The 56,984-nt window shown below is 73.2% G+C and carries 50 protein-coding genes, 1 tRNA gene and 1 pseudogene (2 of these 52 only partly in view); 19 read left to right on the top strand and 33 right to left on the bottom strand.

The annotated features are described in order from the left end of the window. Both B086_RS0138690 and B086_RS0138685 read left to right on the top strand, forming a co-directional pair. Positions 1-240 carry the 3' end of a TetR/AcrR family transcriptional regulator gene (locus B086_RS0138690; protein WP_018571815.1) on the top strand. 357 nt of this gene lie to the left of the window's left edge, so the window shows 240 of its 597 coding nt (coding positions 358-597); the start codon falls outside the window, past its left edge; the stop codon is at positions 238-240. After that, positions 237-1,679, top strand: coding sequence for an MFS transporter (locus tag B086_RS0138685; protein WP_018571814.1), 1,443 nt, complete (start codon positions 237-239; stop codon positions 1,677-1,679). Before B086_RS0138690 ends, B086_RS0138685 begins: the two co-directional genes overlap by 4 nt. Positions 1,680-2,279: 600 nt before the next feature. Here B086_RS0138685 and B086_RS0138680 read toward each other — a convergent pair. The 4 genes from B086_RS0138680 to B086_RS0138665 form a co-directional block, all read right to left on the bottom strand. Further along, the gene (locus B086_RS0138680; RefSeq protein ID WP_018571813.1) at positions 2,280-3,521 is read right to left on the bottom strand and encodes an MFS transporter; all 1,242 of its coding nucleotides are present in this window, start codon (positions 3,519-3,521) and stop codon (positions 2,280-2,282) included. After that, positions 3,518-5,455 carry an ABC transporter permease subunit gene (locus B086_RS0138675; RefSeq protein WP_018571812.1) on the bottom strand — a complete coding sequence of 646 codons (1,938 nt, stop codon included), beginning with the start codon at positions 5,453-5,455 and terminating at the stop codon, positions 3,518-3,520. Before B086_RS0138675 ends, B086_RS0138680 begins: the two co-directional genes overlap by 4 nt. A gap of 3 nt (positions 5,456-5,458) precedes the next feature. Continuing rightward, entirely contained in the window at positions 5,459-6,964 is a 1,506-nt protein-coding gene (locus tag B086_RS0138670) for an ABC transporter substrate-binding protein (protein ID WP_018571811.1), read from the bottom strand. A 127-nt stretch (positions 6,965-7,091) separates the two neighbouring features. Then, positions 7,092-7,625: a GNAT family N-acetyltransferase gene (locus B086_RS0138665; protein ID WP_018571810.1), complete on the bottom strand. Its 534-nt coding sequence runs from the start codon at positions 7,623-7,625 to the stop codon at positions 7,092-7,094. Positions 7,626-7,781: 156 nt separating this feature from the next. Here B086_RS0138665 and B086_RS0138660 point away from each other — a divergent pair, with 156 nt between their 5' ends. After that, positions 7,782-8,597, top strand: a complete 816-nt coding sequence (locus B086_RS0138660; protein ID WP_018571809.1) for an SAM-dependent methyltransferase — start codon at positions 7,782-7,784, stop codon at positions 8,595-8,597. 98 nt (positions 8,598-8,695) lie between these two features. Here B086_RS0138660 and B086_RS0138655 read toward each other — a convergent pair whose 3' ends face one another. The 9 genes and pseudogenes from B086_RS0138655 to B086_RS0138625 all read right to left on the bottom strand — a co-directional run bounded on the left by B086_RS0138655 (position 8,696) and on the right by B086_RS0138625 (position 17,582). Further along, complete coding sequence (locus B086_RS0138655) at positions 8,696-10,066, bottom strand: GH1 family beta-glucosidase (protein ID WP_018571808.1); 1,371 nt, start codon at positions 10,064-10,066, stop codon at positions 8,696-8,698. A gap of 29 nt (positions 10,067-10,095) precedes the next feature. Then, positions 10,096-10,935: a carbohydrate ABC transporter permease gene (locus B086_RS0138650; protein ID WP_018571807.1), complete on the bottom strand. Its 840-nt coding sequence runs from the start codon at positions 10,933-10,935 to the stop codon at positions 10,096-10,098. A gap of 16 nt (positions 10,936-10,951) precedes the next feature. Then, a complete protein-coding gene (locus B086_RS0138645) occupies positions 10,952-11,968 on the bottom strand; it encodes a carbohydrate ABC transporter permease (protein ID WP_018571806.1) in 1,017 nt (338 codons plus the stop codon). A 5-nt stretch (positions 11,969-11,973) separates the two neighbouring features. After that, positions 11,974-13,290 (bottom strand): ABC transporter substrate-binding protein, encoded by a 1,317-nt coding sequence (locus tag B086_RS0138640; RefSeq protein ID WP_018571805.1) that lies wholly within the window; start codon positions 13,288-13,290, stop codon positions 11,974-11,976. A gap of 419 nt (positions 13,291-13,709) precedes the next feature. Then, positions 13,710-13,865, bottom strand: a pseudogene (locus B086_RS46340) (hypothetical protein); the annotation flags it as partial. Next, the gene (locus B086_RS46335; protein ID WP_420712621.1) at positions 13,796-14,017 is read right to left on the bottom strand and encodes a hypothetical protein; all 222 of its coding nucleotides are present in this window, start codon (positions 14,015-14,017) and stop codon (positions 13,796-13,798) included. The gene B086_RS46335 and the pseudogene B086_RS46340, both read right to left, overlap by 70 nt. Positions 14,018-14,138: 121 nt before the next feature. Further along, positions 14,139-14,357, bottom strand: a complete 219-nt coding sequence (locus B086_RS46330) for a GTP-binding protein (RefSeq protein ID WP_018571804.1) — start codon at positions 14,355-14,357, stop codon at positions 14,139-14,141. 114 nt (positions 14,358-14,471) lie between these two features. Continuing rightward, positions 14,472-16,151 (bottom strand): phosphodiester glycosidase family protein, encoded by a 1,680-nt coding sequence (locus B086_RS0138630; protein ID WP_026253221.1) that lies wholly within the window; start codon positions 16,149-16,151, stop codon positions 14,472-14,474. 267 nt (positions 16,152-16,418) lie between these two features. Continuing rightward, the gene (locus tag B086_RS0138625) at positions 16,419-17,582 is read right to left on the bottom strand and encodes a S1 family peptidase (RefSeq protein WP_018571802.1); all 1,164 of its coding nucleotides are present in this window, start codon (positions 17,580-17,582) and stop codon (positions 16,419-16,421) included. A 333-nt stretch (positions 17,583-17,915) separates the two neighbouring features. Here B086_RS0138625 and B086_RS0138620 point away from each other — a divergent pair, with 333 nt between their 5' ends. Continuing rightward, complete coding sequence (locus tag B086_RS0138620) at positions 17,916-18,794, top strand: N-formylglutamate amidohydrolase (protein ID WP_018571801.1); 879 nt, start codon at positions 17,916-17,918, stop codon at positions 18,792-18,794. Between the two features lie 7 nt (positions 18,795-18,801). On the opposite strand, the gene B086_RS0138615 is transcribed toward B086_RS0138620, so the two are convergent. Then, a complete protein-coding gene (locus B086_RS0138615; RefSeq protein ID WP_018571800.1) occupies positions 18,802-19,164 on the bottom strand; it encodes a hypothetical protein in 363 nt (120 codons plus the stop codon). 103 nt (positions 19,165-19,267) lie between these two features. Here B086_RS0138615 and sigJ point away from each other — a divergent pair, with 103 nt between their 5' ends. Continuing rightward, the gene (gene sigJ / locus B086_RS0138610) at positions 19,268-20,182 is read left to right on the top strand and encodes an RNA polymerase sigma factor SigJ (RefSeq protein WP_018571799.1); all 915 of its coding nucleotides are present in this window, start codon (positions 19,268-19,270) and stop codon (positions 20,180-20,182) included. A gap of 52 nt (positions 20,183-20,234) precedes the next feature. Here sigJ and B086_RS0138605 read toward each other — a convergent pair whose 3' ends face one another. Continuing rightward, a complete protein-coding gene (locus B086_RS0138605; RefSeq protein ID WP_018571798.1) occupies positions 20,235-20,804 on the bottom strand; it encodes a TetR/AcrR family transcriptional regulator in 570 nt (189 codons plus the stop codon). Positions 20,805-20,982: 178 nt separating this feature from the next. Between B086_RS0138605 and B086_RS0138595 the strand changes: the two genes are divergently transcribed. After that, positions 20,983-21,909, top strand: coding sequence for an NADP-dependent oxidoreductase (locus tag B086_RS0138595; RefSeq protein WP_026253220.1), 927 nt, complete (start codon positions 20,983-20,985; stop codon positions 21,907-21,909). A gap of 557 nt (positions 21,910-22,466) precedes the next feature. Here B086_RS0138595 and B086_RS46325 read toward each other — a convergent pair. Together B086_RS46325 and B086_RS41770 are read right to left on the bottom strand one after the other, a co-directional pair. Beyond that, a protein-coding gene (locus B086_RS46325; RefSeq protein ID WP_420712620.1) for an IS630 family transposase occupies positions 22,467-23,533 on the bottom strand; the annotation gives its coding sequence in 2 pieces (ribosomal slippage) (positions 22,467-23,087 and positions 23,090-23,533; 1,065 coding nt in all). A 61-nt stretch (positions 23,534-23,594) separates the two neighbouring features. Continuing rightward, positions 23,595-24,233, bottom strand: coding sequence for a recombinase family protein (locus tag B086_RS41770; protein WP_267880905.1), 639 nt, complete (start codon positions 24,231-24,233; stop codon positions 23,595-23,597). Between the two features lie 256 nt (positions 24,234-24,489). Between B086_RS41770 and B086_RS0138575 the strand changes: the two genes are divergently transcribed. Continuing rightward, the gene (locus B086_RS0138575) at positions 24,490-25,062 is read left to right on the top strand and encodes a helix-turn-helix domain-containing protein (protein ID WP_018571792.1); all 573 of its coding nucleotides are present in this window, start codon (positions 24,490-24,492) and stop codon (positions 25,060-25,062) included. 23 nt (positions 25,063-25,085) lie between these two features. Here B086_RS0138575 and B086_RS0138570 read toward each other — a convergent pair whose 3' ends face one another. After that, the gene (locus tag B086_RS0138570) at positions 25,086-26,138 is read right to left on the bottom strand and encodes an NAD(P)/FAD-dependent oxidoreductase (RefSeq protein ID WP_018571791.1); all 1,053 of its coding nucleotides are present in this window, start codon (positions 26,136-26,138) and stop codon (positions 25,086-25,088) included. Between the two features lie 306 nt (positions 26,139-26,444). On the opposite strand from B086_RS0138570, the gene B086_RS43525 reads away from it, so the two are divergent. From B086_RS43525 to B086_RS0138555, 3 genes are all read left to right on the top strand, one after another. Further along, complete coding sequence (locus B086_RS43525; protein WP_018571790.1) at positions 26,445-27,083, top strand: rhodanese-like domain-containing protein; 639 nt, start codon at positions 26,445-26,447, stop codon at positions 27,081-27,083. Between the two features lie 262 nt (positions 27,084-27,345). Continuing rightward, a complete protein-coding gene (locus tag B086_RS0138560) occupies positions 27,346-28,707 on the top strand; it encodes an MBL fold metallo-hydrolase (RefSeq protein WP_037874635.1) in 1,362 nt (453 codons plus the stop codon). 134 nt (positions 28,708-28,841) lie between these two features. Then, positions 28,842-29,591, top strand: a complete 750-nt coding sequence (locus B086_RS0138555; RefSeq protein WP_018571788.1) for a sulfite exporter TauE/SafE family protein — start codon at positions 28,842-28,844, stop codon at positions 29,589-29,591. A gap of 1,319 nt (positions 29,592-30,910) precedes the next feature. Here B086_RS0138555 and B086_RS0138545 read toward each other — a convergent pair. Continuing rightward, a tRNA-Leu gene (locus B086_RS0138545) sits at positions 30,911-30,998 on the bottom strand. A 96-nt stretch (positions 30,999-31,094) separates the two neighbouring features. Next, positions 31,095-32,042, bottom strand: coding sequence for a beta-ketoacyl-ACP synthase III (locus B086_RS0138540; protein WP_018571786.1), 948 nt, complete (start codon positions 32,040-32,042; stop codon positions 31,095-31,097). A gap of 382 nt (positions 32,043-32,424) precedes the next feature. Between B086_RS0138540 and fdhD the strand changes: the two genes are divergently transcribed. Then, positions 32,425-33,273, top strand: a complete 849-nt coding sequence (gene fdhD / locus B086_RS0138535) for a formate dehydrogenase accessory sulfurtransferase FdhD (RefSeq protein WP_026253218.1) — start codon at positions 32,425-32,427, stop codon at positions 33,271-33,273. 77 nt (positions 33,274-33,350) lie between these two features. Here fdhD and B086_RS0138530 read toward each other — a convergent pair whose 3' ends face one another. Further along, entirely contained in the window at positions 33,351-33,794 is a 444-nt protein-coding gene (locus tag B086_RS0138530; protein WP_018571784.1) for a MarR family winged helix-turn-helix transcriptional regulator, read from the bottom strand. A 117-nt stretch (positions 33,795-33,911) separates the two neighbouring features. On the opposite strand from B086_RS0138530, the gene B086_RS0138525 reads away from it, so the two are divergent. Then, positions 33,912-34,829, top strand: coding sequence for a quinone oxidoreductase family protein (locus B086_RS0138525; protein ID WP_018571783.1), 918 nt, complete (start codon positions 33,912-33,914; stop codon positions 34,827-34,829). A gap of 37 nt (positions 34,830-34,866) precedes the next feature. On the opposite strand, the gene B086_RS41760 is transcribed toward B086_RS0138525, so the two are convergent. After that, positions 34,867-35,943, bottom strand: a complete 1,077-nt coding sequence (locus B086_RS41760) for a bile acid:sodium symporter family protein (protein ID WP_018571782.1) — start codon at positions 35,941-35,943, stop codon at positions 34,867-34,869. Between the two features lie 198 nt (positions 35,944-36,141). Here B086_RS41760 and B086_RS0138515 point away from each other — a divergent pair, with 198 nt between their 5' ends. Continuing rightward, complete coding sequence (locus B086_RS0138515; protein ID WP_018571781.1) at positions 36,142-37,005, top strand: LysR substrate-binding domain-containing protein; 864 nt, start codon at positions 36,142-36,144, stop codon at positions 37,003-37,005. Between the two features lie 56 nt (positions 37,006-37,061). On the opposite strand, the gene B086_RS0138510 is transcribed toward B086_RS0138515, so the two are convergent. Continuing rightward, a complete protein-coding gene (locus B086_RS0138510) occupies positions 37,062-38,072 on the bottom strand; it encodes an Lrp/AsnC family transcriptional regulator (protein ID WP_234029440.1) in 1,011 nt (336 codons plus the stop codon). Positions 38,073-38,229: 157 nt separating this feature from the next. On the opposite strand from B086_RS0138510, the gene B086_RS0138505 reads away from it, so the two are divergent. The 4 genes from B086_RS0138505 (at position 38,230) to B086_RS0138490 (ending at position 43,761) form a co-directional block, all read left to right on the top strand. Next, complete coding sequence (locus B086_RS0138505) at positions 38,230-39,729, top strand: MFS transporter (RefSeq protein ID WP_018571779.1); 1,500 nt, start codon at positions 38,230-38,232, stop codon at positions 39,727-39,729. A 354-nt stretch (positions 39,730-40,083) separates the two neighbouring features. Beyond that, on the top strand, positions 40,084-41,910 hold the full coding sequence (locus B086_RS0138500; protein ID WP_018571778.1) for an AMP-dependent synthetase/ligase: 1,827 nt from the start codon (positions 40,084-40,086) through the stop codon (positions 41,908-41,910). Between the two features lie 126 nt (positions 41,911-42,036). Further along, a complete protein-coding gene (locus B086_RS0138495) occupies positions 42,037-42,873 on the top strand; it encodes an aldo/keto reductase (protein ID WP_018571777.1) in 837 nt (278 codons plus the stop codon). A 192-nt stretch (positions 42,874-43,065) separates the two neighbouring features. Further along, complete coding sequence (locus tag B086_RS0138490) at positions 43,066-43,761, top strand: glycoside hydrolase family 75 protein (RefSeq protein ID WP_018571776.1); 696 nt, start codon at positions 43,066-43,068, stop codon at positions 43,759-43,761. Between the two features lie 109 nt (positions 43,762-43,870). On the opposite strand, the gene B086_RS0138485 is transcribed toward B086_RS0138490, so the two are convergent. The 6 genes from B086_RS0138485 to B086_RS0138460 form a co-directional block, all read right to left on the bottom strand. Further along, on the bottom strand, positions 43,871-44,815 hold the full coding sequence (locus tag B086_RS0138485; protein ID WP_018571775.1) for a class I SAM-dependent methyltransferase: 945 nt from the start codon (positions 44,813-44,815) through the stop codon (positions 43,871-43,873). Between the two features lie 197 nt (positions 44,816-45,012). Further along, positions 45,013-46,770: a glycoside hydrolase family 6 protein gene (locus B086_RS0138480; protein WP_026253217.1), complete on the bottom strand. Its 1,758-nt coding sequence runs from the start codon at positions 46,768-46,770 to the stop codon at positions 45,013-45,015. A gap of 162 nt (positions 46,771-46,932) precedes the next feature. Beyond that, the gene (locus B086_RS46040; RefSeq protein WP_018571773.1) at positions 46,933-47,064 is read right to left on the bottom strand and encodes a hypothetical protein; all 132 of its coding nucleotides are present in this window, start codon (positions 47,062-47,064) and stop codon (positions 46,933-46,935) included. Between the two features lie 409 nt (positions 47,065-47,473). Further along, positions 47,474-48,223 (bottom strand): class I SAM-dependent methyltransferase, encoded by a 750-nt coding sequence (locus B086_RS0138470; RefSeq protein ID WP_018571772.1) that lies wholly within the window; start codon positions 48,221-48,223, stop codon positions 47,474-47,476. 27 nt (positions 48,224-48,250) lie between these two features. Beyond that, positions 48,251-48,556 carry a 4a-hydroxytetrahydrobiopterin dehydratase gene (locus tag B086_RS0138465; protein WP_018571771.1) on the bottom strand — a complete coding sequence of 102 codons (306 nt, stop codon included), beginning with the start codon at positions 48,554-48,556 and terminating at the stop codon, positions 48,251-48,253. A gap of 135 nt (positions 48,557-48,691) precedes the next feature. After that, positions 48,692-49,801, bottom strand: a complete 1,110-nt coding sequence (locus B086_RS0138460; RefSeq protein ID WP_018571770.1) for an ADP-ribosylglycohydrolase family protein — start codon at positions 49,799-49,801, stop codon at positions 48,692-48,694. A 40-nt stretch (positions 49,802-49,841) separates the two neighbouring features. Here B086_RS0138460 and B086_RS0138455 point away from each other — a divergent pair, with 40 nt between their 5' ends. After that, positions 49,842-50,681 carry a helix-turn-helix domain-containing protein gene (locus tag B086_RS0138455; RefSeq protein ID WP_018571769.1) on the top strand — a complete coding sequence of 280 codons (840 nt, stop codon included), beginning with the start codon at positions 49,842-49,844 and terminating at the stop codon, positions 50,679-50,681. 52 nt (positions 50,682-50,733) lie between these two features. Then, positions 50,734-51,597 carry a helix-turn-helix domain-containing protein gene (locus tag B086_RS0138450; protein ID WP_018571768.1) on the top strand — a complete coding sequence of 288 codons (864 nt, stop codon included), beginning with the start codon at positions 50,734-50,736 and terminating at the stop codon, positions 51,595-51,597. 395 nt (positions 51,598-51,992) lie between these two features. Here B086_RS0138450 and dnaK read toward each other — a convergent pair whose 3' ends face one another. The 4 genes from dnaK to B086_RS0138430 form a co-directional block, all read right to left on the bottom strand. Further along, the gene (gene dnaK, locus B086_RS0138445) at positions 51,993-53,897 is read right to left on the bottom strand and encodes a molecular chaperone DnaK (protein WP_018571767.1); all 1,905 of its coding nucleotides are present in this window, start codon (positions 53,895-53,897) and stop codon (positions 51,993-51,995) included. 177 nt (positions 53,898-54,074) lie between these two features. Next, positions 54,075-54,500 (bottom strand): OsmC family protein, encoded by a 426-nt coding sequence (locus B086_RS0138440; RefSeq protein WP_026253216.1) that lies wholly within the window; start codon positions 54,498-54,500, stop codon positions 54,075-54,077. Positions 54,501-54,641: 141 nt separating this feature from the next. Continuing rightward, positions 54,642-56,771: an alkaline phosphatase family protein gene (locus B086_RS0138435; RefSeq protein ID WP_037874630.1), complete on the bottom strand. Its 2,130-nt coding sequence runs from the start codon at positions 56,769-56,771 to the stop codon at positions 54,642-54,644. Positions 56,772-56,933: 162 nt separating this feature from the next. Then, positions 56,934-56,984 carry the 3' end of a hypothetical protein gene (locus tag B086_RS0138430; RefSeq protein WP_051115996.1) on the bottom strand. Its footprint extends 387 nt past the window's final position, so only the last 51 of its 438 coding nucleotides appear in the window; the start codon falls outside the window, past its right edge; its stop codon occupies positions 56,934-56,936.

The raw sequence follows: 56,984 nt of genomic DNA, 5'->3' as shown, positions 1-56,984 counted from the left end.
GGCCACCTCGGGCTGCGGGACACCAGCCTGCCGCTCTTCGCCACCCTGGTGGACCTGGTCGGCCGGGTCCGTCCCGACGCCGACGCCCGGACCGTCGCCGCGTCCCTGTGGGCCGCCCTGCACGGCATCGCCCAGCTATGGCGCTGGGGCAGCCTCCAGCTCGCCACCGGCACCGACGACATCGCCCCGCTGCTGCGCACGGCGCTCGACGCGCACCTCGGCCCGGAGCTGCACGGATGAACCGCGTCCAGGCGCTGACCCTGGTGAGCAGTGTGGCCGGGGCGGTCGTCGTCGCGCTGGACGGCACCGTCCTCACCGTCGCGCAGCCCGCGCTGCGCCGTGACCTGGACGCCTCGTACGCGCAGGTCCAGTGGACCAGCACCGGGTATCTCGTGGCGGTGGCGAGCCTACTGGTGTTCGCCGGGCGGCTCGGCGACCTGCCGCGCGGACCGACCCGCCGGTCGGCGCCGCTCGGCCACCGGCGGATGTTCGCCGCCGGGATGCTCGGCTTCGGCGCCACCTCGGCGGGCATCGCCGTCGCACCCGGCATCGGCTGGGTGATCGCCCTGCGGGTCGCCCAGGGCGTGTGCGGGGCCATGCTGCAACCGGCCACGCTGGGCATGCTCCGGTCGGCCTTCCCGCCCGACCGGCTCGGGATGCCGCTCGCGGTACGCACCAGCGCCATCGGCGTGGCGGCCGCGGCCGGACCGGTGCTGGGCGGGGCGCTGGTGGCCGGGCCGGGCTGGCGGGTGGTGTTCCTCCTGAACGTCGTCCCGGCGCCGGTCTTCGCCCTGCTCGCGCTCGCCCTGCCCGGCAAGGGGCCGGACCCGGCCGCCCGCCGGGCACCGGCCGTCCGGCTCGACCTGCCCGGCGCGCTGCTGCTCGCCCTCGCCCTGGGCTGCGCCGTGCGCGCCCTGGCCGCGGTGGCGGAGCCCGGCGGAGCGGGCGCGGACACGGTCCCCGTCGTGCTCGTGGGCGCCGCCGCCGCGGTCCTCCTCGTACGGCACGAGCGCCGCGCCGCCGATCCGCTGCTCCCGCCGGACGTCATCGGCTCGGCCGTCGTCGGCTCGGCGGTCGCCGTGCTGGTGGCGGCCTCGGCGACCTTGTCCGGCACCCTGTTCGTCCTCACGTACGTCCTCCAGGACACCCTGGGGCTCGACCCGTTGCAGAGCGCTCTGCGCAGCCTGCCGCTGGCGGTGCTGATGGTGCTCGCGGCGCCGCTCGCCCCGGTGCTGCTGCGCCGGCTGGGCGCGCGCCGGACGACCATGGCGGCCATGGCCGCGCTCGCGCTGGGCGTCCTGCTGCTCGCCCGCGCCCCGGGCACGGTCGCGCTGTGCGGGGGCTTCGCAGTGCTCGGGGCCGGGTTCGGCACGGTGCTGGTCGCGGCGACCCATGTCGTCGTACGGGAGTCGGCCGTGGCCTCGGCCGGGGTGGCGGGCGGTCTCCAGCAGACCGCCATGAACATCGGCCCCGCCCTCGGCGTGGCCGCCGCGACCGCCCTGCGCGGCTCCGACGGCGGCCCGGGGCTGCCCCTCGCCGTCCTGGCGTCGGTGGCCGCGGCGGGCGCGCTGACGGCCCGCGTCCTGCCGGGACGCGTCCACAACCGGGCCGCGGACGGCGAGGCCACGGGCCGGGCAGAGGACGAGGAAGGGGTGGGGGCGGGGACACGGGCCGCCTGAGCCGCAGCGGGCTGCGGGGGTTGGGGCCGGGGCCGCTGGTCACCGCGTCGGGGGTGCGGGGTGACCGGGAGCCGTGTGGCGGCGCGCGCGGCGGTGTCCGGGAGGAGGAGGCCGGGGCGGCGGCACGGGAGGGGTCTCGGGGGGGGACGGCCGGGCCGCATCGGCGGCGGGACGGTGTCCGGGCCACCGGACCGGCGGGCGGCGGCGCCCCACGGTGTCCGGTGGGTCGGCCCCGGGGAGCCGACCCACAGCCGCGTTCGGAGCACCGGACCGGCGGTCGGCGGCCGGGGGTACGCCACGGCGGCACCCAGCCTCACCGTAGCGGCCCCCTCTGCCGAAGGCGGCGCGGTAGCCGGGCCCGCGGGCAGAGGGCCGCCCGGGGACGGTCATCGCCTCCCCCGGCTCTGATCACCGGCCTCGTACGCACCGCGCACCGCCCCGGGTGCCGGTTCCACACCCCCGGCCGCCCGGCCGTCGGGCCGACGCTCAGCGGCAGGCAAAAGGCAAGAGTCCCGGGATCCCGGACCGGCGGGCGGGACGGCATCCGGCAACGTGCAGGGCACCGGAGGCGGCGCCGCATCGCGCCCGCCCCCGTGGCGCTCAGTCCCGCCGGGGCAGAAGGCCGATCGCCGCGACGGGCAGGGCGGCCAGCACCAGCCAGGGCACGGCGGGTGGGAGGGCGGAGTCGAGCAGGCGACCGCTCGTCGCGCTGCCGAGGAGCACGATCAGGCCGGAGACCGAGGACAGGGCGCCGGTGTAGAGGCCGAGCCGGCCCTCTTCGGCCAGGTCGGGCACCCAGGCGCGGGCGACGGGCGCCACGGTCAGCTGGCCCAGGGTGAGCAGGACGACGAAACCGGCGGCGGGCAGCAGTCCGGCCGGGCCGCTGCCCGTGGCGGCGGCCGGGCGCCCCACCGCGACCAGCGCGAAGGCGGCGCCGGTCAGCAGCAGCCCCGCCGCCATGGTGCGGCGCGGGCCGAGCCGTTCCCCCGTCCAGCGGGTGAGGGGCAGCTGCACGGTCACCGCGAGCAGGGAGGACAGCGCGAACAGCCAGGCCAGGGCCGTCTGGGAGCCGGTCACCCGCCGCACCTCGGCGGGCAGCGCCAGATAGAGCTGGTTGTAGGCGAGCAGGCAGGTGCCGTACGCACAGCACAGGGCCAGGAAGCGGCGGTTGCGCAGCAGGACGGTGAGGCCGCCGCGCGCCCGGGTGCGGGTGCGGCCGGGGAGGTGCTGGGGCAGCAGCCGGGCGTGCCCGGCGAGGACGAGGACGAAGACGCCCGCACCGGCCAGGCAGGCGGTGCGGAAGTCCACCGCGAGCAGCAGCGCGCCCAGCAGCGGTCCGGCGAACGCCCCGGCCTGCCCGGACGCCGCGAACAGCGCCAGGACCCGGGTGCGGGGACCGCCGCCCGCCGCCTCCAGGGCCACGGCCTGCCGTACGACCTCCGACTCGACGGCGGGCGAGAACAGCGCGGCGGCGAAGCCGATGAGCAGGACCGCGCCGATGACCGGCCAGGTGCCCCGCGCGTAGGCGAGCCAGGCGAATCCGGCGATGCGCAGCACACAGCCGCCGAGGACGACGGGCCGGACGCCGAAGCGGTCCGTGAGGATGCCGCCGACGACGAACAGCCCCTGCTGGCTGAAGGTCCGCAGCCCCAGCACCAGGCCGACCAGCCAGCCCGCCATGCCGACGCCCTGCCCCAGGTGTTCGGCGAGAAAGGGCAGCACGGCGAAGAAGCCGATGTTGAAGGCGAGCTGCGTCCAGATCAGCAGGCGCAGCAGCGGCGGCAGCGGAGCCCGTTGCGCTGCGGGGGACGCGGTCGTCGTGGTGGGCGGCTGCGCGGTCACCGGCGCGCCGCCCCCGTAGCCACTGCGGCCGCCGTGGCCGCCGTATCCACCGCGTCCGCCGGAACCGGTGACCGCGAGAAGCGCGTCCGCAGCCGTCCGGCGCCGATGCCGGGTGCGCCCCCGATCCCCCCGGCCGCCGTCACCGCGAGGGCGCCCAGCAGGGCGAGGACGGCGGCGGGGGCGAGGACGGCCCAGGGGGCGCGTTCGGCGTAGGGCTGGTTCTCGGCGAGCAGCAGGCCCCATTCGGGGGACGGCGGCTGGGCGCCGAGGCCGAGGAAGCCCAGCGCGGCGAGGGCGAGGGCGACGCCGGGCAGCCGGAGCAGGGCGTGCCGGGTGACGGAGGGCAGTACGGCGGGCAGGAGGTGGCGGCACAGCAGATGGCGGCGGCTCGCGCCGAGGCCCCGGGGCGCGGCGAGGTGCAGGGCGGCGCGTTCCTGGCGCAGCAGCGCGGAGGTGTGGGCGGCCAGCGGTGCCCAGGCGACGGCGGTCACGGCGAGCGCGGGGGTGGCCGGTCCGCTGCCCCAAACGGCGGTGGTGAGCAGCGCGGCGAGGACGGGCGGTACGGCGTTGACGGTGTCGACGAGCGGTCCGGACAGCCGGGGCAGCAGGCCGAGCAGCACCCCGGCGAGCAGGCAGACCGCGCTGATCGCGAGGGCGAGGAGCACGGTGTGCAGGGCGCCGTGCGCGACGCGGGCGAGCAGGTCGCGGCCGAGCGCGTCGGTGCCGAAGGGGTGTCCCGGCGAGGGGGCGCGCAGCCGGGCGGTGGTGTCGAGGGCGAGCGGGTCGCGGGGCAGCCCGGCGAGGACGACGGCGAGGAGCAGCGCGCCGTGCAGGAGCGGCAGGGCCCGGCGGGCGGGCGGCCGGGGCGGGTGCAGGGTGGGCAGGGCGCCGTCGCGCAGGGCGGGGCCGGTGAGCGGGCGGGCGGCGAGGCGGGCGGCCAGCGAGGCGGCGGCTCCGAGCAGGACGAGGACGAGGGTGCCCGCCTGGAGCACGGGCAGGTCCTGGGCGAGGGCCGCCTGGAGCGTGGTGCGGCCGAGTCCGGGGATGTCGAAGATCTGCTCGACGGCGACGGCGCCGCCGGTCAGGCCGACGGCGAACAGCCCGAGGTTGGGCAGCAGCGCGGGCAGGCAGCGGTGCACGGCGTGCCGGGCGATCCGGTGGCCGGGGACCCCGCGGGCGGCGGCGGCCCGCGCCCAGGGTTCGGCGAACGCGCCGGGCAGCAGGTCGGCCAGCAGCCGTCCTAGCACGGCCCCGGCGGGCAGGCCGAGGGCGAGCGCGGGCAGCACGGTCCAGCGGGGCCCGTACCAGCCGAGCGCGGGCAGCCAGCCGAGCTGGACGCCGACGACGGTGGCGAGCACGGAGGCGGTGAGGAACTCGGGCAGCGCGGCGAGCATCGCGGCGGCGGTGCCGCCGGTCCGGCCCGCCGGGCGGCCGCGGGCGCCCCGGCGCAGGACGGGGGCGCACACCAGCGCGGCGGTGGCGGCGGCGACGGCGAGCGCCACCGCCATCAGCAGCAGGGAGGCGCCGAGGGCCTGGAGCACGGCGGGCGTGACCGCCTGTCCGGACAGCCAGGACCGTCCGGCGTCCCCGCGCGGCAGCCCGCCGAGCCAGTGGGCGAGCAGCCGCAGCGGGCCGTCGTCCAGGCCGAGCCCGGCCCGGATGTCGGCCAGCACCTCGGGGGTGGGGTCGCGGTCCGCCGAGCGGGCCTTGAGCACGGTGAGCGCCGGGTCGGTGCGGGTGAGCCAGGGCAGCAGGCCGATGCCGCACAGCAGGGCGGCGGCGACGGCGAACCGCCACAGCACGGCGCCCGCGGCGGCCCCGCGTCCGCCCCGGCGCCCGCGCGGCCGGTCCGCCGCGCGCTCCCCCGGGCGCCGGGCGGGGCGGTCCTGCGGAGGGCTGCCCGCGCGGCCGTCCGGGGTGATCGTCGCTGCCATGGTTCAGCGGCGGGTGCCGGTGCCGACGAGGACGCGCTCGTACGGGTCGAGGAGGACGCCCTTGACCGAGGTGCCGACGCCGGTGATGACGCGCTGGTGGACCAGCGGGACCACGGCGTCGGTCCCGAGGATGCGCGCCTCGGCGGCCATCGCGGCGTCCTGGCGCTTGCCGTCGTCGGCGACGGCTTCGGCGTCGGCCACGGCCCGGTCCACGGCCCGGTCGCACAGCCGCGCCAGGTTGTAGCCGCCCTTGCAGGTGTAGTCGCTGGCGAGCACGGCGACGGGGTCCCCGGTGTCGACGAGGGTGTTGCGGGCGAGGACGACGCCGTCGAACCTGCCCGCGAGCGCGTCGGTCTCCAGCCGCGAGTACTCCCGTACGACCAGTTCGACCTTGAACCCGGCCTTCTCCAGCTGCTGCTTGAGCACCTGGGCGGCCTCGGGCAGCTCGGGGCGGTTGTCGTAGGTGGCGAGGGTGACGGAGGCGCCGTGCGGCGCGCCGGCCGTCGCCCTGCCCACCGGCGGTGTGCGCTTGCCCGCGGCCCAGGTGACGGCGGGGCCGTAGATCCCGGCACCGGCGTCGGCGTGGTTCTCGTAGACGCCGTGCGCCAGGGCGGCGGGGTCCACGGCGGCGCGGGCGGCGGCGCGCAGCTTCGGGTCCTTGAAGGGTCCGGCGGCGCTGTTGAGGAGCAGGCTCGTGGTGCGGGTGGTTGCGGTCTCGCGGCGGGTGGCCGCCTCCAGGGTGGCGGCCTGGGCGACGGGGACGGCCTCGGCGATGTCGACCTGGCCGGTGCGCAGCGCGTTGGCGCGCGCGGTGCCGTCGGCGATGAAGCGGGCGTCGATCCCGGCGGACTGGGCGCGGCCGCCCCAGTAGTCGTCGAACCGGTCGAGCCGGGCGGAGGTGCTGCCCTCGACCTCGGCCAGCGTGAAGGGCCCGGTGCCGGTGCCGACCGGGTTCACCCGGCCGCCCTTGGCGGCGTACGCCTTGGCGGAGAGCACGGCGAGGCTCGGGCTGGACAGCCGCAGCGGCAGCACTGGGTCGGAGGAGCCGGTGCTGACGCGCAGGGTGCGGGCGCCCTCCGCCTTGACGCCGACGGTGACGCCGGACAGGGCGGCGGGGGCGGGCTTGGCCCGGGTGGCGTGGGTCAGGGAGGCGGCGACGGCGGCGGCGGTGACGTCGGTCCCGTCCTGGAAGGTGGCCTCGCGCAGGGTGAACAGCCAGGTGTGCTCGTCCTGGCGGCGCCAGGACTGGGCGAGCGCGGGGGCGGCGGCGCCGTTGGCGTCGAGCGAAGTCAGGCCCTCGGTGACACCGAGCCTGCTGAGGATGGTGGCGTCCGCGCCGTAGGGCGAGAGGTTCTCGGCGGGCGGGAAGGCGAGGGCGACCCGCAGGCGGGACCCGGCCGCGGTGTCGGCGGACCCGCCCTGTGCTTCGCCGCCGCCGGAGGCGAAGCAGGCGGACAGGAGCGGGGCCAGCAGGAGGGCGGCGAGCAGCCGGGAGCGACGGTGGGGCATGGTCCTCGTTCTGGATCTTGTCTGGGCGCTGAGCCGACAGGCTACATGAAAATGGTTTCCATCAATCCCCCGCTCCCGGCCTCGCGGCCCACGGCTGCCCGACCGCGAGGCCGCCCGGCCGCGGGCGTCACACCAGCGGGACCTCGAAGTGCACGATGCCCTGGCCGCCGCCCGGGTCCTGGCGCTCGTCGTGCACGGCCTTGCCGAGCGAACGCCAGAACGGCTCGGCGCCGGGCACGGCGGGGTCGGTGTGCAGGTAGACGGAGCGGTAGCCGCCGTCCGCCGCGGCGAAGGCGAGCAGTTCCCCGACGAGCCGCCGGGCCAGGCCGCGCCTGCGATGTCCGGGGCGGACGTAGACGCGGCGCAGCTGCGCGGTCTCGCCGGAGGGATAGCGTTCGGCGAGGTGGCGCGGGTTGGGCGGGTGCGCGGGGCCGCGCGCGTCGAGCGCGGCGGTGGCGACGACCTCGCCGCCGGCTTCGTCGACCGCCACCAGCAGGGTGTGCCGGGCGGGCGCGAGATAGGCGGCGGCCGGGTCGATGATGTCGCCGTGCCAGCGGGGCACGTAGCCGGTGCCGAAGTCGCGGTACACGGTGTCGAGCATCACCGCTCGGGCGCCCTCGACGTCGTCGGGGGTCGCGGGCCGGATGAGGTAGTCACGCACCTGCACATCATATGCATTAAGGGACGAGCGGAACGCAGGGGGGCAGGGGCGGACAGGCACGGACACCGGCCACGGCGTGCCAAGATGATGTTCTGACAGTCACTCACCACGGTGCGGTGGTGGCGGGACGCGAGTCCAGGACGGAGCCAGGCAGCGATGACCTCCCCGAGCAGCGGCGGCGGCGCCCCCGCGTACGAGATAGACACCAGCAAGCCGCATCCCGCACGGATGTACGACTACTTCCTCGGCGGGAAGGACAACTACCCGGTCGACCAGGAGGCCGCCGAGCAGTTCATGAAGGCGGCCCCCGAGGTGCGGGCCGGGGTCCTCGCCAACCGGCACTTCATGCACCGCGCCGTCCGGTACGTCGTCGCCGAGGGCGGGGTGCGGCAGATCCTCGACGTGGGCACCGGCCTGCCCACCGAGCCCAATGTGCACCAGATCGCGCACGGCATCGCCCCGGGCACACGGATCGCGTACGTCGACAACGACCCGATCGTCAGCACCCACTCGATGGCCCTGCTGGACGGCACCGGCACCTCGGTGGTCCTGGCCGACCTGCGCGAGCCGCAGGCCCTGCTGGACCACCCCGAGGTGCGCCGGGTCATCGACTTCGGCGCACCGGTGGCGCTGCTGCTGGTGGCCGTCGTGCACTTCCTCGCGGACGCCGACGACCCCGACGCCGTCCTCGCCACCCTGCGCGACGCGCTGCCCGTCGGCTCCTACCTGGTCCTCTCGCACGCCACCGGCGACATCCACGAGGACCGGCGGGAGGACGCGGCGGCCGTCTACCGGCGCGCCACCGCCTCCCTGAACCTGCGCCCGCACGCCCGCGTGCTGGACTTCTTCGGCGACTTCACCCTGGTCGAACCGGGCCTGGTCAAGGTCACGGACTGGCGCCCCGACGAGGCACCGGAGCCCGGCGCCCCGCCGATCGGCATCTACGGGGCGGTGGCCCGCAAGGACCGCTGAGCGCCCCGGCGGACCGCGGCGCACACCCCGGCGGACACGGCCCCCCGCGCCGCGTCCACCGGTGCGTCCCGGCCCCTCCCCGTCACACCGGTGCGCCGCTACGCCGCCCTGCGGCCCCCGCCCCCTTCCCGGTGCGCCCGGACGATCTCCGCGTACCGGTGGCCGCTGCCCTTGACCGTGCGGACCTGGGTCCGGTAGTCGACGTGGACGAGGCCGAAGCGCTTGTCGTAGCCGTACGCCCACTCGAAGTTGTCCAGCAGCGACCAGGCGAAGTAGCCCGCCAGCGGGGCGCCCTTGCGGGCGGCGGCGGCGCAGGCGGCCAGATGCCGCACCAGGTAGTCCTGGCGTCCGGTGTCGTCGACGGTGCCGTCCGGGCCGACCGTGTCCGGGAACGACGAGCCGTTCTCGGTGACATGGATCTTGCGGGCGCCGTACTCGTCGGTGAGGCGCAGCAGCAGCGTCTCGATGCCGCTCGCGTCGATCTCCCAGTCCATGCCGGTGCGCGGCACGTCGGGCAGGCGCACGGCGCGGGCGTACGGCACCGGCCCGTCCGGGTCGTCGGCGACGGTCGCCGGGAAGTAGTAGTTCAGCCCGACCCAGTCCAGCGGGGCGGCGATGGTCTCCGCGTCGCCGGGGCGCTCGGGCAGCTCGACGCCGTAGACCTCGCGCATGTCGGCGGGGAAGCCGCGGCCGTGCACCGGGTCGAGCCACCAGCGGTTGACGTGCCCGTCGTGGCGGCGGGCGGCGGCCAGGTCCTCGGGCCGATCGCTGGCGGGGAAGACGGTGGAGAGGTTGTTGACGATGCCGATCCGGGCGTCCGGTGCGGCGGCGCGGACCGCCTGCGCGGCCAGGCCGTGCCCGAGGAGCAGGTGGTAGGAGGCGCGGACGGCCGCCGTCAGATCGGTCAGACCGGGCGCCATCCTGCCCTCCAGATGACCGATCCAGGCGGAGCAGGAGGGCTCGTTCAGCGTGGTCCAGTGCGTGACGCGGTCGCCGAGACGGTCGGCGACCACCCCCGCGTACGCCGCGAAGTGCTCGGCGGTGGCGCGCTCGGGCCAGCCGCCGCGGTCCTGGAGCACCTGCGGCAGGTCCCAGTGGTAGAGGGTGACGGAGGGCGTGATGCCCGCCTCCAGCAGGGCGTCGACCAGCTCGTCGTAGAAGGCGAGCCCCTTGGCGTTGACCGGGCCGTCGCCGCCGGGCACGACGCGCGGCCAGGCGACGGAGAGCCGGTAGGCGTTCGTGCCCAGCCGGCGCATCAGGTCGATGTCCTCGCGCCAGCGGTGGTAGTGGTCGCAGGCGACATCGCCGTGGTCGTCGTTGTCGACCTTCCCGGGGGTGTGCGAGAAGGTGTCCCAGATGGACGGCGAGCGGCCGTCCTCGGCGACGGCGCCCTCGATCTGGTAGGCCGAGGTGGCCGTGCCCCACAGGAAGTCGTGCGGGAGCGCGGCGAGGTCGATGGCGTCGGACACGGAAGCCCTTTCGGTAGGACGGTGGCCGGTCACTTGACGGCTCCCGCCGTCAGTCCGGCGACGAGATAGCGCTGGAGGAGCAGGAATCCGGCGACCACCGGGACGCTCACGACGAGCGAGGCGGCCATGATCTGGTTCCAGTAGACGTTGTTCTGCGTGGAGTAGCCCTGGAGGCCCACGGCGAGCGTGCGGGTGGTGTCGTTGGTCATGACGGAGGCGAACAGCACCTCGCCCCAGGCCGTCATGAAGGCGTAGACGGCGACGGCGACGATGCCGGGGATCGCGGCCGGGACGACCACGCGGAAGAGCGCGCCGAGCGGGCCGCAGCCGTCCACCAGGGCCGCCTCGTCCAGGTCGCGCGGCACCGAGTCGAAGTACCCGATGAGCATCCAGATCGAGAACGGCAGCGAGAAGGTGAGATAGGTGAGGATCAGGCCGCCGCGCGAGCCGAACAGGGCGATGCCGGTGGCGTTGCCGATGTTGACGTACAGGAGGAACAGCGGCAGCAGGAAGAGGATGCCCGGGAACATCTGCGTGGACAGCACGGTGACCGTGAAGACGCGCTTGCCGTGGAAGGCGTAGCGGCTGACGGCGTACGCGGCGAAGACCGCGATCACCACCGAGCAGACCGTCGCCGCGCCGGCCACCACCAGCGAGTTCACGAAGTACTTCGCGAGCGGCACGGTCGACCAGATGTCGATGTACGGGCGGAAGGTCAGCCCGCTGGGCAGCCAGCGGAACTTCCCGGTGACGTCCGCGAGCGGTTTGAGCGAGCTGGAGACCATCACGTAGACCGGCACCAGGACGAAGCCGGTCAGCAGGGTCAGGAAGACGCGCCGCGACCAGGTGAAGGAGCGGGGCGGCGCCATCGGGGACCGGGGGATGTCAGACATCGGCCGCCTTCCGTCCGCGTGAGGTGCGTGAGGTGATCGCCAGATAGGTGCCGGTGACGACCAGCAGGAAGAGCAGCAGCAATACGGACATGGCCGAGCCGGTGCCGAAGTCCCAGCTGACGAAGGACGCCTGGTAGATGTGGACCGAGATGAGGTCGGCGGCCTCCGGGGCGGCCCGCCCGAACAGCACGTACGGCGTGTTGAAGTCGTTGAACGTCCACAGGAACAGCACCAGGACCAGGACCTGGTTGACCGGGCGCAGCGAGGGCAGGGTGATCCGGCGCAGTTGCTGCCACTGGCCCGCGCCGTCCAGCGCCGCCGCCTCGTACAGCTCCCTGGGGATGTTCTGGAGTCCGGCCATGACGATGAGGAAGGCGAACGGCCAGCCCTTCCACACCGACACGACCAGCAGGGCGACGAAGCTGTTGTCGCCGATGAGCCAGAAGGACGGCTTGTCGGTCAGGTGCAGCTGGTCGTGCAGGACGTGGTTCACCAGGCCGTTGTCGTGCTGGAACATGAACACCCAGGTGATGACGGCCGCGTAGACCGGCAGCGCGTACGGCACCAGGAACAGCGCGCGCAGCAGGCCGCGGCCGCGGAAGGTGTCCTGCATGCAGATCGCGGCGGCGGTGCCGATCAGCCAGCACAGGCCGACCGACAGCAGGGTGAAGCCGACGGTGACGGCGAAGGAGTGCAGCAGCGCCTCGCCGATGGGGGCGTCGAAGTCCACCGACACCTTGTAGTTGTCGAAGCCGGACCAGGGGGCGGTGCCCCAGTCGCGGATGTAGAACTGGGTGAGCTGTTTGAAGCTCATGACGATGCCGATCACCATCGGCACCAGGTGGACCAGGAGTTCGAGGACGAGCGCGGGCAGCAGGAGCAGATAGGGCAGGGTGACCCGGCGGATCCACCCGGCGCGGCGGCGCGGGCCGGGCGCCGCCGCGCCGGGGGACTTCCCGGGCGCGGCGGTGGGCGCGCCCGGGTCGCCGGAGACGGTGGTCGTGGTCATCGTGCTCACTTCGCCGGCATCTGCTGCTGGGCCTTCTGGAGCTTGGCCTTGACCGAGTCGGTGGTCACCGCGCGGCCGGCCGCCGCGTCGGCGAACAGCTCCTTGACAGCCGTGCCGACCGTCGTCTCGAACTGGGACTCGGCGGCCACCTGGGGCAGGGCGGCGGCGCTGGTGGCGAGGGTGTTCTTGAGCACCGCGTTGGCCGTGGTGCCGAACGCCGGGTCCGACTGGGCCGACTTGACCGGCGGGATGGAGCTGTACGCCTTGTTGAGGATCTTCTGCTCCTCGTCGCCGGTCAGGAACTTCACGAACTGCGCGGCGCCGTCGAGGTTGTGGGTGTTCTTGAAGACGGCGACGTTGATACCGGCGACCATCGAGTTGACCTGGGTGCCGGTGCCCGGGGTGCCGGACCGCACGGGCACGGGCGCGACGCCGTAGGCGTCCTCGCTCATCCCCTGGGACTTGAGGTTGGCGGAGGCCGTCTGCCACAGCAGCATGGCGGTCCGGCCCTTGGCGAAGTCGCTGACCGACTGGTTCTGCGCGTACTCGGCGTCGCCCGGCGGGATGGCCTTGTCCTTCGCCATCAGGTCGACGTACTGCTTGACGGCCGCGACGACCCCGTCACCGGTGAAGTCGGGCTTGCCGTCGGCGGTGAAGAAGTCGGCGCCGTGCTGCTTGGCGAAGACGAAGACGTGATGGATGTTCTCCGACACGTTGGAGCCCTCGGCGCCGAGCACCTGCTTGCCCTTGGCCTGGATCTTCTGTCCGTCGGCGACCAGCTCGTCCCAGGTGGCGGGCGGCTTGGCGATACCGGCGTCGGCGAAGATCTGCTTGTTGTAGTAGAGGGCGTAGGCCAGCGAGTACAGCGGCACGGCCGCCGGATCCTTGCCCTGGACGCCGGTCGAGCCGAGCGCGGAGTCGACGAAGCGGTCCTTGCCGCCGATCTTGGCGAAGTTCTTGGCGTCCCACGGCAGCAGCGCGCCGGTCGCCTGGAGGGAGGCGCTCCAGGTGTTGCCGATGTTGAGGACGTCGGGTCCCTGCCCGGAGGTGGTCGCGGTCAGGATCCGGTTCAGCAGGTCCGACCAGGGCACGACCTCCAGCTTCACCTTGATGCCCGTCTGCTTCTCGAACTTGTCGAGTTCGGGCTGGAGGACCTTCTTGTCGACCTCGATGCTGGCGCCCTGGTTGGAGGCCCAGTACGTCAGCGTCTTGGGCGAGTCGTTGGACCCGCCGCCCGTCGACGAACCGCCTCCGCAGGCCGAGGCGGCAAGGGCGAGAGACAGGGTGACGGCGCCTACGGCCGCGGCTCGGATGCTGCGCATGGCTCCTGGGTGTCCCTTTCCGGGAGTCGAGGCCCGAGGGCGTCCTCCGTTCGACTTCCGAACGACTACCTCAGGGCTTAATTTAGGACGTGAGTTAAACCCTCCCGGAAAGGTTCGTCAAGGGATCCGGCAGCAGCGAATCGGCACGCGGGGCCGGTGCGGACCGGCGGGCCCGGGGACAGGGGCCCGGCGCACCCGGCTGACCTGCGGCGCGAGTGCCTACGGGGTCAGTACAACGGTTGGATATCGGCGGCCCCTCGGGGGGCGGGTGCGTGCCGCGCGGCGGGGGTGCGGTCAACTCCCCGCGCAAAGTGGGGAGAAGAGGCCGGGCGGGGCCGGTGTTCACTTCCTGAAGCGGGGGGGTGCGGGCGGGCCTGCGGCCCTGGCGGCGCGCCCTTCCGTCCCTCCCATCCCTTCCTGCCCCTCCGCCCCGCCGTGCGGAAGGACGCCTCCGACGAGTCCTTCACACGCATGGCGCTGTCGGTCGGCGTGACCCGCAGCCCGGTCACCGGGAGTCCGCCCAGCGGCCGTTGGGCGAGGGCGTCACGGCATCCGGCCTCGACGGCGCGGACATGGACGCCGTACGTCCGGCGCGGACGTGGACGCCGTACGTCCGGCGCGGACGTGGACGCCGTACGTCCGGCGCGGACGCGCGGTCGAGCGGCGCCTGCGGGTCGGTCGCCCGCGCCCGCTCCGCGCCGTCGTCCGTGCCCCGTACGGCAGGCACGCGGCGACGGCGTTAAGCAGGGGCTCGATCCCCCGGTTACGGTAGGCGGAGCCGCACAGCACGACGGCTCCGCCGCCGGTACGGGTCGGCTCGCGCAGCGCGGCCGTGAGGGTGGACGCGCTCAGCGTGTCCCGGACGCGGAACTCCGCCGGCGCGGCGGGATGCAGCTCGGCCACCGCCCCGATGGGCAACTGGTGGTGCCGTCGTGCGCCTCGCCCCGCTGGTGGGTGGCGCCGGTGGCGTACAGGATCCGCTCGGTGACGGTGGTCCTGCCCGCGTCGACGTGGGCGAGGATGCCGAGGTCGCGGGCGGCCGTGAGGGGGTTCTCGGTGCTGCGCACCGCCCATGGTCTTTCGGGATGGTCCGGAGAAGGGCGGCGCGATTCCCGTACGAGGACGCTCCAGGCGGCCACCCCGCACCCGGCGGACGGCTGGGTGCGCGGGAGCGGGAGCGGTCAGTCCCGGCGCGGCAGGATCAACAGGGCGTCCCCCACGGGCCGTTCGCCGGTGGCGTCCGAGGGATCGTTGAGTACGGTGCCGCCGACGGCCATCGTGGTCGAGCCGCCGCCGTCGAGGTTGACCGCGTCGCGCAGCCCGAGCGCCCTGGCGACCGCGGCGCTCTCGGTGATGCTGAGTCCGAGTGCGGCGGTGCTGCGTCCGTCCGCGGTGACCAGCACCGTACGGCCGTCCGCGTCCACCCCGGCGAGGGTGCGCGGGTTGCGCTTGTGCACCCACCCGTAGTACCAGCTCGGATCGTCGGGGTGCACCATGCCGTCGGTGGCGGGGGTGACGTGGAGCCTGCCGTCGCGGACCAGTTCGGGCCCGCCGTTGACGATGCTGGTGCCGTGGCCATGGCCGGTGGCGGTGCCGTGGCCGGTGGCGGTGCCGGGCGAGGAGGAGACGCGGAGCCCCCGCCGGTCCAGCAGGTCGGTGGTCACCCGCAGGTGCTCGCCGGGGCGGGCGAGCCGGGTGAGTTCGGCGACGCGCCGGCCGGTCGCCTGGACCGAGCCGCCGCCGGCCGGGAGCGGTCCGCCGCGCGGCGAGCGCACCTCGACGACCCGGCCCCGGGCGTCCAGCACGGCCTCGGCGCCCGCTCCCTGCGGGGTCCGCCCGGCGAAGTCACCGGTGAAGGCGACGAGTTCGTCGGGGTTGGTGCAGGTGACGTCGTGCAGCGGCGCGGAGGTGGGAAGGTCGCCCGGTCTGCCGCCGCAGTTCCTGATCAGGCCCGGGACCCGGTTGATGCCGCTCAGCGCCAGCGAGGCGTACTGCCCGGCGACCCGGCCCCGCCAGGTGAACCGGGTGATCTCGGTCCCCCGGCCGTCGCCGTGGACGACCAGGCCGGGACGCCCGGCGACCGGCTCGCTCAGCAGCCGCCCGCCGTACATGCCCACACCGGCCGGGTCGCCCGGGGCGCCCGCCGCGGGATCCAGGACGAAGAACCCGGCGTTGACCGCCGCGGTCGCGCCCGCGGCGCCGGACAGCGCGCTGGTGGTCTCGCGGTTCTCCAGGTCCGGGCCGTAGGAGGCGCGCAGGCCGCCGTGGAACCGGCGCGGGTCGATGGTGAGGACGTCGACGTGCCACGGGCCGCGCGCCGAGGAGTCGCCGTCCCAGCCGGTGTAGACGGCGGAGCCGGTGTACCCGGCCGCCTTGAGACGGGCGCGTTCCGCCGTCGCCGCGGACTCGCTGCCGAACGAGCCGACGCGCACCCGCCGGCCGAGCGTGCCGCCCGCGTAGTCGGCCGTGCTCGGCGTCACGACCCGCTCCACGCGGGCGGCGAACCCGGCCCGCCGCAGACCGTCCGCCAGTTCGCCCGCGCTCTTCTCGTCCTTGAGGACGGCCGGCGGCGCGTCCGGGTCCGGCGAACCCGGCCCGCCGGGGATGGACACCTCGACCGTCCAGCGCAGCGCCGGGTCGGCCTCGCCGCGCACGATCCGGGTCAGGGTGACGCCCGGCTGGAGGGTCGTCGTCGTACGGGTCTCGGTCAGCCCGGCGGGCCCCAGCGGCAGCGCCCACAGGCTGTGCCCCGCACCGGCCCGCGTACCGGGCGGCGCGGCCGTGGACGTCTGCGCGGGCAGCGCGCCGAACGCGACGAGAACACCGAGCACGACACCGGCACCGCACACTCTCTTCTTCAATCCGCACCGCCTGGAGAGAACCGGAAGGAACCGAAAAGACCGGAAAGACCGGAAAGACCGGAAGGAAAGGCACACCGAGGACGTCGGGAAGGGGATTCGGCAGCAGCCCCTCGGAACGGCCCTTTCCTGCCCCGCCCGGGTCGCGGCCATGCGCGTCCACACCCGGCGCAGTACCGTACCGGCCCGGAGTGCGGCCGGTACGGCACCACATGTCACGTCATGTCCCGTGGCGCACGGGCGCCCGGTCGGCGGACGGGGGGCGGCGCCTCACGCCGTGTGCAGCGTCAGCCCGTAGCGTCCGAGGATCTCGTTGACCGGCTGGTACCAGGTCTCGCCGCCCGAGCTGCAATTGCCCCAGCCGCCGGAGGTGACGCCCTGGGCCTGGTCGCCGCTGATGAAGGAGCCGCCGGAGTCGCCGGGTTCGGCGCAGACGTTGGTCTTGGTCATCTGGTGGACGGCGCCCTCGCTGTAGTTGACGGTCTCGTTCTTGGCGAGGACGGTGCCGCAGTGCCAGTGCGACGTGGAACCGGAGCGGCAGATCGACGCGCCGATGGGCGCCTCGGCCGAGCCGCGGACCAGCTGGTCGGAGACGGTGCCCCAGCCGAGGACGACCGGCACCGTCCACCAGCCGCTGCCGACGCTGACCCAGGCGTAGTCGTTGTCGGGGAACGAGGAGCCCTGGAAGGTGCCGATGTACGAGCCGTCCCAGCCGTTGACGCCCATGCTGGGATGCCCGCAGTGCCCGGCGGTGACGAAGCCGCCGTACACCGAGAAGCCGATGGAGCAGCGGACGTTGCCCGTGTAGTACGGGTCGCCGCCCACGGTTCCGGCGGCCAGCGTGCGCGGGGCCTGCGCGGTCTCGCTCACGGTCACGGGACCGGCGGCGCGGGCCCGGTCGAGGAACGCCTTGACATCGTTGTCGCCCCGGTGTGAGGAGACCACGGTGACGGCGACCGAGCTGGAGCGCGGATCGACGTGCCAGCTGCTCACGCCCTCGGGCGCCTTGAGCTTGTCCAACTTCGCCTTCGTGGCGTCCAGTTGATGTTCGGTGTGCCGGACACGGGTGACCTCGGCGCCGGTCGCCTCGACGGCGGCGCGGTGGGTGTCGTCGGCGAGGGCGACCACCAGCGTGTCGCGCCGCGCGTCGAACCACGAGCCGCCGTACGCCGGTCCGGCGGCCTTGCGTGCCGCCTGCTCGACGGTGCGCGCCGTGGTCTCGGCGGCGAGACGTGCGGTGGCCTGGGACTTCGTCAGGTGCAGGTCGTGCTGGAGGGCGGTGACGAGGGCCGCGGAAGCGGGGGCGTCGGCCGCGGCGCCCGAGCCGGCCGACGGCGGGGTGGCGGCGGTCGCCTGACCACCGGCCAGACCCGCGCCGACCGTCAGGATGAGCGCCGCGGACAGGGCGGCGCGCAGAAGTGTGGTGCGTCTCATGTGGATTGCTGCCTTTCGTCGTTCCGGTCACGACGGGGCACCCGCCCCGGTGACGGTGGGGGTGGAGCGGAAGGGCATGCGGGGAGTGAGAGCGCTCTCAAAGGTGGTGCACGGGAGAGGGTAGCGGCGCGGATAGATCAGGTCCATGCCAAATGCGGATGCTGATGCGGAGGGGCAGTGTTTCGGGAGAAGGTGTTCAGGACCGTGCGCGGGGTCCTGGTTCCGCGGTGCGGCACCGGCTCGGCCCGTACGGCGTACGATCCTTGACGGCGGGAGGCCGGGACGGCCGGTCACACGGACGTACGGGAACGCGAACACGCGAAGGCGGCGGCAGTGCACAGCAGCGGGACGTCGGCGCGGCCCTCCTTCGCGTACCTTCCCGGCGCGCCCGGCTCCCCCGTCATCCTCCACGTCCCGCACTCCTCACGGGTCGTCCCGGCGGACGTACGGCGCGGCATCACGCTGGACGACGCCGCCCTCGCCCGCGAACTGGACCACATCACCGACGCCCACACCGAGGAGATCGCGGCGGTCGCGGCGGCGCGCTGCGCGGTGCGGCCCTGGCGGTTCGTGAACCGGCTCTCGCGCCTGGTGACCGACCCGGAGCGGTTCCCCGACGAACGCGAGGAGATGCTGTCGGTCGGCATGGGCGCGGTGTACACGCGGACCACGCACGGGGCGCCGCTGCGCCCGGCGGCGTACGACTCACGCCCGCTCGTCGAGCGGTACTTCCGTCCGTACGCCGCCGCCATGACCGATGCGGTCGCCGGACGGCTGGCGGCCGTGGGCCGGGCGGTGATCATCGACGTGCACTCGTACCCGACCGAACGGCTCCCCTACGAACTGCACGGCGACGGCCCGCGGCCCGCGATCTGCCTGGGCAGCGACGGTTTCCACACCTCCGCCGAACTGCTGGGCCTGGCCGGGCGCGCCTTCGCGGAGTTCGCGGAGCCGGGAGACGCGCCGGGAACGGCGAACGGGAGCGGCGGCGATCGCGGCGGTCGGGGCGGCGGGGTCGGGATCGACAGTCCCTTCCGGGGCACATACGTACCGCTGAAGTACTACGGGACCGACCGGCGGGTCGCCGCGCTGATGATCGAGATCCGGCGGGACGTGTACATGAGCGAACCGGGCGGCCCCGCCGACGCCTCCGGCGTGGAGGCGCTGGGCGAGGCCCTGGCCCGGCTCGTCGACGCGGCGGGCGCGCTCTGAGAGCGGCTCAGCGCTTGCTCAGCGCCAGGACGCTCAGCCCGAACATCGCGACGCCGAGGGGCAGATGGACCGACGGCACGTGCGCGATCCCGAGGACGACCTGGACGGAGGCGAGGACGAGGAACCCGGTCGCCTGCCAGATGGGCCGGGTCGAGCCGCCGCCCGGCTTCCACGCCAGTATCGCCGCGAGGACGTACAGCATCGACGCCCCGTACATCACGCGGGCGCCGACGCTGTGCAGCGTCTCGCCGTAGGACGCGGTCAGCAGCAATCCCGCGGAGACTGCTTGCAGAAAGATGGTCAGGGTCTGCACGGCGATCGCGAACCGCAGGAACGAGATGCCGTGTCGTGCCGTCGCCTGGGTGGCCATGTGACGGTCCCCCCTTTTCCGCCCCGGAGGGCAGTAGATCGATAAGGTCTCACCAACCCGACGACGCGGGCCCGCGAAAGGTAAGGCGAGGAGGCGGCGGGGCATGGGGACAGCCGGGACAGGCATCGGCCGGGCGGCCGGTGAGCGGCGCCAACTGATCAATGTGGCCTACCGGTTGCTCGGTTCACTGACCGAGGCCGAGGACGCCGTGCAGGAGGCGTACACACGCTGGTACGCGCTGCCGCGGAGCAGGCAGGAGGAGATCGCCTCCCCAGGCGCCTGGCTGACGACGGTGACCGGACGCGTCTGCCTGGACGTGCTCGGCTCGGCGCGGGCCCGGCGCGAACGCTATGTGGGCGCATGGCTGCCCGACCCCCTGCCCGACCGCACCGAGTGGGGCGGCCCCGGCAACGGCTCCGCCGACCCCGCCGACCCCGCCGACCAGTTGGTCCTGGACGAGTCGGTGAGCATGGCCTTCCTGGTCGTCCTGGAGTCGATGACGCCCGCCGAGCGGGTGGCGTTCGTCCTGCACGACGTCTTCCGCTACCCCTTCGCCGAGATCGCCCGCATCGTCGGCCGGACGCCCGCGGCGTGCAAGCAGCTGGCGGCCTCGGGGCGCCGCCGGGTGCGCGCCGCCCGCCCGCCGGCGACGGCCGCCGGCCGGGCCGAGGCGGTACAGCAGGTCAAGGAGGCGTGGCAGGCCAAGGACATCACCGCCCTCGTGGGCCTGCTCGACCCGGCCGCCGTGATGACCGCCGACGGCGGTGGCGTGACCGGTGCCGCCCTGCACCCGGTCGAGGGCGGCGCCCGGATCGCCCAGTACATGATCGCCATCGCCGACCGGGCCCCGGGACTCGAACTCCTGGAACGCTCCGTCAACGGCACCCCCGGCCTGGTGGCCCGGCGCGCGGGCGTCGTCCTGACCGTCGCCGCGTTCGACGTCCACGACGGACACGTCACCCGGATCTGGGCCGTCCGCAACCCGGAGAAGCTGCGGCCGTGGGCCGAGGGCGGCTGAACGGCCCGCCTCCGGCCGGGAGCGGCCGCACCCCCGTCCCGCCCTCAGGCGGTCAGGCAGCCTCCCACGCAGCCTCGATCATCGGGAAGATCTCGTCCAGGGCGGCCTGCGGGTCGGCCGCGTCGCGGGCCAGCGCATAGGCGTCGATCACGAACCTCGCGATCGTCCGGCAGGCCATCGCGGACCGGTTCAGACCGGGATCGGCGGCGATGGCCGCCGCCAGCGAGTCCGCGTGCCGCAGCCGTATCGACTCCTCGTACTCGCGCAGCGCACGCGACTCGTCGATCATGCGGTAGATCGGGGCGGAGCCCTCCGCCGTGCAGTGCCGGACCATGGCGTGGACCTCGCGGCGCAGTGCGGGGATCAGCGGTGCGTCCGGCGCGCGGTCGGTGACGGCCCGCTTGAGGCGCTGCTCGAAGTCGGCGTCCTGCTCGAACACCAGGGCCTCTTTGGAGGCGAAGTGGGAGAAGAGCGTGGTGACGGCCACGTCGGCCTCGGCGGCGACGTCGCGGATGCCCACCGCGTCGTATCCGCGTTCCAGGAAGAGCCGCAGGGCGGTGTCGGCGATCTTCTGGCGGGTGGCCGCCTTCTTGCGTTCGCGGCGTCCGGTCGGCACGGTCATGGCGCTGACACTACCAAATCCGAAGGAGAAACGGTTCCTAAACAATAACGGTTAGTGCTACGGTCGCCGCACAGGGAACGCGCGAGCTCCGCCTGCCCATCGGGCCCCGGGCCCCGGGCCCCGGGCCCATCAGGTCCATCAGGTCCATCAGGTCCATCAGGTCCATCGGGAGATCGCCATGTTTGCTGTGCGCTACCACCGCTACGGCGGCTCCGACGTCCTCCACGTCGAGGACGTCGCGGAGCCGCACGCCGGACCCGGTCAGGTCCGCATCGCCGTGCGGGCCACCGGAGTCACCCCCGCCGACTGGTACCTGCGTTCCGGGATGCTGCGGGACGTCGTCCCCCTGGCCCTCCCCCATGTCCCCGGCATGGATGCCGCCGGAACGGTCGACGAGGTGGGAGAGGGCGTCACCGGCACCGCTGTCGGGGACGAGGTCTTCGGCCTCGTGCCGTTCGCGGACCAGGGCGGCGGCGCGGCCCAGTACGCCGTCCTGGAGGCATGGGCACCCACGCCCCGCTCGTGGTCCTTCGAGGAGGCGGGCGGCGCCGCGGGCAACATCGACACGGCCACGCGCGTGCTCGAAGCCCTGGGCGCCGCCGACGGCATGACGCTGCTGATCGAGGGCGCCGCCGGAGGCGTCGGCACCCTCACCGCCCAGCTCGCCCGAGCCCGCGGCCTCACCGTGATCGGCACCGCAAGCGAGGGCAACCACGGCTTCCTCAGGCAGTTCGGCGTCATCCCGGTCACCTACGGGGCGGGGCTGGCCGACCGCATCGCCCCTGTGGCCCCGCGCGGCGTCGACGTGGTGCTCGACGCGGCCGGCAAGGGCTCCCTCGCCCAACTGGTGGCCATCGCCGGTGACCCGCGGCGCGTGGTCACCATCGCCGACTTCGACGCCGAGCGGCACGGCGTGCGGTTCTCCCGCTCCCAGGCCGGCACATCACCGGGCTGGGCCGGCCTGCCCGTCGCCGCCGCCCTCGCCGACCAGGGCCGCCTCACCGTCCCCCTCCACGCCGTCTTCCCCCTCGCGGACACCGCCGCGGCCCACGACGCCAGCGCCACGGGCCACGCACGCGGCAAGATCGTCATCAGGGTGCGGTGACGGCCGGGGCGGCCGGGAACGCCTGCCCGTCCAGAAGCACGCCCACTCAGCCCAGGGATGCCGACACACCGGCTACCAGGGAACACGCATCACTCGCGAGGCGGCTCTGCCATCCCTGGTCCGGCCTGGGATCCTCCTGGTCCGGCCCGGGATCTCTCCGCCTGTTCGCCACCCGGCCCATCGCGCCACAGTCCGGGAAACAGAAAAACCCCAGGTCAACTGGGGTTTCTGCTGGTGTCCGAGGGGGGACTTGAATTCTCCTCTCAGGCACCAGCTCCCAACAGCTCTGACCTGGGGAAACGCCCGTCGGCAGGCTTGATTTCGGCGGGCGTCTCCCCTGTTCTTTCCTGCTGTTTCAGGCCCTCTCAGGCCCCTGTCGGTCATGCGTTGGTCACGTGACCAACCCTCCTCCGAAGCTTGCGTCCCTGGTCAGGCTTCCAGGACGGCACCACGGAGCTACGCCCAGTCTGCACGGCCACGTGCATGACCACGTACCGGGGTGGGCTGGGGCGGTTGGGGCCTGTTTACTGAGGTTGAACTCGTGATGTCGCGCCGGGTCAGGCGGGTCTGATGGGCAGGCCGGTCTCGGCGAGGCAACCGTCTATGAGGTGGCTGCGGTACTGGATGTGACGGAGACCGCGTCGGATGGTCTGGACGAGGTGTTCGGGAGTGGAGAAGGCGACGTTGGAGAGCCAGCCGCGTCGCAGGAGTGACCAGATCCCTTCAACGGGGTTGAGGTCGGGTGCGTAGGGCGGCAGGTAGTAGATGGTCAACCAGTCCTGGGTTTCCGCCCATTCCCGCAGGTCGGCGGCTTTGTGGACGTTGAGGTTGTCCCGGACGAGGACAATCGGGCCGCCGAGCTGCTGGTGGGCAGCGGTCAGCAGGTCCCGGTAGTCGCACCAGGAGAAGCTCTTGCGTCCGTCGCGCTGCCCGCCGTCCCGGCGCGGCCGGTAGATCAGCCGGGACCGGTGGCCGGGTTTGTAGCAGGTCAGCGCGGCGATGGATATCCGCCTGCGGGAGCGGCCGCGGACCCGCACCACCGGGGTCCGGCCGCGCTGGGACCAGGTCTTCGCCTGCGGCGGCGTCATGGAGAATCCGGCTTCGTCCTCGAACACGAGCCAGGCTCCACGGGCCGCCGCGAGTCTTCCGCGCAGGGCCACACCTCCTTGACCCAGCCGGCGACCGCGTCGTCGTTGCGCTCCATGGCGCGTCGGGCCGGGACCTGGCAGGACCAGCCGTTGCGGATCAGGAGCTTGCGCACGCCCTGGATCGTGTAGGTCAGGTGGAAGCGTCGGCCGATCACGGTCTTGACCCTGGCCAGTGTCCAGCGCTGGTCCTCCCAGCCGTGCGCGACCGGCCCTTTGGCCAGCTCCGCTTCCAACTGCGCGAACTGCTTCTCACTCAGTCTCGGCAACGACGCGGGTCCCTGCGATCTCAGGGCTCGCGGACCGTCCTCGTCCCACGTCCGCCGCCATCGCTGCACCGACCGGACACTGACCCGCAGGTCCTTTGCGATCAACGAACTCGCCTCACCCCGGGCGAACCCCTCGGCCGCCCGGAGCCGTAACTCCTCGCGGGACTGCTGCCGTTCAGGGGTCAGCCCGCCCCCTTGTGGATACCGCATGCTCCGGTGATACCGCAGCCGACCGCGAGCCGTCAGCACCTACGACACCACGAGTTCAACCTCAGTAACCGCGTGGCTGTGCGCCCGTCTCAGGCGCTCTCACCGATGTGCCGGACAAAGTCGCACGAGAGATCCCGAGCGCCTTGGCGATGGCCGTGACGCTCTCTCCCTTGGCGTGCCGGGCGCGGGCTATGGCTGGCTTGTCGTCGTCCACGACGGAGGGGCGTCCACCGTGGTTGCCCTTGCGTGCCGCAGTGTCCAGCCCCTCCAACGTCTTCTCCCGGATGCCTTCCCGCTCCACCTCAGCGGCCACAGCAAGGACGGCGAACACGATGGCACCCGCCCCGTTCGGGTCGTACACACCCTGCAAGGGGCCGGAGAGGAGTTCGAGTTGGATGCCGTCCGCTTGCAGGGTGGAGGACAACGTCATGAGCTCTGCCGCGTTGCGGGCAAGACGCTTTATCTCTACCACGGTCAGGACGACGGGTTGGTTCGGCGCAGCCGTCTTGATCTCTCGCGCTGGAGCCAACGCCTTCTCCAGTTCCGGCCGCTCCTTCACGCGGGTACTGATCTTCTCCGAGAACACCCGCGTGCAGTCGGCACGGGCCAGCATGTCCAACTGGCGCTTTAGTTCCTGCCCAAGGCCGTGGGAGCTGAAGGCTCGGGCGGGGGTCCCGTACGGCCGACACCCCGTCGGCAGGGCAGCCGTCGTTCGCAGCCGCCGAACTGACGAATGGCGGCACGATCTGCAAAGGCCGCTCGCCGGCTATCGCGAGGTCGTCGAGCACACCGCTGCGTTCGCGGCGGACACCGGCATCGGCAAACCCATGCAGCGCAAGCTGCATGAGATGCTGCGCCTCGCTCTCGCCGTGCGCGAACATCATTGTCGCGGACTGCTCAGTTGCTGCTCGAACTCGAATTGGAAAGGGCCATGACGTCTCGGGCAATATCAGGGTGTGAACAGCGCGAAGAGGGACGTTCTGGATGCGGTCGGGCCCCGTCTGCGGGAGCTGCGGCGCCGGCGTGGGATCACGCTGGCTGAGCTTGGCCAGCGGACCGGAATCAGTGAGAGCACGCTGTCTCGTCTGGAGGGCGGCAGCCGCAAGCCGACTTTGGAGCTGCTGCTTCCACTTGCCGAGGTGTACGCGGTGCCGCTCGACCACCTCGTGGGCGCGCCTCGGACGGGAGATCCGCGCATTCACCTGCGCCCGGTGACCCGGGGCGGCATGACGTTGGTGCCACTGAGCGATCCCGGCGGCGCCCAGGCCTACAAGCTTCTCATTTCACCCGCGCCCCACAGCGAGCCCGAGCTGCAGACCCACGATGGTTTTGAGTGGATTTATGTGCTCGCCGGACGGCTCAGGCTGCTGCTGGGCGAGCAGAGCCTGAGCCTCAAGCCGGGCGAGGCCGCGGAGTTCGACACGCACGTGCCGCACTGGATCGGCGCCGACGGCGACCAGGCGGTAGAACTTCTCATCCTGCTGGGACGCCAGGGAGAACGGGCCCACCTCCGGGTCCGCGCCACCTGACCCGGTTGCGGTGATTGCGGTGCTCAGTTCGTGTCGGGGAGGGGGCCCAGCCCGTGTGCACGGCTGCCCAGCACCCGCCGCGAGATCTCGGCCTCCATCGCCCCGCTGAAGACTCCACCGCTCTTCGCCGCGCGAGCGGCGGCTTCCGCGTCGGCCTTCAGCAGGTCCATGTGGATCGCGGCGGCCGCGGTGGTTCCGGCTGCCGCTGCAACCGGAACCCCGGCCAGCACATCGCTGACGTTCCCTGCGGCCCACACGCCCGGCACGCCGGTGAACCCGGAGGCGTCCACCCGGAGCTGCTCCCCCAGGCCCATGGGATGTTCCTGCATCGTCACGCCCAGGTCGCGCAGAAAGCCAGCGCGTGCGAGGAACCGGGGGGCGACCACCAGTTCCTGGACCGGCACCACCTTTTTTGACGCCAGCCGCACGCCCGTCAGCTGGTCCTGGCCGTTGACCTCAAGCCCGGTTGCCGCACCGTCGACCACGCTGACGCCGAGAGCGGCCAGCTGCTCCCACTGCTCGTCGGTCAGCGTCGTTCCGGTGTGCAGGAACAGTGTGACGTCCTTGGACATCTGGCGGAACAGCAGTGCCTGGTGGAAGTTGCCGAGCACCCCGATGAGCTTGTCCTGGACTTCCCAGCCGTGGCAGTACACGCAGTGCAGCACGTCCCGCCCCCACCGTTCGGCCAGCCCCGGCACGTCCGGCAGCGCATCGACCAAACCAGTGGTCACCAGCACCCTGCGGGTGCGTACGCGCTGCCCGCCCTCGGTGACGACCCAGAAACCCGCATCGTCCTGGGAGATCCCCGCGACCTGCCCCGAAACGACACGACCGCCGTACGAGGCGACTTCCTCGCGCCCGAGCCGCAGCAGCTCCAGGGGAGAGATGCCCTCGCGGCCGAGCAGGCCATGGGCCCCGGCGGCCGGGGCGTTGCGGGGCTCGCCCTTGTCGATGACCAGGACCGACCGGCGCACCCGGGCCAGATTCAAAGCCCCGGACAGGCCGGCGGTCCCGCCCCCGACCACCACAACGTCCCAGGGCTGTCCACCATCTCGTATCAACTCGAATTCGCGCATGCCCTCAGCGTGCGACGGTGCCACGGACGCCGCAAAGGTTCATGCTGTCCCGGCAAGAACGCCCCGACGCCCCATCGCCGACGGGGCCCGATGGGCTCACGGCAACCGGACCACACCGACCTTCTTGCCGGTCCAGCAAGAAGGTTCGCTGCTTGATGACGCGGGTGTGCAGGCTGCGTCCAGTCAGTTCTGGCTCACCACCGAAAGCCGGCACCCCCAGGGCCTGGTTCGTTTTCCCGCATTCGTTGGGAATACCTCCGGCTCGGAGCGGCATATCGGTGGTCGAAATCCCTGAGGAAGCAGCAGATGGAAAATCGCCACGTCGTGATCATTCCGATCGAGATCGACGAGGAGAAGGAGGCCTCTTATCTCGCCGCGTGGCAGGGTGCCGCGGAGGTGATGGCGGCGCAGCCCGGTTTCATTCGGACGTACATGTTCCGCACCATCGTTCCGGGGAGCAAATTTTCTCTCGTCAACGTGGCGGAATGGGAGTCCACCCGCCACTGGGAAGAGGCGATGAACGTCTGCCCGATGATGGGACAGCAGATAGCCGTCGTCCATGCCTCGAACTACGAGGCGATCCGTACGGTCCTGCCCGCGCAGGACCCGGGTGCTGGCGACGGCCGCACGCCCGCCGAGCTGTCTCCTGCCGAGGCGCATCGCCGCGCCGAGGACGGGGAACTCACGCTGGTCGACGTCCGTGAAGACGATGAATGGGCGGGGCGTCACCCGGCCGGCGCCGTCCACGTCGCGCTCGGCACGCTGGCCTCGTCGCTGTCGGATCTGCCTGACGGCCCACTGGCCTTCGTCTGCCGCACAGGCAACCGTAGCGCGCAGGGCGGCGTGCAGGCGATCCGCGCAGGCCGGTCCTCCGTCTACAGCGTGGCAGGCGGCCTTGAGGCGTGGGAGGCGGCGGGGCTACCGGTCGTCATGCCTGGCCGATAAGGCGCGGTCAACAATGCCGATCGCGTCGCAGTTGCGGTGCATGAGGGCTGACGAAAGTAGAACCGGAACATAACCGTCGCATACCTCCGCCGGCATGAGGCCGGCCGGGTGCGCCGCCCGCTCGCAGTCTTCGGGAAATTCGCTGCCGCCATTCTATGCGGTGATCGTTTATGTAATGGCCGACGCGAATTTCCCGGAGCTGCGGCGGCCCTTCAGCAAGACAGAGATACCCGGGTATGCCATCCCGGAGAGGAGCAACACCATGTTTATCGACACCCTGGAGTTCGAGGGACTGGGCAACCGTAGTTATCTGGCTGGGGGGCGGAGAGAGGCGGTCGTGGTCGATCCGCCGCGGGACGTCGATCAGGTGATCGCCCTCGCCGCCCGGCGAGGAGTGCGCATCGCCTACGTGGCGGAGACGCACGTGCACAACGACTACGTCACCGGGGGGCTGGAGTTGGCCCGCCTCACCGGCGCCCGCTACCTCGTCCCGGCCGGCGCCCAGGTCTCCTTCACCCGCACGCCTGTCGCGGACGGGGACGTGTCCGAGGTGGACGAGGGCCTGGTGCTGCGTGCGATAACCACCCCGGGCCACACCCCGCACCACACCTCCTACGTCCTGGAGGAGAAGGGACGCGCGGTGGCCGCTTTCACAGGCGGCTCGCTGCTGATCGGCTCCGTGGGACGTCCGGACCTGGTGGACCCGCGACTGACCGAGCAACTGGCCCGAGCGCAGCACGCCTCCGTCCACCGCTTGGCAGCGGCACTCGACGACGAGGTGCCGGTACTGCCCACGCACGGTTTCGGCAGCTTCTGTTCCTCCTCCCAGGCCGAGGGCGATGCGAGCACGATCGGCCAGGAACGTACCAGCAACGACGCCTTCACCCTGGAGGCGGACGCCTTCGTCAAGCAGGTCCTGGCCGGGCTGGAGAACGTGCCCGCCTACTACACGCACATGGGCCCGGCCAACGCCGCCGGCCCCGCGCCCGTCGACCTGACCCCGCCCGAGCCCGCCGACGCCGCACAGATCGCCGAACGGCTGGCGGCGGGCGAATGGGTGGTGGACCTGCGCAACCGGGTCGCCTTCGCCGACGGTCACGTGGCCGGATCGTTCAACTTCGAGGCCACCGGCAAGCTGGCCACCTACCTGGCCTGGCTGATCCCGTGGGGCAAGTCGGTCACCTTGCTCGGCGACACCCCGGCCCAGATCGCCGACGCGCAACGCGAGCTGACCCGGGTCGGCATCGACCGCCTGGCCGCCGCCGCCACCGGGGATCCCGCCACCTGGGTCCGCCACGGGGAACGGCTCGTCTCCTTCCCCCGTGCCGACTTCGCCGACCTCGTCGGCGCACACGAGCGCGGCGAGGACGTGGTGGTGCTGGATGTGCGCCGGGATTCCGAACGTGCGAACGGCTTCATCGAGGGCTCCGTGCACATCCCGCTCCACGAGCTGCATAGCCGGAGCGGCGAGGTGCCGGACGGAACGGTGTGGGTGCACTGCGCCGGCGGGATGCGGGCGGCGATCGCCGCTTCCCTCCTGGAGGCGACCGGACGAAAGGTCGTCGCCATCGATGACGGCTTCGACGCCGCCGCCGACACGGGCCTGAGCATCACCCGGCCCTGACACCCCCTGCTCCACCTGCGCAGAAGGCACACGATGTTCCTCTCATGCCACGGTCCCGGCCCACTCGGCCCCGAACAGGGCCACTCGCACGTCACCGGCACCGGGCCGGTGGCCCGCGACAGCGGGCGAATAGCATGACCGTCCTGATCCTGGCCCTGACCGCAGGAGCCGTCGTCGGCCTGGTGCTCGGCGCCCTAGGCGGTGGCGGCAGCGTTCTGGCGGTGCCCGCGCTGATCTACCTGCTCGGCTTCACCCCCGCCGCAGCCACCACCGCCAGCCTGATCATCGTCACCGCCACATCCCTGACCGCCCTGTACGCGCACGCCCGGGCCGGGCACGTGCGGTGGAAGGCGGGAGCGGCGTTTGCAGGCGCCGGGGTTCTCCCGGCGGCTGCCGTCGGAGCCGCCGCCGCCCAGCTGCCCCAACCCGTTCTCACCGTCGCCTTCGCCGCCATAGCCGCCCTCTCCGCCATCAAAATGCTCCGGCCCGCCGGCACAGCCCGCCTCAAAGAGGGCGGCGTACGGCCGGGCAAGGCGGCCGGTGCCGGCGCCGCACTGGGCGCACTGACAGGGCTGCTCGGCGTGGGCGGCGGCTTTCTCGCCGTCCCCGCCCTGGTCACCGTCCTGGCCTTCGAGATGGACGCCGCGGTCGGCACCAGCCTGCTGGTCATCGCGGTCAACTCGCTGGCCTCCCTGGCCACTCGCTCGGGCACCGCTGCCTCGCTCGACTGGGCGCTGATCGGCCCGTTCATCGCTACCGCGATCCTGAGCGCCTGGTACGGCAAGCGCATCGCCGCGAAGGTCTCGGCAACCCACCTTCAGCGCATTTTCGCCATGGTCCTGCTGGCCATGGCCGCCTTGATGCTCGTCGACGCCTTGACGTGACGGCGGCTCGGCTCGCGACACCTTCGGCGGCCCGCATCCGCCCGGTATCCCCGGCCGCCACCTGCCCTCCTCTCTTGTTGGCCTCCCACGTGACGAGCTTTCTCGACACCGGGATCTCGCCGCCACAAGGGCGCGGCGGTGGGCTGCAGCGCGTACGCCGACTGATCGGTTCCGGGCGCGGGGCCGAGGTAGGTGTGGCCGGCCATGCGGCACCAGGCGGGCAGGTGGAGCGGGAGGCCTGGTCTTGGCGATGACGTGGACGCCGGCGCCCGGCTCGGCGGTGCGGATCTGTTTGCGCAGACGGAGCAGGAAGCTGATCCAGAGCGGGCCGGTGTCGTCGACGGTGATGTCCGCCCTCGGCACGGATGCCGCGGTCATCGGGACAGGGTCTGGGTGACGCGCCATAGCCGGCGGTGCACGAGATCCTCGCCTGGCTCGCAGCACACGACCTGAAAGTCGAGGACTGGCTCAGTGACGCGTGTCCTACTGCTGTCCCGGAAGCGGCTGGCAACCTGTAAGCGCGTCCCTACAATCCAGGGGCGCGCGTGCGGGTTCCTGTCGTTTGGCACCCAGGATTCCTGAAACCTGCGCGCCCTCCCTTGCTGCGAGTCGAAGAGGGTTCGAGCCGTGGGGGCGCCGAGCACCCCATCTGACTAGCTTCCTTGGTTTTCCTGATGTCGGCCCCGAGAGGGGCCCAGGCTCGTAGGGCTTTGAACCACTGACATAGATATAGAGGAGACGAACGTTTCCCCTGCTCAAGGCATGTGCCACGGCACACGGGGCGTATCCCTCCGCCACGCCTGACGTGTACGTTTCGGGAGTTTGTACACATGGCGCGTGTCGGCCCGCGTGGGCGAGCGTTCAAGCCGCGCGTGTCCAAGGGGTGGCGTCGGCGTGCACGCTGGACCTGCGACCCCCTCGACCGCCTTTCTGGAAGCGGTGATGGGGCAGGGTGAGGCATCGGGCGGTTGAGTCGTGCCCTATGAGGGTGAGCGCCTTGGCTCGGCCGACCGCGTTTGTGACGCTCTGTCTGGGCAGGATGCCCCCGTCATCGCCAACAAGGATTCCGGCCAGCTCGCCCATGCGGAACTCGGCGTGACCTATCTGGTTCGCCCTCCACAGGGCAGCGAAGTAGACGCGGTAGGTCAGTGGATGCCGGTCGTCTCTGGCCATGCATGCGCACTGCGCCTGAGAGAGGCCGCCCCATTCGACGCCGTCATCCCTGGTCTGACCAGGAGATTCGCTCGACTGTTGGTCACGTGGTCGGTCACGCCACAGTCGGAGAAACAGAAAAACCCCAGATCAACTGGGGTTTCTGCTGGTGTCCGAGGGGGGACTTGAACCCCCACGCCCGATAAAGGGCACTAGCACCTCAAGCTAGCGCGTCTGCCATTCCGCCACCCGGACCAGGTGTCTGTCGCTCGGCGGGGTGTTCCCCGTGGCGACATGGACAACCATACCAAGGTTTCGGAGTGCGTTTCACCTGCGTATTCCGTGCCCGGGTCAGGGGCAGCGGACGACCTGGCCCGCGTAGGAGAGGTTGCCGCCGAAGCCGAAGAGGAGTACGGGGTCGCCCGTGCTCACCTCGCCCCGTTCGACCAGTTTGGACAGGGCCAGGGGGATGCTCGCGGCCGAGGTGTTCCCGGACTCGGCGACATCGCGGGCGATCACCGCGTTGACCGCGCCGAGCCTGGCGGCGAGGGGCTCGACGATGCGCAGGTTCGCCTGGTGCAGGACGACCGCCGCCAGCTCCTCGGGGGCGACGCCCGCGCGCTCGCAGGTGCGCCGGGCCAGTGGCGGCAGCTGCGTGGTGGCCCACCGGTAGACGCTCTGCCCCTCCTGCGCGAACCGCGGGGGCGTGCCCTCGATCCGTACCGCGTGCCCCATCTCGGGCACCGAACCCCACAGCACCGGTCCGATGCCCGCGCTCTCGCCCGGCGCGCACGCCTCGACCACGGCGGCGCCGGCCCCGTCGCCGACCAGGACGCAGGTCGTCCGGTCGGTCCAGTCGGTCACCTCGGACATCTTGTCGGCGCCGATGACCAGGGCGCGGCGCGCGGCCCCGGCGCGCACGGTGTGGTCCGCGGTGGCCAGGGCGTGGGTGAACCCGGCGCACACCACGTTGAGGTCGATCACCGCCGGGCCCGGGATGCCGAGGCGGGCCGCGACGCGGGCGGCGGTGTTGGGCGAGCGGTCCACGGCCGTGGAGGTGGCGACCAGGACCAGGTCGATGTCGTCGGGCGTGCGGCCCGCCGCCGCCAGCGCCTTGGCCGCCGCGTGCGCCGCCAGTTCGTCGACCGGTTCGCCGGGTCCCGCGATGTGCCGAGTACGGATGCCGACACGGCTGGTGATCCACTCGTCACTGGTGTCCACCATGGCCGCCAGATCGTCGTTGGTGAGCACCTGGGCGGGCTGGCAGTGGCCTACGGCGGTGATGCGTGAGCCGTTCATGGGTGGGCGGTCCCCTCGTTGCCGTGCGTGGTGGTCCTGCCGTGGCCGCACCCCGGGACGCCCCCTGGATGCGCCCGGCGGTTCCCCACGGATCGCGGTCGAGGCACCAGTCTGTTCGGTGACTCGCGGGTACGGCGGAGGGCGAAGGCACAGGAATCCCGGGCCCCGCTTGTGGGCTTCCGTCAGAGGTCCCGGGTTCCGCCGCCCTTGTCGAGGGGGCCGGGCCCGGGTGCCCGCCGTGCAGGACAATGGGCCAGGACCGTGCTGGACAATGAGACGGTCGGGGCCGCCCGCGCCGTCCGTCGGCCCGGTGGTCGCGGCGAGCTGGGCAGCAAGGGCCGGCACGGCCACCCGCACGGACAGAACCGGGACTGATCAGGACATGGGACGAGTCACGGAACGACGCAAGGTGATCCGCATCCGGGACGGCGCGGTCTCCTCCCGGCCTGACACGCTGGTGGCCGAGGAGCCCCTGGAGATCCGGCTCGACGGCCGGCCGCTCGCCATCACCATGCGCACCCCCGGCGACGACTTCGCGCTGGCCGCGGGCTTCCTGGTCAGCGAGGGCGTCCTGGCCGCCGCCGCGGACCTGCGGAACATCGTGTACTGCGCGGGGGCGACATCGGACGGCGGCAACACGTACAACGTGGTGGACGTGCGCACCGCGCCCGGCGTGGTCCTGCCCGACATCACCCTCGAACGCAACGTCTACACCACCTCCTCCTGCGGGCTGTGCGGCAAGGCCAGCCTGGACGCGGTCCGCACGACGGCCCGCTGGCCGATCGCCGACGAGCCCGCGGTGCGCCTGACGCCCGGCCTCCTGGCGAGCCTGCCCGACCGGCTGCGCGCGGCCCAGCGGGTCTTCGACCGGACCGGCGGGCTGCACGCGGCGGCCCTGTTCACCGAGGACGGCGAGCTGCTGGACATACGGGAGGACGTGGGCCGGCACAACGCGGTCGACAAACTGGTCGGCCGGGCCCTCCAGAACGGCGCCCTGCCCCTGTCCCGGACGGTCCTGCTGGTGTCCGGCCGGGCCTCCTTCGAGCTGGCGCAGAAGGCCGTGATGGCGGGCATCCCGGTGCTCGCGGCGGTCTCGGCGCCGTCCTCGCTCGCCGTGGACCTGGCCGTGGAGACCGGGCTGACCCTGGTGGGCTTCCTGCGGGGCGGTTCCATGAACGTGTACGCGGGTGCGGACCGTATCGTCCTGGGCGCCGACTCGGCCCAGGACTGAACCCGGCCTCCGGCCTCCGGTTACGTCTGGACCCACCCGGTGTCCGGACCGTCGCGGCCGCCCGGGTCCGGCCCCCGTCAGTCGCGCGTCCCCGACACCTGGACCAGCAGCTCCATGAACCGTTCGCGGTCGGCCGGGGACAGCGGCGCCAGCAGGGTGTCGTTGGCCGCGCGGGCCGCCCGCTCGCAGCGGGTCAGCAGGCGGTTGCCCTCGGCGGTGAGGGAAACCGCGTTCTTGCGCCGGTCGGCGGGGTCGGGTTCGCGCAGGACGAGTCCGGCGGCCTGGAGGTCGTTGAGGACGCCGACCAGGTCCTTGGGGTCCAGCCCCACACCGCGGCCGAGGTCGGCCTGGGCGACCGGGGCGAGGTCGCGGACGGCGGACAGCACCACGTGGTGCCACATCTTCAGCCCCTCGGCGGCGAGCGCCTCGGCGACCAGGGCCCGGCCCCGGGCGGCGGCCCGGCCGAGGAGCCAGCTGGGCAGGGAACGGATCTCGGCGAGGGGAGCTTCGGCTTCGGCCATGCCACGCAGCTTAGCGAAAAGTCGTTGGACTTCCCCATGAAACAGGGATACCGTTGGGGTTCCCAATGACTTCGGCTCCCCCACGACTTTCGAACAGTCTTTCGCCCTGGAGGTGCGATGCGACGCGTGCGCTACGAGTCGGCCGGTGGCCCCCTGTTCCTGGAGGAAACCCCCGTCCCCGAACCGGGCCGCGACGAGGTCCTGGTGCGCTGCGAAGCCGTCGGCGTCACCCTGCCCGTGGTCCGCAAGATCACCGAGGCCGCCGAGCCGGTCCCGCTGGGCGGGGAGATCGCCGGTGAGGTGGCGGCGGTCGGCGTGGACGTCACGCGCTTCCGCCCCGGCGACCGGGTGACCGGGCTCTGCTTCGGCCACGGGTACGCCGACTTCGCGGTGCTGCACGAGGCCATGGCCTCCCCCGTTCCCGAGGGCGCCGGGGCCGTCGACGCGGTCGCCCTGGTCCGCAGCGGCCTGGTCGCCCTCGGCGCCCTTGTAGCGGCGCGCCCCGAGCCGGGCGAGTCGGTGCTCGTGACGGCGGCGGCCGGCGGCGTGGGGCACCTCGCGGTGCAGCTCGCCCGGGTGCGGGGCGCGGGCCGGGTCGTGGGCGCCGTCTCCGGCCCGGCCAAGGCGGACTTCGTGCGCTCCCTCGGCGCCGACGAGGTGGCCCTCTACACCGACGGAAGCTGGGGTGAGCCCGTCGACTGCGCCCTGGACGCGGTGGGCGGCGACCTGCTCACCCCGGCGCTCGCCGCGCTCTCCCCCGGCGGACGGCTGGTGGCCTACAGCTCGGGCGGCGGGACCATCCAGGCGTACGACCTGCTCGTGGGCGCCAAGTCGGTGATCGGCTTCCAGATGGCCCGGATCGCCCGGGACCGGCCCGGATTGTACGAGCAGTGGCGGCGCGAGCTGTGGCGGCTGTTCGAGGAGGGGCGGATACGGCCGGTGGTGCACGCCGAGTTCGCGCTGCCCGACGCGGCGAAGGCCCATGAGGCGATCATGTCGCGCGGCAACCTCGGCAAGGTGGTGCTGCGCCCCTGACCGGGCGGACCTGAGGGTCAGCGGCCGCCCCGGCGGATCACCGGGGCCGGGGCGCCGTACCGACCCGGGCCGAGGACTGCGCGGGCTCCTCCGCCGGGCCGCTGCTCCCCTCCCGCCCCTCCGGGCCGCCGCTTTCCTCCCGTGCCTCCGGGCCGCCGTTCCCCTGCCGTGCCTCCGGATCGCGCGCCCTGCGCTTGGCGATCACCGCGCACACCATCAGCTGCATCTGGTGGAAGAGCATCAGCGGCAGCACGGCGAGGGAGGCGTGCGCGCCGAACAGGACGCTTGCCATGGGCAGCCCGGCGGCCAGGGACTTCTTCGAACCGGCGAACTGGATCGCGATGCGGTCCCCCCGGCCGAACCGCAGCGCCCTGGCCCCGTACCAGGTCAGGGCGAGCATCGCGGCGAGCAGCGCGGCCTCCACCACGAGCAGACCGCCCAGCCGCAGGGCGCTGACCTGGTGCCAGATGCCGCGCACCATCCCCTCGCTGAACGCGGTGTAGACGACGAGCAGGATCGAGCCGCGGTCGACGAGCCCGAGCACCTTCTTGTGCCGGGTCACGAAGCCCCCGATCCAGCGGCGCAGCAGTTGCCCCGCGACGAACGGCACGAGCAGTTGCAGCACGATCGTCACCAGCGAGTGCGCCGAGAAGCCGGCCCCGCTGTTGCCGAGCAGCACCGCCGCGAGCAGCGGGGTCAGCACGATCCCGATCAGCGAGGAGAAGGAACCGGCGCAGATCGCGGCGGGCACGTTGCCGCGGGCGATGGAGGTGAAGGCGATCGACGACTGGATGGTCGACGGGACGAGGGTGAGGAAGAGCAGGCCCTGGTAGAGCGGCTGGTCGAGCAGGACCGGGACCAGTCCGCGCGCGGCCAGGCCGAGCAGGGGGAAGGCGACGAAGGTGCAGGCCAGCACGGTGCCGTGCAGTCGCCAGTGCTTCACTCCTTCGAGTGCCTCGCGGGTGGAGAGCCGGGCGCCGTACAGGAAGAAGAGGAACGCGATGGCGGCGGTGGAGGCGCCGGAGGCCACGTGCGCGGCGGCCCCGCGGGCCGGCAGCAGCGCGGCCAGGCCCACCGTCGCCAGCAGCAGCACGATGTACGGGTCGATCGGCATCCGACTCGGCCGGCGCAGGCGTTTCACGGTGCTCCACTCGTCACTCGTCACATGTCGCTTTCTCGGCGCCTGCCGGCGCCTGTCGGCGCCCGGCATCGCTCTCGTCGCTCCATGCTCCTCTCCCCCTGGCGATCGGGAAACCGCGATACCGCTCTGACTGTCATCATGTTCCGCGATGAGCGCGGGTAGCCTGGTGCCGTGTACGACCCCGCTCAGCTGCGTACGTTCCTCGCGGTCTCCCGGACGCTCAGCTTCACCCGGGCGGCCCGGCGGCTCGGGCTGCGCCAGTCGACCGTCAGCCAGCATGTGCGGCGGCTGGAGGACGCCACCGGACGGCCGCTGTTCAACCGTGACACCCACTCGGTCGAGCTGACCGAGGACGGCGAGGCCATGCTCGGGTTCGCCCGCCGGATCCTGGAGGTGCACGAGCAGGCCACGGCGTTCTTCACCGGCACCCGGGTGCGCGGCCGGCTCCGCTTCGGCGCCTCGGAGGACTTCGTGCTGACCCGGCTGCCGGAGATCCTGGAGGGCTTCCGCCATGCGCACCCCGAGGTCGACCTGGAGCTGACGGTGGAACTGTCGGGCACCCTGCACGAGCAGCTCGCCGCCGGGAAACTGGACCTGGTGCTGGCCAAGCGGCGCCCGCAGGATCCCCGGGGGGAACCGGTCTGGCACGACCGGCTGGTGTGGATCGGCGCGCGGCGGCTGCGCCTGGATCCCGGGCGTCCGGTGCCGCTGATCGTCTATCCGCCGCCGGGGATCACCCGGGCGCTCGCCTTCCGGGCGCTGGAGCGACAGGGCCGCCCCTGGCACGTCGTGTGCACCAGCGGCAGCCTCAACGGGCTGATCGCCGCAGCCCGCGCGGGCCTGGGGGTGATGGCGCACGCGCGCGGGCTGGTCCCGCCGGGCCTGGTGCCGGTCCCGGAGCGGGCCGGGCTGCCGGAGCTGGGCGGGGTCGACTTCGTCCTGGTCCACGGCCGCCACCGCCCCTCGGCCCAGCACGCGGCCGACGCGCTGGCCGCGGCGGTCCTCGCCGGGGGCGAGGGCCTCCACCACCGCTGACCGGCCCTCCGCCTTCCCCGCCCGTTCTCCGCCCCCTTCCCCGCCCGCCGACCCCGTCAGTGCGCCGGACGCGGATAGGTGAGCTGCTTGACGCGCCGCAGGTACGGCGTGGCCTCCACGTGCCGGACGCCCGGCAGGGCACCGAGGGGGCCGCTGAGGTAGGCGTACAGGCTCGCCGTGTCCCGGGCCACGAGGGTCGCCATGATGTTCGACTGCCCCGCGGTGGCCGTGACGTAGGCGATCTCCGTGTGGGCGGCGAGGGCCTGCCCGACGGAGTGCAGGGCGGCGGGCGCGGTGGTGATCCACAGGGCGGCGCCGATGTGCTGGCCGAGTGTCTCGGGGTGGTACTCGACGTCGATGTAGAGGGCGCCGGAGGCGACGAGCGCGGACAGGCGGCGCTTGACGGCGGACTCGGAGCGGCCGGTGGCGCGCTGGAGTTCGGGCAGCGCGGCCCGGCCGTCGCGCTCCAGGACGGCGACCAGCGGTTCGTCCTCGGGGTCGATCCGGGGCGGTCCGGCGGTGGGCACCGGGGCGGGCAGCAGGGCCGCGCGTTCGGCGTCGGTGAGCGCGCGGAACTTGCGCAGCCAGCCGTCCGGGCCGCCGAAGAAGCGGTGCAGCAGCTGGTGGGCGCGGATCTCCACGACGCTCGGGGTGCGCGGCAGCTTGCCGAGGAGCAGGTCGTCGCGGTCACCGGCGCTGCGCGGCCGCATCCCGCAGACCACCTCGGTCCCGCCGGACGCGAGCCCGATCCAGCTGGTGTCGGGGCGTTTGGCGAGCGCGTCGGCGATCGTCTGGGCGGTGTCCGGCACGCAGCGCAGCCGCAGCATCCACTGGTCCTGCCCGAGCCGTTCGGGGTCGCGGACCGCCACCACCCGCAGCCCGCCCTCCGCGCACAGCCGGCGGTAGCGGCGGGCCACGGTCTGGTCGGAGACGCCGAGCACCGCCCCGATCCGGCTGAAGGAGGCCCGTCCGTTGACTTCCAGCGCGGACAGGATCCGCAGGTCGAGCCGGTCGAAGAGGTCCGATTCCAGCACCGGTGGCGCGATGGCTCCGACGGAGGATTCCACTGTGATCGCCCTCTCTGCTGTCGGGTTCCGGCGCCCACCGGCCATACTCCGCCGGGATCCGCCGCGCGCCGCCCATCGTACGGGGAGGCGCGCGGGCCCCGGTCCGGCGCTGAGTACCGGGTGACGGAGTACCGGTGACGAGGAGCGAGGGAGAGACATGCGTACGTGGGGGCCGCTGACGGCGGTGTGCCTGGGCACGTTCATGCTGCTGCTGGACGTGACGATCGTGGTCGTCGCGCTGCCGGACATGGCGCGGGCGCTGCACGCGTCGCTGGGCGATCTGCAATGGGTGGTGGACGGCTACGCGCTGGCGCTGGCCGCGCTGCTGCTGGGGCTGGGGGCGGCGGCCGACGCGCTGGGGCGGCGGCGGGTGCATGTGGCCGGGGTGGTGCTGTTCGCGGTGGCGTCGCTGCTGTGCGGGCTCGCGTCCGGGCCGGGCACGCTGGTGGCGGCGCGGGCCGTGCAGGGGGTGGGCGCCGCGGCGATGTTCGCGACGACGCTGCCGCTGCTCGGCTCGGTCTACCAGGGGCGGCAGCGGTCGGCGGCGCTCGGGGTGTGGGGCGCGGTGAGCGGCGGTGCCGCTGCGGTCGGGCCGGTGCTGGGCGGGGTGCTCACGGAGGGGCCCGGCTGGCGGTGGATCTTCTTCGTGAACCTTCCGGTGAGCGTCGCGGCGATCTGGCTGACCCTGCGGATGGTCCCGGAGTCGAAGGGGCGCGCGGGGGCGCGGATCGACTGGCTGGGCACGGTGGCCTTCGCCGCCTTCGCGGGCGGGGCGACGTACGCCGTGGTGCGGGCCGGGGAGGACGGCTGGGGTTCCGCCGCGACGCTGGGCGCCTCGGCGCTGGCCGTGGCGGCGCTGGTGTGCTTCGTGCTGGTGGAGCGCCGGGCGGCGCATCCGCTGCTCGATCTGTCGCTGCTGCGGGTGCCCGCGTTCGTGGGGGTGATGGCGGGCGGGTTCGTCTTCAACGGGGTGGCGTTCGGGACGACGCCGTACCTGTCGCTGTGGATGCAGACGCTGCTGGGCATGAGCCCGGTGCGGGCGGGTCTGACGCTGCTGCCGATGACGGTGGCCGCGATGGCGGTCGCGATCGCGGCCGGGCGGCTGCTGCACGGGGCACCGGCGCGTCGCACGATCGGCGGCGGGCTGCTGCTGATCGGCGCGGGCTGCCTGGCGCAGGCGGTGCTGGGTGCGGGCTCGACCTGGACGGCGCTGATCCCGGGGTTCGTGCTGGTCGGTGCGGGCACCGGGCTCGTCTCGCCGACCGTCGCCGGTGCGGCGCTGGCCGCGGTGCCCCCGGAGCGGGCCGGTATGGCGGGCGGCGCGGTGAACACCGTGCGGCAGCTCGGGTACGCGCTCGGGGTGGCCGTGGCCGGAACCGTACTGGCCTCGCGGATGCGGGACACGCTGCCGCGCGAGGCGGCGCACACCCTGGCGGGCGGCGGCGCCGGGGCGCTGCGCGGCTCGTTCCCCGAGCACACGCTGCGGGCGGCCTTCGCCTCGGGTCTCGACGCGGCGCTGCTGGTGGCCGGGTGCGCGGGGCTGGCGGCGGCGGTGCTGGTGGCGGTGCTGGTCCGGCCGCCGCGCGGCCCGCGGGGCACGGCGCCCCGGTCCGGGGCGCGCCCGCTGCCGGGGAAGGAGACGGTGTCCCAGGGGTGACCGGGCGCCCGTCCGCGGCTCCGTCCGTGCACCCGTCCGCCCGCCGGTCGACCCGGCCCCTTACACCCGTCCGCCCGTGCGCCGGAGGTGCCGATCCGGCCACGGGAGGGTCAGGGGGTCGTACAGATTCGGTGGAGATACCGGCACCGAAACTCACTGAACCGCGGGATCTTCTGTCCGACCCTGCCCCATGTGAGCGCTTTTTCCGTCGCTGACCTGGGCGGACGCGACCGCCGTCCGCTTCCGGCCCGCCCCGGGGCCCCGGTTTCCGTGGGGTAGCTTTCACGGCGCTGTGCGGAGCGTCACAGGCGTCCGGGAGTCGAACCGGAGCGGGAACGGAAGCGGGAGCGGGGTTTGCGCGAGTTCACCAGCCCTCCGTCGGCGTCGGCACCGCCGGTGGGCGGCCTGGCCGACGCCGTGTTCCAGCACGCCGAGGCCGACCCGTCGTACGTCGCGCTCGGCCGCAAGGACGCCTCGGGCGGATGGCGGGAGGTGACCTCCGCCGGCTTCCGCGACGAGGTGCTGGCCCTCGCCAAGGGGCTGCTCGCCCAGGGCGTGCGCTTCGGCGACCGGGTCGCGATCATGTCGCGCACCCGCTACGAGTGGACGCTGTTCGACTTCGCGCTGTGGACCATCGGCGCCCAGGTGGTGCCGGTGTACCCCACTTCCTCGGCCGAGCAGTGCTTCTGGATGCTGTACGACGCGGAGGTGTCGGCGGCGGTCGTGGAGCACGAGGACCACGCCATGACGATCGCGACCGTCATCGACCGGCTGCCCCGCCTCGGCCGGCTGTGGCAGCTCGACGCGGGCGCGGTGCAGGAGCTGAACGAGGCGGGCGCGCCCCTGGACGACGAGGTGGTGCACCGGCACCGCGAGGCGGTGACACCGGAGTCGGTCGCCACGGTCATCTACACCTCCGGCACCACCGGCCGCCCCAAGGGCTGCGTCCTCACCCACGGCAACTTCATGACCGAGGCGGACACGGTCCTCGACCGGTGGGAGCCGGTGTTCCACTCCCGCCGGGGCGACGAGGCGTCGACGCTGCTGTTCCTGCCGCTCGCGCACGTCTTCGGCCGGATGGTGGAGGTGGCGGCGGTCCGCGGCCGGGTCCGTTTCGGCCATCAGCCGCACCTGCACGCGGCCGCGCTGCTGCCGGACCTCCAGGCGTTCCGGCCGACGTTCGTCCTGGCGGTGCCGTACATCTTCGAGAAGGTGTTCAACGCGGCCCGGCGCAAGGCGGAGAAGGAGGGCCGGGAGGGGGCCTTCGAGAAGGCGGTGGACGTGGCGGTGAAGTACGCGGACGCGGTGGAGGCGAAGGCGTGGGGCTTCGGGCCGGGCCCGTCGGCCGCGCTGCGCGTGCAGCACCAGCTCTTCGACAAGCTCGTGTACGCCAAGGTGCGGGCCGCGATGGGCGGCCGGATCCGCAACGCGATGTCCGGCGGCTCGGGCATGGACCGGCGGCTCGGCCTGTTCTTCGCGGGCGCCGGGGTGCAGATCTACGAGGGCTACGGGCTGACCGAGTCGACGGCGGCGGCCACCGCCAACCCGCCGGACCGCACCCGCTACGGCACGGTCGGCCGGCCCATCCCGGGGGTCACCGTGCACCTCGCCGACGACGGCGAGGTCTGGCTGCGCGGCGGCAATGTCTTCCAGGGCTATCTGAACGACCCCAAGGCCACCGACGAGGCGCTGCACGACGGCTGGCTGGCCACCGGTGACCTCGGCGTCCTCGACGACGACGGCTATCTCACCATCACCGGCCGCAAGAAGGAGATCCTGGTGACCTCCGGCGGCAAGAGCGTGGCACCGGGCGTGCTGGAGGAGCGGGTGCGCGACCATCCGCTGGTCGCGCAGTGCATCGTCGTCGGCAACGACCGCCCGTACGTCGCCGCCCTGGTCACCCTGGACCACGAGGCCGTCGAGCACTGGCTCCAGATGCGCAACAAGCCGCGGCGCGGCCCGGCCGAGCTGGTGCACGACGCGGATCTGGAGACCGAGGTGCGGCGCGCGGTGGTGGCCGCGAACACCCTGGTGTCCCAGACCGAGTCCATCCGCACCTTCCGCATCCTCGCCCAGCCCTTCACCGAGGAGCACGGTCTGCTGACGCCGTCCCTGAAGCTGAAGCGCCGGGCGATCGAGGACGCGTACGCGGCCGAGGTGGAGGCGCTGTACCGGGGGTGAGCCGCGGGTGCGGACCGGCTCGCGCGGTGGTGATTCCGGCCGGATCCCACGGTCAGGAATGCGGCACGGCTCGTGATCGTTGACGATAGGAGTACCACTTCACGTCGACCGAAGGATCCACACCTCGTGAGCAGCCAGGTCCCCCCGATCATCCTCAACAACGGCGTCGAGATGCCCCAGCTGGGCTTCGGCGTCTGGCAGGTGCCGGACGACGAGGCAGAGCGCGCGGTCACCACCGCTCTGGAGGCCGGGTACCGCAGCATCGACACCGCGGCGATCTACGGCAACGAAGAGGGCACCGGCCGGGCCGTCGCGGCCTCCGGCCTGCCCCGCGAGGACCTCTTCGTCACCACGAAACTCTGGAACGGCGACCAGGGGTACGACAGCACCCTGCGCGCCTTCGACACGTCCCTGGCCAAGCTCGGCCTGGAGTACGTGGACCTCTACCTGATCCACTGGCCGATGCCGTCCAAGGGCACCTATACGGACACGTACAAGGCGTTCGAGAAGCTGTTCGCCGACGGCCGGGTCCGGGCGATCGGCACCTCCAACTTCCTGCCGGAGCATCTGCGGGAGCTGATCGCCGAGACCTCGGTGATCCCGGCGGTCAACCAGATCGAGCTGCACCCGCACCTCCAGCAGCGCGCCGCCCGCGAGTACCACGCGGAGCAGGGCATCGCGACCGAGGCGTGGTCGCCGCTCGGCTCGGGCAAGGGCCTGCTGGAGGTCCCGGCGATCGTGGCGATCGCGCGCAAGCACGGCCGCACCCCGGCCCAGGTGGTGCTGCGCTGGCACCTCCAGCTCGGCAACATCGTGATCCCGAAGTCGGTGACGCCGTCCCGGATCAAGGAGAACATCGAGGTGTTCGACTTCAGCCTGGACGACGAGGACCTCGCGGCGATCAGCGCCCTGAACGAGGACCGGCGCCTCGGCCCGCATCCGGCGGAGTTCGAGGTCGTCTGACCCGGCGGGCCGGACCGGCCCCCTGTGCGTGAGTGCCCCGCCGCCACCGCCGCACGGCGGTGGCGGCGGGGCACTTCCCGTCCCCGCGGTCCGGACATCCCCGTACGCCACCCTTGACGCGCACATGGCCAAGGGGCCACCTTGTATCGCACCCGGTCAGGAAAGTTTCCTAACAGAAGGGTTCCCCCCACCGTGCGCGTACGAACTCTGGCCCTCGCCGCCGCCTCCGGAGCCGCCCTGCTCGCCGCCGGAGTACTCCCGGCCCGTGCCTCCGGCGCTACCGCTCCCCGCTCCGCCCAGGAAGGCTCGGTCAGCGCGGCCGACCTGCTCGCCAAGGTGAAGTCCTGTTCGCAGATCTCCAACGGCAAGTACAAGACCGACGACGAGACCTCGGCCACCGTCCCCGTGTGCGGCAAGAACGGCGCGGTGTTCTGGAAGGCCGACATGGACATCGACTGCGACGGGCAGCGCACCACCAACTGCAACGAGGACCGCGACCCCTGGTACCAGGACGACACCCGGTTCCACCAGTCCGACGACAAGCCGCTCAAGGCGGAGTCGCTGCCGTACGTCGTGGTGCCCAGCTCCAGCAGCATCTGGAACTACGCCGACTCCGGCATCAAGGGCGGCGGCGTGGTCGCCGTCATCTACAACAACAAGGTCGAGTACGCCGTCGTCGGCGACACCGGACCGAGCAAGATCATCGGCGAGGCGTCGTACGCCACCGCCAAGGCCCTCGGCATCGACCCCGACCCGGAGACCGGCGGCGCCGACTCCGGCGTGACGTACATCCTGTTCAAGAACTCGAAGGCGTCGCCCATCGAGAGCCACAGCGCGGCCGTCACCCTCGGCGACAAGCTCGCCAAGCAGTTCATCGCCGCCAACTGAGCGGCCGGGCGGGCGGGTCCGGTGCACGGCACCGGACCCGCCCGCCCCGTCCGCGGCGCCGTACGCGTCAGGCGGTACGCGTCAGGCCGTACGCGTCAGGCCGTACGCGTCAGGCGGTGCGGACGGCCGTGTGCACGGTGTGCGCCTTCAGCACGAAGACGTCCTTCCTGCGGTGCACGCTCGCCTCGTCCTCCGGGTCCAGCAGGCGGTCGAGCGCGGCCAGGTCGGCGGCGGCGAGCTCCTCGGCCGTTCCCTCCCGCATCCGGGCCAGGGTCGCGGCCACATAGGCGCGGGCCGGTCCGGAGACCGGGGCGGGCAGGTCCAGCAGGAAGGTGCGGGTGCCGGTGGGCTTCAGCCCGGCCGAGGCCAGCAGTTCGGGCCAGTCCTCGGTCTCGGTCACCGAGCCCGGCAGGTCCTCGCGCATCCGGGTGAACCAGTCGGCCTCGACCGCGTCCAGCCGGGCCTGGAGCGCGGGGCGGCCGAAGCCGATGTCGCGGGGCAGGAAGCGGGCCGGCAGACCGCCCTCCAGCAGGGCGAGCGTGCCGCCGGGGGCCAGCCGCTCGGCGAAGGCGGCCAGCGCGGCCCGCTGGTCACCCAGGTGGTGCAGGCTGTTGCTGGCCCACAGCAGATCGGCCGGGTAGCCCACCTCGTCCAGCGCGCCGGGCAGTTCACCGGTCACCGTGGTGAGGCGGTCGGCCAGACCCAGCCGGTCCGCGCGGGCGCGGGCCAGCTCCAGCAGCGGGGCCGAGCCGTCCACCGCCGCCACCCGGGCGCCCGGGAACGCCTCGGCGAACAGACAGGACACCACGCCGGGACCGCTGCCCGCGTCCACGATCAGACCGGGCTCGGGCGCCGACTCGCCCAGCCAGGCCATCGCCTCCCGGTACATCGGGGCGAACAGCTCCGCCTGGGACTCCAGCAGCGGCGCCAGCACGGCCCAGTCGAGGTCGCCGTGATCGTGGTGGTGCCCGGGGCGGCCCCCCTGGGCACCATCCTGGTGGCCGTGGTGGCCGTGGTGGTGCGGACCCTGGTGGCCCGCGTGCTCCTGCGCCATGGTGGTCTGCCTCTCGTCTCGGTGCGGCCAGCGTGCGCCGCCGCACCGCGCCGGGGCCAGTTCCCTTGCCGGGACCGCAAAAAACAGGCACGGATTTCCGCTCCTGGCAACGAGCGGCGGGGACCTGCGGCGCGGCCGTGCGATCCGCCGGGGCCGGTCCGGACCGGCCCCGGCGGATCACCCCCGCGCCCTCCCGGTCAGGACAGCGGCGGGTACGCGTTCTGCATCAGCTGCCGGAACTGGGCGGAGAACCAGTGCCCGGCCAGCGGCGCGTCGGCCAGCGCGCCCGAGGGGCTGTTGCCGTTGCGCGCGTTGCCCCCGTACGTCGGGTCGCACATTCGGTCGAAGCCCTTGCCCTCGTCGTTGGAGACGGCGGAGCTGGACCCGTCCGACTCCCCCGGCGGCTTCACCCACACATAGGCGTCGATCCCGGCGGCCGGGGCCGCCGTCGGCCGTTCGCCGAGCCCCGCGCCGCTCTGGTTGCACCAGTTGCCCGCGTGGATACGGCGGTCGACACGCCCCCCGTCGACATAGGCGTCCACGGAGGTCAGCGGCCCGGCTCCGGCCGGACGCGCGGAGCCGCCCCAGCCGTTGCGGGAGGTGTCGATGAGCATGCCGATGCCGGAGTCGAACCCGGCCGCCACCAACTGGCCGCGCAGCGCCTGGGCGTAGGACTGCTCGTCCACGTACTGGTTCCAGTCCACCCACTTGGACTGGCGCACGGTCTGCCCGTTCACGCTGTCGGTGACCTTGAGGTACGGCTCGGTCGTGGGGCTGTAGTTGGCCGTGTTGACGATGAATCCGGCCACGTCGCCCACGCTCGCGCCGTTGCTGGTCGCGGCGGCGCGGAACTCCTGCACGGACGGGCCGAGGTTGGAGTCCCAGCCCAGCCAGCCGTGGTGGGCGGCGTCGATGTAGTTGTAGACGTTGGGGACGGCGCCGAGCTTGCTCAGGGCGTAGCCGACGCCCTTCTCGTAGTTGCCGTTGGCCTTCATGGTCACGCAGGCGTCGGTGGTCGTGTCGGTACCGCCGGCGTTGGTGACCAGGTTGGGCAGCGAGTCGGGTTCGATGACGGTGGCGATGCGCAGCCCGGCGTACTCGGGATCGGCCAGGATCGCCGCGATCGGGTCGATGTACTCGGTCTCGTACCTGCCGAGGTCGGCGGGGCCGAGTTCGCCGTTGGAGGCGAGGGCCGCGCAGTCGCGTCCCGGCAGGTCGTAGATGACCAGCTGGACGACGAGTTCGCCCGATCCCTTCTGCTTCAGCGCCTCGTCGAGGTGGTCGCGCAGGCCCATCCCGCCATCGACGCCCCCGATGGCGGCGATCCGGTCGAGCCAGACGGCGGTGGGCTGACCGGCGACGCGGCTGCCGCCCGGTTCGGCGGCGGCCTTCGCGGACCACTCGGGGTTCACATAGACCTTGGCGCCTTCGTACGGGTTGGCCGCGCGTCCGCCCGGATCGGTGCTGCCACCGCCCGGGTCGGTCGTGCCACCGCCGGGGTCAGTCGTGCCGCCGCCCGGGTCCGTGGTGCCGCCGCCGGCGACGTCGCAGGCCGCTCCGTCGAGGGTGAAGGCGGCCGGGACGGCGTTGGTGCCGCTGTAGGTGCCCTGGAAGCCGAAGGTGGCGCCGGAGCCGGTGGCGAGGGTGCCGTTGTAGCTCTCGTTGGCGGCGGTGACGGCGGTTCCGCTCTGGGTGATCCGCGCGTTCCAGCCGCTGGTGACCTTCTGGTCCCCGGCGTAGGACCACTTCAGGGTCCAGGCCGACTTGGCGGCGCCGTGGTTGGTGACGGTGACGGCGGCCGTGAAGCCGGTGTTCCACTGGTTCTGCACCTGGTAGTCGACGGTGCAGGGCGCGGCGGCGGCGCTCGCGCCCGCGGGGACGGCGGTGAGCGCAAGACCCGTGCCCCCGGCGACCAGGGTCAGGGCGGCGAGCATCGCTGTTCTGCTGCGGCTCATGGGTGGGGAACTCCTCCTGTGGGATGGGACCTGGGACCTGTCCTGTGGGATGGGGCCTGGAACCTGCTGACGTGCCGGTGGCGCGGGGATCCGCGCCACCGGCGCACGGGCGTCCGGCCCGCCCGGCGTGCGGGAGGGGCGTGCCGGTACGGGAGGGGTGTGTCAGGGGGTGCGGGCGCGCAGGTGGCCGCGCGGTCCGGCGGCCGTGCGGCCGGGGTCCGGGAAGGCGCCGTCGTCGCACCGGCCCGTGCGGGCGGGTGGCGGCGAGGAGCGGGAAGAGCGGGGGTGGCGCATGAGCGACTCCTTGCAGACCGGGCGCGTCGAAAGGGACGCACCGACTGATGGAACCGCTCCCACTGGTGCGAGTGAAGGTAGCGCCAAGTCCCGCCGGAGAACAGGGGGCCGGTGACTTTCCGTTGACTTTTCGTCGGCGCTCCGTCGGCGCCCCGCCGCTCTGGCGCCGACTTTCCGACGTCACGGCCCGTCAGTGGAGGCTCGAATGTTTTCGCAGCGTCCAGCTCTTGACCGTGCCCTGACACGTCCGCACTATGGGAGCGCTCCCACTGGTCAAGGTCTGTCGTTCCTCCCCCGTTGTCCGAGCCGCACGGAGAGGATCCCCCGCCCATGCCTCCCTGACATCAGCAGGACGCCGAGCACCGCCCGCGCGCACGCCCGGCGTGCGGGCGCGGCGCGGGCCGGACGCTCAGCCTGCATCCGGCCTGCGGAACGCCCGCAGGCTGAAGACCGGGTCCGGACGCGGCCGGTCCTGGTCGGGCAGGGCCGCCAGCCGGGCAGCGAAGCCGTCGGCGAGCGGATCGCCGGGCGGCAGCGTGACGAACCAGCCGCGCCGCAGGTCGGCGATGGTGCCGCGCGGGCTGCGCCCCTGGCCGAGGCCGGGGAAGCGGGCCGCTCCGGCCGGGACCAGGCCGTGCGCCGCGGCGTACCCGGCGACCAGCCGGGCCTCGTCCCGGGCGGGGCTGGGCGGCCGGGAGGCGAGGGCGGCGTCGATGTCGCTGCCCACGTTGTGCGCGGCGGCCTTGTCGACCGTGGTGACGTACACCCCGCCGGGGCGCACCACCCGGGCGCACTCGGCGACCATGGCGCGGGCGTCGGCGGCGCTCGGGGCGAGGTGCAGGAGCCAGACGCTGACGACCGCGTCGAAGGCGCCGTCCGGGAAGGGCAGGTGCCGCAGGTCGGCGCGGACGACGGCGCCGGGCAGCCGCGCCGCGGCCCGGCGGGTCATCTCGGGCGCCAGGTCCACACCGGCCACCCGTCCCCAGGGGCGGGCGGCGGCGAGGCGGCGGGTGACGATGCCGGTGCCGCACCCGGCGTCCAGCAGATCCGTGCCGCCCGGGTCCAGCAGGCTCAGCACGGCGTCGGCCGCGGCGGCGGCCCGGGGCTCGCCGCCGCGCGCCGCGTCGTAGCGTTCGGCTTCCTCGTCGTAGTCCAGCACGCGGTTCCCCCCTGGTCCTGGCGTGGTTCAGCTCGCTCCGTGGGCCGGTGCGAGGTCCTGGACGCGGCGGGCGAGCCGGAGGTCCAGTTCGGTGACGGCGCCGCCCACGCTGTGCGTGTTCACGCTCAGGTGGACGGTGTGGTAGCCGAGGGTGAGGTCGGAGTGGTGGTCGAGTTCGTCCTGCACCTGGGCGATGTGCACCACGAGCGCGGCCGCCGCGATGTGCGAGCCGAGCCGGTAGGTGCGGGTGAGACAGTCCCCGTCGAGGGTCCAGCCGGGCAGATCGGCCAGCCGGTCCTCGATCTCCTGGTGCGGCAGCGGTGCGACGGCCATGGGCCGGCTCCCTTCCTGGGCGCCGCGGGGCGGCGCGGCCCGCGGCGGCGGTCTCGGGGCGTGCCGGTACGGCCTGCCCCGTTCAGCCTGCCACAGGAAGCCCGCCGGGAACCGGCCCGGCGGGCGCCGCGTGGCTCAGCCGGGCAGGCAGGCGGCCGCGAGGTCGTCGGCCAGGACGGCGATCCGGGCCCGTCCCTCCACGCGCTCCACCCAGGGGTGCGGCAGGGCGTGGTCGCCGTGCCGGGCGCCGAGGATGTTCCCGCAGACCGACCCGGTGGAGTCGCTGTCGCCCGAGTGGTTGACGGCCAGCAGCAGCGCCTCCTCGGTCCCGGGGGCGGCGAGGGCCGCGTAGACGCCGATGGCCAGGGCCTCCTCGGCGATCCACCCGGCGCCGAGCCGCTCCACCCGCTCCGCGCTCGGGGCGCCCTCGGCGGCCAGGTCGAGGGCCTGGGTGAGGGCGGCGGTGGTCTCCTCGTGGCCGGGGTGGCGGCCGAGCAGGCGCAGCGCGCGCAGCACGGCGCCCTCCACGGACTCCCCGTCCACCAGGTGCGCGACGATCGCGGCGAGGGCACCGGCCGCGTAGTAGCCGGTGGGGTGGCCGTGGGTCGTCTGGGCACAGCGGGCGGCGCTGTCGAAGGCCTCCTCGGCGGTGGCGCCGGTGAGCCCGAAGGGCGCCGAGCGCATCACGGCGCCGCAGCCCTTGGAGTCGGAGTTAATGGGTCCGGGCGGGCCGAGCGGGGCGGCCGGGTCGGGCACGAGGTCCAGGGCGAGGCCGGACAGGCAGGCGTTGCCGGGCGCGCGCCGGGAGTACAGCCACCCTTCGGTGACCAGTCCGCCGCGCGGGCCCGCGTAGGAGCCGCCGGAGGGCTGGGCGAGTTCGCTCTCGTGCGGTCCGGTGCGGCGCTGGGTCTCCAGCCAGCGTTCGTAGGCCCAGCGCACCAGCCGGAACCCGGCGCTGCCCAGGCGCGGGCCGTGGCCCTGCTGGTGCGCCTGGCGCAGGCCCTCGACGGTGAACAGGGTCATCTGGGTGTCGTCGCTGACCAGGCCGACGGCCCCGGCCCCGGTGGGTGCGGTGACCAGGCCGGTGAGGCCGCGCGGGCCGTGGGTGGCCCGGATCCGCTCCAGGGCGCTGAACTCGATCGGATAGCCGAGGGCGTCCCCGACGGCGCCGCCCAGCAGACAGCCGCGGACCCTCGCCCGGTACACGGCCACCGCTTCCCCCGACGGCTTCCCCAGCTCGTTCATGCGGTCACTCCTCGACAGCGTTTCGACTACGGTCGTACGTATGACCATTCTCGCGACCGGTGACGTCCGGGTCCCCACCGCCCCCTCGGGCCGTGGTGCGGGGCCGCTGCTGCGGGCCTGGCGGGAGCGGCGGCGGATCAGCCAGCTGGAGCTGGCGCTGCGCGCCGACTCCTCGGCCCGGCACATCAGTTTCGTGGAGACGGGCCGCTCCCGGCCGAGCGAGGAGATGGTGCTGCGGCTGGCGGAGCAGCTGGAGGTGCCGGTGCGCGAGCGCAACGCGCTGCTGCTGGCGGCCGGTTACGCGCCGCGCTATCCGGAGACGCCGCTGGACGATCCGGCGCTCGGCGCGCTGCGGGAGGGTCTGGAGCGGCTGATCCAGGGGTACGAGCCGTATCCGGCGCTGGTGGTGGACGCGGTGTACGACGTGGTGACGGCGAACCGCGGGGTGGCGATGCTCCTGGAGGGCGTCCCCGAGCGGCTGCTCGCGCCGCCGCTGAACGCGATGCGGCTGACGCTGCACCCGGAGGGCCTCGCGCCGCGCATCCGCAATCTGCGCGAGTGGCGGGGGCATCTGCTGGCGCAGATGGAGCGGCAGATCGCGCTGGACCGTTCGGAGGCACTGCGCGCGCTGTACGAGGAGGTGGCCGCGTACCCGGTGCCGGAGCCGGAGCCGGGCGGCGTCCCGGAGGAACCGGCCGGGGAGGTGCCGTACTTCGCGCTGCCGATGCGGATCGAGCACGACGGGCAGGTGCTGTCGTTCGTGTCGTCGATCTCCACGTTCAACACGCCCATGGACGTGACGGTGGCGGAGCTGGCGATCGAGACGTTCCTGCCCGCCGACCCGGCGACGGTGAAGTACCTTCGTTCGCTGTCGGCTTGAGGTGGTGTGACAGACTGCTGCGCGGTTGTCGGCACGGGTCGGGAGGCGTGGCGTGAGTGAGCGGCGGCCCGCGCCCACCGTGGGTCAGGTGGTGCTCGGCAGAAGGCTCCAGGAGCTGCGGGAGGCGGCCGGCCGCACCCGCGAGGAGGCCGCGCAGGTGCTGCGGGTGACCGCGGCGACCGTGCGGCGCATGGAGCTGGCCGAGGTCTCCCTGAAGATCCCCTATGTGCAGATGCTGCTGGCGACGTACGGGGTGGGCGAGGCGGAGGCGGCCACCTTCGTGCGGCTGGCCGAGGAGGCCAACGAGCCGGGCTGGTGGCAGCGGTTCCACGATGTGCTGCCGGAGTGGTTCAGCCTGTACGTGAGCCTTGAGGGCGCGGCCCGGCTGATCCGCTCCTACGAGCCGCACTTCGTGCCCGGACTGCTCCAGACCGAGGAGTACGCGCGCGCCGTGCTGGAGGCCGGGACGGTCGGGCAGACGGGCGCGGAGGCCATCGAGCGGCATGTGTCGCTGCGCATGGCCCGTCAGGAGCTGCTGGAGCGCCCGGACGCGCCGCATCTGTGGGTGATCGTCGAGGAGACGGTGCTGCTGCGGCCGGTGAGCATCCGCGGCGCGGTGATGCGCGAGCAGTTGGACAAGCTGCTGGAGTACACCGAGCGGGACCGGGTGACGGTGCAGGTCGCGGAGTTCGCGGACGGCCCGCATCCGGGGACGTACGCGCCGTTCTCGCTGTTCCGCTTCGCCGAGCCGGAGCTGCCCGACCTGGTCTACACCGAGTATCTGACCGGCGCGCTGTATCTGGACTCGCGCAAGGAGGTCTCCGCGCATCTGGAGGTCCTCGACCACATGACGGCCCGCGCGGCGACCGCCGAGCGCACCCGCAAGCTGCTGCGGGAGTGCCGCGAGAGGTACTGACCGGGACGGCCGGGAAGCCGTACGGCCGTACAGCCGTACGACGGGACCGGCCGGACCGGACACCCGCACGCGGCTCGGCACCGGCCGTCCGCACCCGGCGCGGGTCGGCGGCTGGTGGCCGGACGCCGGGGGCGACCAACCGGTGGGCGGTGAGCCGGGCCGCCGGATCCCGGCCGCCCTCCGCCGACGACAGCGCGGTACGGCGGAGGGCGCCGCCGACCACGTGCGGGCCAGCTCACCCACCGGTACGCCGGTCTACCCGTTTCACCGGGGCGATTCGCCGTACTGCCCGCGGGCGCGGAGGGCATCTGCCGGTGCACGTGGGCACGGCCGTCAGCCCCTGACCCGGGCCCGCCCGTACGGAAGCCGCCGGGGGCGTACACCCCGCGCGCGGGTCAGGAGGCGTCGCCCTTCGGGCCCTCGCCGTCGTCGCGGCCGCCGCTCGTGCCGCGGTCGTCGTCGACGATCTCCGCGTCCACCACCCCCTCGTCGTCCTGGGCGCCGCCGGTCCCGGCGGGTCCGGCGGCGCCCTCGGGCGGGCTCTGCTGCTGCGCCTGGGCGTACAGGGCCTGGCCCATCTGCTGGCTGACGGTGGCGAGCCGGTCGACGCCGGTGCGCAGGGCGGTGGTGTCGGCGTTCTTCTCCAGCAGGGACTTCACCTCGGCGGCGGCCGACTCGACCTCGCTCCTGGTCGCCGCGGGCACCCGGTCGCCGTTGTCGCGCAGGAACTTCTCGGTCTGGTAGACGAGTTGCTCGGCCTGGTTGCGGGTCTCGGCGGCCTCGCGGCGGGTGCGGTCCTCCTCGGCGTACTGCTCGGCCTCGCGCATCATGCGGTCGATGTCGTCCTTGGGCAGGGCGGAGCCGCCGGTGACGGTCATCTTCTGCTCGCGGCCGGTGGCGAGGTCCTTGGCGGACACGTGCATGATCCCGTTGGCGTCGATGTCGAAGGCGACCTCGATCTGCGGCACCCCGCGCGGGGCGGGCGGCAGCCCGGTGAGGTCGAAGACGCCGAGCTTCTTGTTGTAGGCGGCGATCTCGCGTTCGCCCTGGTAGACCTGGATGCCGACGGAGGGCTGGTTGTCCTCGGCGGTGGTGAAGATCTCCGAACGCTGGGTGGGGATCGTGGTGTTGCGCTCGATCAGCTTGGTCATGATGCCGCCCTTGGTCTCGATGCCGAGGGACAGCGGGGTGACGTCGAGCAGCAGCACGTCCTTGACGTCGCCGCGGATCACCCCGGCCTGGAGGGCGGCGCCGACGGCGACCACCTCGTCGGGGTTGACGCCCTTGTGCGGGTCCTTGCCGGTGAGTTCGCGGACCAGTTCGGTGACGGCGGGCATCCGGGTGGAGCCGCCGACGAGGATCACATGGTCGATGGCGGACAGCTTGACGCCCGCGTCCTGGACGGCCTGGTGGAACGGCTTCTTGCAGCGCTCCAGGAGATCGGCGGTGAGTTCCTGGAACTGGGCGCGGGTGAGCTTCTCGTCCAGGTGCAGCGGGCCCTCGGCGGAGGCCGTGATGTAGGGCAGGTTGATCGAGGTCTCGGTGGACGAGGACAGCTCGATCTTGGCCTTCTCGGCGGCCTCGCGCAGCCGCTGCACCGCCATCTTGTCGGCGCGCAGATCGATCCCGTACTGCCCCTGGAACCGGCTCGCCAGGTGCTCGACGATCCGCTGGTCCCAGTCGTCGCCGCCCAGGTGGGTGTCGCCGTTGGTGGCCTTGACCTCGATGACGCCGTCGCCGATCTCCAGCAGGGACACGTCGAAGGTGCCGCCGCCGAGGTCGAAGACGAGGACGGTCTGCTCCTCGCCCCGGTCCAGGCCGTAGGCGAGGGCGGCGGCCGTGGGCTCGTTGATGATCCGGAGCACCTTCAGACCGGCGATGTCCCCGGCCTCCTTGGTCGCCTGCCGCTGGGCGTCGTCGAAGTAGGCGGGCACGGTGATCACCGCGTCGGTGACGTCCTCGCCGAGGTAGGACTCGGCGTCCCGCTTCAGCTTCTGGAGCACCCGGGCGGACAGCTCCTGCGCCCGGTAGCGGGTGCCGTCGACCGAGCCCTCCTCGGGGAAGCGCCAGTGCGCGTCGCCCATGTGGCGTTTGACGGAGCGGGCGGTGCGGTCCACGTTCGTCACCGCCTGCCGCTTGGCGACCTCGCCGACGAGCACCTCGCCGCTCTTGGCGAACGCCACGACCGACGGGGTGGTCCGCGCGCCCTCCGCGTTGGCGACGACCGTGGGTTCGCCGCCCTCCAGGACGGCCACCACCGAGTTCGTCGTCCCGAGATCGATCCCGACCGCGCGTGCCATGGCCGTCCCCTTTCCCTGCTTTCCCTGCTTTCCCTGCTTTGCTTCCCCTGCTCTCCCCTGCGCTTCCGCCGCTGCTCTGCGCCCCGTCCGGGTACCCAGGCGGGCCGGGAACACGACGGCGCCGCACCCCCCTTCGCGAGAAGCGGGGGCGCGGCGCCGGGCGATGCGCGGGACGCGTCAGACGAGCTTGGCGTCCAGGGTGATCGTCGTGCCGGTCAGGGCCTGGCTGACCGGGCAGTTCTTCTTGGCGTCCTCGGCGGCGGCGACGAACGCGTCGTTGTCGATGCCGGGGACGGAGCCCTCGACGGTCAGGTGGATGCCGGTGATGCCCTCACCGGGCTGGAAGGTCACGTCCGCCTTGGTCTCGATCTTGGTGGGCGGGGTGCCGGCACCGGCCAGGCCGTGCGACAGCGCCATCGAGAAGCAGCTGGAGTGGGCGGCGGCGATCAGCTCCTCGGGGCTGGTCTTGCCGTTGGCCTGCTCGGCGCGCGACGGCCACGACACCGGCTGCTCGCCGATACCGGAGGAGTCGAAGGTGACGACGCCGTTGCCCTGAAGCAGGTTGCCTTCCCAGACGGTGTGAGCGGTGCGCGTGGTTGCCACGGTGTGTTCCATACCTTTCGCCTAGGTACCCGTTTCCGGGGTTCGTTCGCCCCTATCCGATCACATCCGCGCCGCGCGTACCCGCCGAACGGGGTGCGCCGCCCGACGTTCTCCGTCCGGCCTCGTGCGCGGGCCGAGCGGTCAGGCGGCCCGCTCCTCCTCCGGCCGGGCCGGACGCGGCACCCGCGGGGCGTCGGCGGCAGCGGCGGCCTCCGCCAGCCAGCGGCGCAGGACCCGGTGGACCTGCTCGGCGCCGACGATCTCGGCGCCGCCCTCGGCCGGCGGGGAGCACAGCAGCGGCGACAGCAGGAAGGGGCGGCCCTGCTGCCCGCCGAGCCCGCCGTGGGAACCGATCTGCTCCTCGAAGGCGAGCACCTCGCCGTCGTCCGGGTCGTGGCAGGAGTTGACCATGATGTCGGCGGTGTGCGGGAAGGAGTGGGTGCGGCGCACCGCGTCGGCCGCGCCGGGTCCGAACACGGCCAGCGGTCCGGGATCGGTGCCGAGGGCGGCGAGGGGTGTCTCCGCGCCGCGCGCGCCGAGCACCACGCCCCCGTGCTCCTCGCTGCGCACCAGCAGGAAGCCGACGCCGGGGTGGTTGGCGAGGGTGGGCAGCAGCGCGGGGTGGCGGGCGTCGATCTCCTCGCGGCTCATGCGGTGCGGGACGTCCGGGAAGGAGACCAGGCCCAGGTTGCCGGAGGCCAGGACGACGGGTTCGCTGCGGCGGCCTGCGGGCTGCCGCTCCCGCGGCTCCTCGGCCGGGCGGCGCAGCGCGGCCCGGACGGCGGCCCGCGCCTCGGCGCCGCTGCGGGTGCGCTCGGCCCTGCGGGGCACATGCAGTCCGCAGCCGGCCCGGACCAGGTCGCCGAGGGTGAGGCCGTAGCGGGCGTGGAAGGTCTCGCCGGGGCTCTGGCCGTGGTCGGACAGGACGACGATCCGGTAGGGGCGCGGGGCGTGCTCGGCGACCTTCTCGATCAGCGCCAGGGAACGGTCCAGGCGGCGCAGCACCTTCGCGGCGTCCCGGCTGTGCGGTCCAGAGTGGTGGGCGACCTCGTCGTAGGCGACCAGGTCGGCGTAGACGGCGGTGCGGCCCGCGAGCAGGTCGCCCATCACGGCGGCCACGACGACGTCCCGTTCGACGACGGTCGCGAAGGCGCGGACGAGCGGGTACAGCCCGCCGCGGGAGACGCGCGGGCGCTGCCCCCGGACGCGGGCGCGCAGCGACTCGCCGATCTCGCGGACCACCTCGGCGCCGAAGGACAGGGCGGTGCGCACCGCGTTGGCGGGGTCGCAGAAGTAGGCGAAGTAGCCCGCGCGGGAGCGGGTGCCGCGGCCGCGGCGCGCGGAGACGGACAGCACGAGGGCCAGTTCCCCGGCGCCGCCGCTGAACAGGTTGCCGCGGCTGGCGCCGTCGTCGCCGAGGAGTCCGTCGTCGCCGGTGCGGGCGACGGCGCGGCGCTGGAGCTCGACCGCGCTCGCCGGCCGGTTGCAGACCATGACCTCGCCGGTGTCCTTCTCGTACCAGCGGAAGGCGGGGATGTCGTGGTTGCTGCCGTGCAGGATGCCGAGCTGGCTCGCGCCGGTCTGGCTGGACCAGTCGGTGCGCCAGGGTGTGAGGCGGTGGGTGGGCGGGCGGCCCGGGGTGATGTCCGCGGCGGCGCCCGGGGCGGTCTCCGCGCCGGTGCCGGTGCCCAGCCAGCGGGCGACGGTCGGCATGAGGCCCTGGTCCACGGCGTCCCGCAGCACGTCGTGGCCGACGCCGTCGAGCTGGATCAGGACCGTGCCGGGCGTGCCCGAGCAGGGCGGCTGCCGTCTGCGGCGGCGGTCGGCGAGCCGGTGGAGTCTGCGGCGGTACGCCTCGTCGTCGCGCACGGCGAGGGCGCCGCCGGTGGCGGAGGCCACCGCGGACATCACCGCGGCCACGATGACGGCGGTCTCGGGGGCCGCCTGCGGGTGCCCGGAGGGGTTGACGCGCAGGGCGAGCAGCAGCAGCGAGCCGTTGAGGAAGAACACCAGCAGCCCGAGGACCAGCGCGGGCACGAGCAGCAGCAGCCGGACCAGCAGCGGCCAGACGACGGCCGAGAGGACACCGAAGGCACCGGCGCCCAGGGCCGCGGTCACCGCGATGGTGGTGGCGCTGTCGCCGTCGGCCGACTGGAGCCGGAAGTCCGGCAGGATCCCGGCGAGCACCAGCATGGTGACCGTGGAGACGGCCCACACCGTGATGCTCCGTCCCGCCTGACTGGCGGCCCGCCGCCACCACCCGCCTCGCACGTCCGCACCTCACGTCCCGGCCCGGGTCGTCCGCACGGGCCCGGTCCAGCTTGTCACACGGCCGGAGCGCACCGGCCCGTCGTCCACAGGCCGCGGGCCCCCACCGGCCCGTTGTCCACAGGCGGCCGGGCCCCGCCGGGCCGGGCGGCGCGTCAGAGCCGGTCAGCGGCCGTCGTAGCCCGCCGTCGGCATGGACAGGCGGCGGTGGACGCG

The organism is Streptomyces sp. PsTaAH-124 (assembly GCF_000373685.1).
Classification (GTDB): Bacteria; Actinomycetota; Actinomycetes; order Streptomycetales; family Streptomycetaceae; genus Streptomyces; species Streptomyces andamanensis.
This window is presented reverse-complemented; position numbering and strand designations above follow the sequence as displayed.

Excerpts from the sequence above, each read along its gene's own strand:
- B086_RS41760 (WP_018571782.1), bottom strand. The coding sequence starts at position 35,943 with ATGCCGATCGACCCGTACATCGTGCTGCTGCTGGCGACGGTGGGCCTG.
- B086_RS0138615 (WP_018571800.1), bottom strand. The coding sequence starts at position 19,164 with ATGGCCACCCAGGCGACGGCACGACACGGCATCTCGTTCCTGCGGTTC.
- B086_RS0138675 (WP_018571812.1), bottom strand. The coding sequence starts at position 5,455 with ATGGCAGCGACGATCACCCCGGACGGCCGCGCGGGCAGCCCTCCGCAG.
- sigJ (WP_018571799.1), top strand. The coding sequence starts at position 19,268 with ATGGGGACAGCCGGGACAGGCATCGGCCGGGCGGCCGGTGAGCGGCGC.
- B086_RS0138660 (WP_018571809.1), top strand. The coding sequence starts at position 7,782 with ATGACCTCCCCGAGCAGCGGCGGCGGCGCCCCCGCGTACGAGATAGAC.
- B086_RS0138555 (WP_018571788.1), top strand. The coding sequence starts at position 28,842 with ATGACCGTCCTGATCCTGGCCCTGACCGCAGGAGCCGTCGTCGGCCTG.
- B086_RS0138570 (WP_018571791.1), bottom strand. The coding sequence starts at position 26,138 with ATGCGCGAATTCGAGTTGATACGAGATGGTGGACAGCCCTGGGACGTT.
- B086_RS0138460 (WP_018571770.1), bottom strand. The coding sequence starts at position 49,801 with ATGAACGAGCTGGGGAAGCCGTCGGGGGAAGCGGTGGCCGTGTACCGG.
- B086_RS0138640 (WP_018571805.1), bottom strand. The coding sequence starts at position 13,290 with ATGCGCAGCATCCGAGCCGCGGCCGTAGGCGCCGTCACCCTGTCTCTC.
- B086_RS0138540 (WP_018571786.1), bottom strand. The coding sequence starts at position 32,042 with ATGAACGGCTCACGCATCACCGCCGTAGGCCACTGCCAGCCCGCCCAG.
- B086_RS0138455 (WP_018571769.1), top strand. The coding sequence starts at position 49,842 with ATGACCATTCTCGCGACCGGTGACGTCCGGGTCCCCACCGCCCCCTCG.
- B086_RS0138530 (WP_018571784.1), bottom strand. The coding sequence starts at position 33,794 with ATGGCCGAAGCCGAAGCTCCCCTCGCCGAGATCCGTTCCCTGCCCAGC.
- B086_RS0138685 (WP_018571814.1), top strand. The coding sequence starts at position 237 with ATGAACCGCGTCCAGGCGCTGACCCTGGTGAGCAGTGTGGCCGGGGCG.
- fdhD (WP_026253218.1), top strand. The coding sequence starts at position 32,425 with ATGGGACGAGTCACGGAACGACGCAAGGTGATCCGCATCCGGGACGGC.
- B086_RS0138670 (WP_018571811.1), bottom strand. The coding sequence starts at position 6,964 with ATGCCCCACCGTCGCTCCCGGCTGCTCGCCGCCCTCCTGCTGGCCCCG.
- B086_RS0138485 (WP_018571775.1), bottom strand. The coding sequence starts at position 44,815 with ATGGCGCAGGAGCACGCGGGCCACCAGGGTCCGCACCACCACGGCCAC.
- B086_RS0138650 (WP_018571807.1), bottom strand. The coding sequence starts at position 10,935 with ATGGCGCCGCCCCGCTCCTTCACCTGGTCGCGGCGCGTCTTCCTGACC.
- B086_RS0138505 (WP_018571779.1), top strand. The coding sequence starts at position 38,230 with ATGCGTACGTGGGGGCCGCTGACGGCGGTGTGCCTGGGCACGTTCATG.
- B086_RS0138625 (WP_018571802.1), bottom strand. The coding sequence starts at position 17,582 with ATGAGACGCACCACACTTCTGCGCGCCGCCCTGTCCGCGGCGCTCATC.
- dnaK (WP_018571767.1), bottom strand. The coding sequence starts at position 53,897 with ATGGCACGCGCGGTCGGGATCGATCTCGGGACGACGAACTCGGTGGTG.
- B086_RS0138480 (WP_026253217.1), bottom strand. The coding sequence starts at position 46,770 with ATGAGCCGCAGCAGAACAGCGATGCTCGCCGCCCTGACCCTGGTCGCC.
- B086_RS0138645 (WP_018571806.1), bottom strand. The coding sequence starts at position 11,968 with ATGACCACGACCACCGTCTCCGGCGACCCGGGCGCGCCCACCGCCGCG.
- B086_RS0138525 (WP_018571783.1), top strand. The coding sequence starts at position 33,912 with ATGCGACGCGTGCGCTACGAGTCGGCCGGTGGCCCCCTGTTCCTGGAG.
- B086_RS46040 (WP_018571773.1), bottom strand. The coding sequence starts at position 47,064 with ATGCGCCACCCCCGCTCTTCCCGCTCCTCGCCGCCACCCGCCCGCACG.
- B086_RS0138560 (WP_037874635.1), top strand. The coding sequence starts at position 27,346 with ATGTTTATCGACACCCTGGAGTTCGAGGGACTGGGCAACCGTAGTTAT.
- B086_RS0138605 (WP_018571798.1), bottom strand. The coding sequence starts at position 20,804 with ATGACCGTGCCGACCGGACGCCGCGAACGCAAGAAGGCGGCCACCCGC.
- B086_RS0138595 (WP_026253220.1), top strand. The coding sequence starts at position 20,983 with ATGTTTGCTGTGCGCTACCACCGCTACGGCGGCTCCGACGTCCTCCAC.
- B086_RS43525 (WP_018571790.1), top strand. The coding sequence starts at position 26,445 with ATGGAAAATCGCCACGTCGTGATCATTCCGATCGAGATCGACGAGGAG.
- B086_RS0138465 (WP_018571771.1), bottom strand. The coding sequence starts at position 48,556 with ATGGCCGTCGCACCGCTGCCGCACCAGGAGATCGAGGACCGGCTGGCC.